Origin of the sequence: Bradyrhizobium sp. PSBB068 (genome assembly GCA_016839165.1) — a bacterium.
Taxonomy (GTDB): Bacteria; Pseudomonadota; Alphaproteobacteria; order Rhizobiales; family Xanthobacteraceae; genus Bradyrhizobium.
On record CP069300.1, the window covers coordinates 7,015,065 to 7,071,854 of the forward strand.

54 protein-coding genes (2 of these 54 running past the window's edge) are annotated in these 56,790 nt (G+C 64.7%); 23 read left to right on the top strand and 31 right to left on the bottom strand.

Translation table 11 applies throughout. The annotated features are described in order from the left end of the window. On the top strand, positions 1-67 hold the final stretch of the coding sequence (locus tag JQ507_32520) for a hypothetical protein (protein ID QRI69528.1). The gene continues 722 nt to the left of window position 1, outside the view; the window shows 67 of its 789 coding nt (coding positions 723-789); its start codon lies off the left edge, out of view; it ends in the stop codon at positions 65-67. A 168-nt stretch (positions 68-235) separates the two neighbouring features. Here the strand turns inward: JQ507_32520 and JQ507_32525 are convergent, their stop codons facing one another. Then, positions 236-1,114 carry a CoA ester lyase gene (locus JQ507_32525; protein QRI69529.1) on the bottom strand — a complete coding sequence of 293 codons (879 nt, stop codon included), beginning with the start codon at positions 1,112-1,114 and terminating at the stop codon, positions 236-238. A 145-nt stretch (positions 1,115-1,259) separates the two neighbouring features. Between JQ507_32525 and JQ507_32530 the strand changes: the two genes are divergently transcribed. Next, the gene (locus tag JQ507_32530; GenBank protein ID QRI69530.1) at positions 1,260-1,916 is read left to right on the top strand and encodes a carbonic anhydrase; all 657 of its coding nucleotides are present in this window, start codon (positions 1,260-1,262) and stop codon (positions 1,914-1,916) included. 9 nt (positions 1,917-1,925) lie between these two features. Here JQ507_32530 and JQ507_32535 read toward each other — a convergent pair whose 3' ends face one another. Both JQ507_32535 and JQ507_32540 read right to left on the bottom strand, forming a co-directional pair. Beyond that, entirely contained in the window at positions 1,926-2,477 is a 552-nt protein-coding gene (locus JQ507_32535) for a TIGR00645 family protein (protein QRI69531.1), read from the bottom strand. Between the two features lie 25 nt (positions 2,478-2,502). Then, positions 2,503-3,537: an aspartate-semialdehyde dehydrogenase gene (locus JQ507_32540; GenBank protein QRI69532.1), complete on the bottom strand. Its 1,035-nt coding sequence runs from the start codon at positions 3,535-3,537 to the stop codon at positions 2,503-2,505. 115 nt (positions 3,538-3,652) lie between these two features. Between JQ507_32540 and JQ507_32545 the strand changes: the two genes are divergently transcribed. Next, positions 3,653-4,447 carry a hypothetical protein gene (locus JQ507_32545; protein QRI73608.1) on the top strand — a complete coding sequence of 265 codons (795 nt, stop codon included), beginning with the start codon at positions 3,653-3,655 and terminating at the stop codon, positions 4,445-4,447. 177 nt (positions 4,448-4,624) lie between these two features. After that, on the top strand, positions 4,625-5,032 hold the full coding sequence (locus JQ507_32550; GenBank protein ID QRI69533.1) for a hypothetical protein: 408 nt from the start codon (positions 4,625-4,627) through the stop codon (positions 5,030-5,032). A gap of 146 nt (positions 5,033-5,178) precedes the next feature. On the opposite strand, the gene leuB is transcribed toward JQ507_32550, so the two are convergent. Beyond that, positions 5,179-6,291, bottom strand: a complete 1,113-nt coding sequence (gene leuB, locus JQ507_32555; GenBank protein QRI69534.1) for a 3-isopropylmalate dehydrogenase — start codon at positions 6,289-6,291, stop codon at positions 5,179-5,181. A 149-nt stretch (positions 6,292-6,440) separates the two neighbouring features. Between leuB and JQ507_32560 the strand changes: the two genes are divergently transcribed. The 3 genes from JQ507_32560 (at position 6,441) to JQ507_32570 (ending at position 9,365) form a co-directional block, all read left to right on the top strand. Continuing rightward, entirely contained in the window at positions 6,441-7,304 is an 864-nt protein-coding gene (locus tag JQ507_32560; protein QRI69535.1) for an EamA family transporter, read from the top strand. A gap of 89 nt (positions 7,305-7,393) precedes the next feature. Then, positions 7,394-8,575, top strand: coding sequence for a YbfB/YjiJ family MFS transporter (locus JQ507_32565; GenBank protein QRI69536.1), 1,182 nt, complete (start codon positions 7,394-7,396; stop codon positions 8,573-8,575). Positions 8,576-8,645: 70 nt separating this feature from the next. Next, the gene (locus JQ507_32570) at positions 8,646-9,365 is read left to right on the top strand and encodes a hypothetical protein (protein ID QRI69537.1); all 720 of its coding nucleotides are present in this window, start codon (positions 8,646-8,648) and stop codon (positions 9,363-9,365) included. Between the two features lie 32 nt (positions 9,366-9,397). Here the strand turns inward: JQ507_32570 and JQ507_32575 are convergent, their stop codons facing one another. The 3 genes from JQ507_32575 to JQ507_32585 all read right to left on the bottom strand — a co-directional run bounded on the left by JQ507_32575 (position 9,398) and on the right by JQ507_32585 (position 11,561). Then, positions 9,398-10,183: a molybdopterin-binding protein gene (locus JQ507_32575; protein ID QRI69538.1), complete on the bottom strand. Its 786-nt coding sequence runs from the start codon at positions 10,181-10,183 to the stop codon at positions 9,398-9,400. Positions 10,184-10,194: 11 nt separating this feature from the next. After that, on the bottom strand, positions 10,195-10,827 hold the full coding sequence (locus JQ507_32580) for a cytochrome b/b6 domain-containing protein (GenBank protein ID QRI69539.1): 633 nt from the start codon (positions 10,825-10,827) through the stop codon (positions 10,195-10,197). A gap of 179 nt (positions 10,828-11,006) precedes the next feature. Beyond that, positions 11,007-11,561: a fasciclin domain-containing protein gene (locus JQ507_32585; protein QRI69540.1), complete on the bottom strand. Its 555-nt coding sequence runs from the start codon at positions 11,559-11,561 to the stop codon at positions 11,007-11,009. A 323-nt stretch (positions 11,562-11,884) separates the two neighbouring features. Between JQ507_32585 and JQ507_32590 the strand changes: the two genes are divergently transcribed. Continuing rightward, positions 11,885-13,285 (top strand): MFS transporter, encoded by a 1,401-nt coding sequence (locus JQ507_32590; protein QRI69541.1) that lies wholly within the window; start codon positions 11,885-11,887, stop codon positions 13,283-13,285. A gap of 201 nt (positions 13,286-13,486) precedes the next feature. Here the strand turns inward: JQ507_32590 and JQ507_32595 are convergent, their stop codons facing one another. Continuing rightward, positions 13,487-14,248 carry an SDR family oxidoreductase gene (locus tag JQ507_32595; protein QRI69542.1) on the bottom strand — a complete coding sequence of 254 codons (762 nt, stop codon included), beginning with the start codon at positions 14,246-14,248 and terminating at the stop codon, positions 13,487-13,489. Positions 14,249-14,335: 87 nt separating this feature from the next. Here JQ507_32595 and JQ507_32600 point away from each other — a divergent pair, with 87 nt between their 5' ends. Both JQ507_32600 and JQ507_32605 read left to right on the top strand, forming a co-directional pair. Beyond that, complete coding sequence (locus JQ507_32600) at positions 14,336-15,865, top strand: malonyl-CoA synthase (protein ID QRI69543.1); 1,530 nt, start codon at positions 14,336-14,338, stop codon at positions 15,863-15,865. Between the two features lie 26 nt (positions 15,866-15,891). Further along, on the top strand, positions 15,892-16,389 hold the full coding sequence (locus tag JQ507_32605; GenBank protein ID QRI69544.1) for a hypothetical protein: 498 nt from the start codon (positions 15,892-15,894) through the stop codon (positions 16,387-16,389). 6 nt (positions 16,390-16,395) lie between these two features. Here JQ507_32605 and JQ507_32610 read toward each other — a convergent pair whose 3' ends face one another. Next, the gene (locus JQ507_32610; GenBank protein QRI73609.1) at positions 16,396-17,256 is read right to left on the bottom strand and encodes a sulfite exporter TauE/SafE family protein; all 861 of its coding nucleotides are present in this window, start codon (positions 17,254-17,256) and stop codon (positions 16,396-16,398) included. Positions 17,257-17,947: 691 nt separating this feature from the next. On the opposite strand from JQ507_32610, the gene sdhC reads away from it, so the two are divergent. The 4 genes from sdhC to JQ507_32630 are packed head-to-tail and all read left to right on the top strand — an operon-like array spanning position 17,948 to position 21,381. After that, the gene (gene sdhC / locus JQ507_32615; protein ID QRI69545.1) at positions 17,948-18,346 is read left to right on the top strand and encodes a succinate dehydrogenase, cytochrome b556 subunit; all 399 of its coding nucleotides are present in this window, start codon (positions 17,948-17,950) and stop codon (positions 18,344-18,346) included. Positions 18,347-18,360: 14 nt separating this feature from the next. Further along, positions 18,361-18,735: a succinate dehydrogenase, hydrophobic membrane anchor protein gene (sdhD, locus tag JQ507_32620; protein ID QRI73610.1), complete on the top strand. Its 375-nt coding sequence runs from the start codon at positions 18,361-18,363 to the stop codon at positions 18,733-18,735. Between the two features lie 3 nt (positions 18,736-18,738). Then, a complete protein-coding gene (locus JQ507_32625) occupies positions 18,739-20,577 on the top strand; it encodes a succinate dehydrogenase flavoprotein subunit (protein ID QRI69546.1) in 1,839 nt (612 codons plus the stop codon). An 18-nt stretch (positions 20,578-20,595) separates the two neighbouring features. Beyond that, positions 20,596-21,381 carry a succinate dehydrogenase iron-sulfur subunit gene (locus JQ507_32630; protein QRI69547.1) on the top strand — a complete coding sequence of 262 codons (786 nt, stop codon included), beginning with the start codon at positions 20,596-20,598 and terminating at the stop codon, positions 21,379-21,381. 193 nt (positions 21,382-21,574) lie between these two features. Here JQ507_32630 and JQ507_32635 read toward each other — a convergent pair whose 3' ends face one another. The 9 genes from JQ507_32635 to JQ507_32675 all read right to left on the bottom strand — a co-directional run bounded on the left by JQ507_32635 (position 21,575) and on the right by JQ507_32675 (position 29,286). Continuing rightward, positions 21,575-23,119 carry a PAS domain S-box protein gene (locus JQ507_32635; protein QRI73611.1) on the bottom strand — a complete coding sequence of 515 codons (1,545 nt, stop codon included), beginning with the start codon at positions 23,117-23,119 and terminating at the stop codon, positions 21,575-21,577. 214 nt (positions 23,120-23,333) lie between these two features. After that, on the bottom strand, positions 23,334-23,591 hold the full coding sequence (locus JQ507_32640) for a GlsB/YeaQ/YmgE family stress response membrane protein (protein ID QRI69548.1): 258 nt from the start codon (positions 23,589-23,591) through the stop codon (positions 23,334-23,336). An 84-nt stretch (positions 23,592-23,675) separates the two neighbouring features. Next, positions 23,676-24,170, bottom strand: a complete 495-nt coding sequence (locus tag JQ507_32645; protein QRI69549.1) for a hypothetical protein — start codon at positions 24,168-24,170, stop codon at positions 23,676-23,678. 426 nt (positions 24,171-24,596) lie between these two features. Continuing rightward, complete coding sequence (locus JQ507_32650) at positions 24,597-24,923, bottom strand: CsbD family protein (GenBank protein ID QRI69550.1); 327 nt, start codon at positions 24,921-24,923, stop codon at positions 24,597-24,599. A 68-nt stretch (positions 24,924-24,991) separates the two neighbouring features. Beyond that, positions 24,992-25,174 (bottom strand): CsbD family protein, encoded by a 183-nt coding sequence (locus JQ507_32655; protein QRI69551.1) that lies wholly within the window; start codon positions 25,172-25,174, stop codon positions 24,992-24,994. A gap of 123 nt (positions 25,175-25,297) precedes the next feature. Then, the gene (locus JQ507_32660) at positions 25,298-26,755 is read right to left on the bottom strand and encodes a PAS domain S-box protein (GenBank protein QRI69552.1); all 1,458 of its coding nucleotides are present in this window, start codon (positions 26,753-26,755) and stop codon (positions 25,298-25,300) included. Between the two features lie 405 nt (positions 26,756-27,160). Further along, positions 27,161-27,829, bottom strand: coding sequence for an SDR family oxidoreductase (locus tag JQ507_32665; GenBank protein QRI69553.1), 669 nt, complete (start codon positions 27,827-27,829; stop codon positions 27,161-27,163). 70 nt (positions 27,830-27,899) lie between these two features. Next, a complete protein-coding gene (locus JQ507_32670; GenBank protein QRI69554.1) occupies positions 27,900-28,373 on the bottom strand; it encodes a DUF1857 family protein in 474 nt (157 codons plus the stop codon). Positions 28,374-28,416: 43 nt separating this feature from the next. Continuing rightward, positions 28,417-29,286: an NmrA/HSCARG family protein gene (locus JQ507_32675; GenBank protein ID QRI69555.1), complete on the bottom strand. Its 870-nt coding sequence runs from the start codon at positions 29,284-29,286 to the stop codon at positions 28,417-28,419. Positions 29,287-29,392: 106 nt separating this feature from the next. Between JQ507_32675 and JQ507_32680 the strand changes: the two genes are divergently transcribed. After that, positions 29,393-30,283, top strand: coding sequence for a LysR family transcriptional regulator (locus JQ507_32680; protein QRI69556.1), 891 nt, complete (start codon positions 29,393-29,395; stop codon positions 30,281-30,283). Positions 30,284-30,295: 12 nt separating this feature from the next. On the opposite strand, the gene JQ507_32685 is transcribed toward JQ507_32680, so the two are convergent. The 3 genes from JQ507_32685 to JQ507_32695 form a co-directional block, all read right to left on the bottom strand. After that, entirely contained in the window at positions 30,296-33,046 is a 2,751-nt protein-coding gene (locus JQ507_32685) for a bifunctional acetate--CoA ligase family protein/GNAT family N-acetyltransferase (protein QRI69557.1), read from the bottom strand. 103 nt (positions 33,047-33,149) lie between these two features. Next, positions 33,150-35,024 (bottom strand): ferrous iron transporter B, encoded by a 1,875-nt coding sequence (locus JQ507_32690; GenBank protein ID QRI69558.1) that lies wholly within the window; start codon positions 35,022-35,024, stop codon positions 33,150-33,152. Further along, on the bottom strand, positions 35,021-35,308 hold the full coding sequence (locus tag JQ507_32695) for a ferrous iron transport protein A (GenBank protein QRI69559.1): 288 nt from the start codon (positions 35,306-35,308) through the stop codon (positions 35,021-35,023). The genes JQ507_32690 and JQ507_32695 overlap by 4 nt, the downstream gene beginning before the upstream one ends. Before the next feature lie 365 nt (positions 35,309-35,673). Here JQ507_32695 and JQ507_32700 point away from each other — a divergent pair, with 365 nt between their 5' ends. The 3 genes from JQ507_32700 to JQ507_32710 all read left to right on the top strand — a co-directional run bounded on the left by JQ507_32700 (position 35,674) and on the right by JQ507_32710 (position 41,041). After that, positions 35,674-37,818, top strand: a complete 2,145-nt coding sequence (locus tag JQ507_32700; GenBank protein QRI69560.1) for a response regulator — start codon at positions 35,674-35,676, stop codon at positions 37,816-37,818. A 206-nt stretch (positions 37,819-38,024) separates the two neighbouring features. Beyond that, positions 38,025-38,411 carry a VOC family protein gene (locus JQ507_32705; protein QRI69561.1) on the top strand — a complete coding sequence of 129 codons (387 nt, stop codon included), beginning with the start codon at positions 38,025-38,027 and terminating at the stop codon, positions 38,409-38,411. 329 nt (positions 38,412-38,740) lie between these two features. Further along, positions 38,741-41,041, top strand: a complete 2,301-nt coding sequence (locus JQ507_32710) for an OmpA family protein (GenBank protein QRI69562.1) — start codon at positions 38,741-38,743, stop codon at positions 41,039-41,041. Between the two features lie 150 nt (positions 41,042-41,191). Here the strand turns inward: JQ507_32710 and JQ507_32715 are convergent, their stop codons facing one another. Both JQ507_32715 and JQ507_32720 read right to left on the bottom strand, forming a co-directional pair. Beyond that, entirely contained in the window at positions 41,192-42,949 is a 1,758-nt protein-coding gene (locus JQ507_32715) for an alkaline phosphatase (protein QRI69563.1), read from the bottom strand. Positions 42,950-43,063: 114 nt separating this feature from the next. Next, positions 43,064-43,429, bottom strand: a complete 366-nt coding sequence (locus tag JQ507_32720) for a nuclear transport factor 2 family protein (GenBank protein ID QRI69564.1) — start codon at positions 43,427-43,429, stop codon at positions 43,064-43,066. A gap of 95 nt (positions 43,430-43,524) precedes the next feature. Here JQ507_32720 and JQ507_32725 point away from each other — a divergent pair, with 95 nt between their 5' ends. Continuing rightward, complete coding sequence (locus JQ507_32725) at positions 43,525-44,112, top strand: TetR/AcrR family transcriptional regulator (GenBank protein QRI69565.1); 588 nt, start codon at positions 43,525-43,527, stop codon at positions 44,110-44,112. Between the two features lie 170 nt (positions 44,113-44,282). Here the strand turns inward: JQ507_32725 and argG are convergent, their stop codons facing one another. From argG to JQ507_32755, 6 genes are all read right to left on the bottom strand, one after another. Further along, positions 44,283-45,620, bottom strand: a complete 1,338-nt coding sequence (gene argG, locus JQ507_32730) for an argininosuccinate synthase (protein QRI69566.1) — start codon at positions 45,618-45,620, stop codon at positions 44,283-44,285. Positions 45,621-45,712: 92 nt separating this feature from the next. After that, a complete protein-coding gene (locus JQ507_32735; GenBank protein QRI69567.1) occupies positions 45,713-46,495 on the bottom strand; it encodes a phosphatase PAP2 family protein in 783 nt (260 codons plus the stop codon). Between the two features lie 39 nt (positions 46,496-46,534). After that, on the bottom strand, positions 46,535-47,020 hold the full coding sequence (locus JQ507_32740) for a hypothetical protein (GenBank protein QRI69568.1): 486 nt from the start codon (positions 47,018-47,020) through the stop codon (positions 46,535-46,537). Between the two features lie 125 nt (positions 47,021-47,145). Next, the gene (gene rlmN, locus JQ507_32745) at positions 47,146-48,360 is read right to left on the bottom strand and encodes a 23S rRNA (adenine(2503)-C(2))-methyltransferase RlmN (protein ID QRI69569.1); all 1,215 of its coding nucleotides are present in this window, start codon (positions 48,358-48,360) and stop codon (positions 47,146-47,148) included. Between the two features lie 74 nt (positions 48,361-48,434). Then, positions 48,435-49,034 (bottom strand): Invasion associated locus B family protein, encoded by a 600-nt coding sequence (locus JQ507_32750; GenBank protein ID QRI69570.1) that lies wholly within the window; start codon positions 49,032-49,034, stop codon positions 48,435-48,437. Positions 49,035-49,208: 174 nt separating this feature from the next. Continuing rightward, positions 49,209-50,048 carry an SDR family oxidoreductase gene (locus JQ507_32755; protein QRI69571.1) on the bottom strand — a complete coding sequence of 280 codons (840 nt, stop codon included), beginning with the start codon at positions 50,046-50,048 and terminating at the stop codon, positions 49,209-49,211. A 105-nt stretch (positions 50,049-50,153) separates the two neighbouring features. On the opposite strand from JQ507_32755, the gene JQ507_32760 reads away from it, so the two are divergent. Then, positions 50,154-51,134 carry an NADPH:quinone oxidoreductase family protein gene (locus JQ507_32760; protein QRI69572.1) on the top strand — a complete coding sequence of 327 codons (981 nt, stop codon included), beginning with the start codon at positions 50,154-50,156 and terminating at the stop codon, positions 51,132-51,134. 100 nt (positions 51,135-51,234) lie between these two features. Here JQ507_32760 and JQ507_32765 read toward each other — a convergent pair whose 3' ends face one another. Together JQ507_32765 and JQ507_32770 are read right to left on the bottom strand one after the other, a co-directional pair. Further along, positions 51,235-51,615: a DUF1232 domain-containing protein gene (locus tag JQ507_32765; protein ID QRI69573.1), complete on the bottom strand. Its 381-nt coding sequence runs from the start codon at positions 51,613-51,615 to the stop codon at positions 51,235-51,237. Positions 51,616-51,697: 82 nt separating this feature from the next. Continuing rightward, positions 51,698-52,003 (bottom strand): 4a-hydroxytetrahydrobiopterin dehydratase, encoded by a 306-nt coding sequence (locus JQ507_32770; GenBank protein ID QRI69574.1) that lies wholly within the window; start codon positions 52,001-52,003, stop codon positions 51,698-51,700. A gap of 373 nt (positions 52,004-52,376) precedes the next feature. Between JQ507_32770 and JQ507_32775 the strand changes: the two genes are divergently transcribed. The 3 genes from JQ507_32775 to JQ507_32785 form a co-directional block, all read left to right on the top strand. Beyond that, positions 52,377-53,723, top strand: a complete 1,347-nt coding sequence (locus JQ507_32775; protein ID QRI73612.1) for a TAXI family TRAP transporter solute-binding subunit — start codon at positions 52,377-52,379, stop codon at positions 53,721-53,723. 497 nt (positions 53,724-54,220) lie between these two features. Next, positions 54,221-55,783, top strand: coding sequence for an alkaline phosphatase D family protein (locus tag JQ507_32780; GenBank protein ID QRI69575.1), 1,563 nt, complete (start codon positions 54,221-54,223; stop codon positions 55,781-55,783). Positions 55,784-56,173: 390 nt separating this feature from the next. Further along, a protein-coding gene (locus JQ507_32785; protein ID QRI73613.1) for an N-acetylmuramoyl-L-alanine amidase crosses the window boundary here: on the top strand, positions 56,174-56,790 show its 5' portion. The gene runs 130 nt beyond the window's last position; 617 of the gene's 747 nt are visible here — the first part of the coding sequence; the start codon lies at positions 56,174-56,176; the stop codon falls past the right edge of the window.

Genomic DNA, 56,790 nt, shown 5'->3' on the forward strand with positions numbered 1-56,790 from the left:
ACGCGGCAAGGAGGCGCCAATCCCGGGCAGCCTCTATGCCTGGGCGGCGGAGAAGTTCGGCAGCTGACGCTCTCACTGCTGCACCCTCTCCCCTTGTGGGAGAGGGTCGCTTCGCACAGCGAAGCGGGGTGAGGGGTTCTCTCCACACGGGAGAATCTCGCAAGCGGAGACAACCCCTCATCCGGCGCTTCGCGCCACCTTCTCCCACATGGGGAGAAGGGAAGATCACCTGCCGCTAATGCCCCAACGCAGCGATCGCATCCGCGATCGCGATCGTGCGCTTGGCCATCTCGGCGTGCAGGCGCTCGACCATGCGGCCGTCGAGCTGGATCGCGCCGCGCGAGACGTTCTCCGGCTGTGCGAAGGCTGCGATGATCTTGCGGGCCTCGGCGACTTCGGCCTCCGGCGGCGTGAAGATCGCGTTGCACGCGTCGATGTGGCTCGGGTGGATCAGCGTCTTGCCGTCGAAACCGAGATCGCGGCCCTGCGCGCATTCCTCCGCGAAGCCGTCGATGTTGCTGATGTCGCCATAGGGGCCGTCGAGGATCTCGAGCCCGTGTGCGCGGGTCGCGAGGATGCAATGCGTGATCATCGGGATCATCGCCGCGCGTCCCGGCTTCATCCGGATCCGGGTTTCGCGCGCGATATCGTTCGGCCCGAACACGAAGCCGGCGAGCCGGATTTCGGAATCCTTCGATGCGGCCGCGAGCTTGTCGGCGTCGAGCACCGCGCGTGCGGTCTCGATCATGGCCCAGACCCGGATCGAGGCAGGAGCATTGATGTCGCTGAGGCGATCGGCGACAGCGTTGAGGTCGTCCACGGTGGAAATCTTGGGAACCAGGATGCCGTCAGGCTGCGCCTTGCCGGCCATGCCGATGTCGTCGACCCACCAGGGCGTATCGAGCGCGTTGATGCGGATCAGCACCTCGCGCTTGCCAAAACCCCTGGCGGCGACCGCCTTGGCGATCTGCTCGCGGGCGACGGCCTTGGCGTCGGGGGCAACGGAATCCTCCAGATCGAGGATAATACCGTCGGCGGGCAGCGTGCGGGCCTTCTCCAGCGCCCGTGCATTCGATCCCGGCATGAACAACAGGCTGCGGCGCGGGCGGATCATCGGCATTCTCCTGCGGGGCTTGGGCTCCGCCGCTGTCCATTGTTTGGGCATCGTGGCAGGAACCATGCTTCAGCGCTGCCGTATCATCTCAGGCGGCACGCCGAAAGTCTTGTCCCCGTCATCGGCATGTGGTTAGCCAGAGGCCATGAAATTCTTTCCGAAGCAGTTGATCGACGGCTACCGGACCTTCGCGACCCAGCGGTTGCCGACTGAACAGTCGCGCTATCGGGACCTGTCGGAACGCGGCCAGTTTCCCGAAACCATGGTGATCGGCTGCTGCGATTCCCGCGTCTCGCCCGAGGTGATCTTCGACGCGGGTCCGGGCGAATTGTTCGTGGTCCGGAACATCGCCAATCTGGTTCCGGTCTATCAGCCCGACAGCAACGCCCACGGCGTGTCGGCCGCGCTGGAATACGCCGTGACCGTGCTGAAGGTGAAGAACATCGTGGTGCTGGGCCATGCCCAGTGCGGCGGTATCCGCGCCTTCGTCGACAAGATCAAGCCGCTGACCCCCGGCGATTTCATCGGCAAATGGATGCAGATGTTCATCAAGCCGGGCGAGGTGGTCGAGCAGCGCGACCATGAGAGCATGCAGGACTTCGTCACCCGCATCGAGAAGGCCGCGGTGTTCCGCTCGCTGGAGAATTTGATGACCTTCCCGTTCGTCCGCGAACGCGTGGAGAACGGCGAGATGCAGCTGCACGGCGCCTATTTCGGCGTCGCCGAGGGCTCGCTGTTCGTGCTCGACCGGGTCGCCAAGGAATTCATCAGCGTCACTGAAGCCCTGAAGGCCGGCGAGTAGCGCTTTCGGCTACGCCTCGTCGTGAGCGTTGCCCCAGCGATCGGAGAGCGCAAGCAACAGCGCCGAGATCACGAACACCAGGTGCACGGCGACGAGCCACGTCATCCGCGTCGCGTCGAACGCGGAATCGATGTTCAGGAACGCTTCCAGCACGTGGATCGCCGAGATCGCGACGATCGAGGCCAGCAGCTTCTGCTTCAGCCCGGCAAAGTCGATCTTGGTGATCCAGATCGGCCAGTTCGGGTTGCCTGACGTGTCGATGCGCGAGACGAAGTTCTCGTAGCCCGAGAACACCACGATCAGAATGAGGTTGGCGACCAGCGTAACGTCGATCAGCGCCAGCGCGTCGAGGATGACTTCCGTCGACTTGTAGCCGGACGCATGCAGCACGAACTCCCACAGCATGCGCGCGAATTTCAGCAGCAGCACCGCGAGCGCCACGACCAGGCCGACATAGAACGGCGCCATCAGCCAGCGGCTGTTGAACAGCACATATTCGAAGCCGCGCATGATGCGCGGCGTCGCCGGACTTGCTGGGGTGGGAGCCGATTGTTCCGACATGGTTCCGACCCCGGTTTGATCTGCCTTACGCCGCTTTTTTCTTCGCGGTGATCAGCTTGCGGTTGATCAGGACCTCGGCGATCTGCACGGCATTGAGCGCCGCGCCCTTGCGCAGATTGTCCGATACGCACCAGAACGCGAGACCATTCTCCACCGTCGCATCCTCGCGGATGCGGCTGATATAGGTCGCGTCCTCACCGGCGGCCTCATAGGGCGTGACGTAGCCACCCGGCTCGTGCTTGTCGATCACGAGGCAGCCCGGCGCATTGCGCAGGATGTTGCGCGCCTCGTCCGCGGTGATCGGATTGGCGAACTCGACATTGACCGCCTCGGAGTGACCGACGAACACCGGCACGCGCACGCAGGTCGCGGTCAGCTTGATCTTGGGATCAAGAATTTTCTTGGTCTCCGCCATCATCTTCCACTCTTCCTTGGTGAAGCCGTCTTCCATGAAGACGTCGATCTGGGGAATGACGTTGAAGGCGATGCGCTTGGGAAACTTCTTATTGATCAGCTCGTCATTGGTGTAGACGGCCTTGGTCTGCGAGAACAACTCGTCCATCGCGTCCTTGCCGGCGCCCGACACCGATTGATAGGTCGACACCACGACACGGGTGATCGTTGCCTTGTCGTGCAGCGGCTTCAGTGCGACGACGAGCTGCGCGGTCGAGCAGTTCGGGTTGGCGATGATGTTCTTCTTGGTGAACCCGGCGGCCGCATCTGCGTTCACTTCCGGCACGATCAGCGGCACGTCCGGATCCATGCGCCAGGCCGACGAATTGTCGATCACCACAGCGCCGGCCGCGCCGATCCTGGGCGACCATTCCTTGGACACCGAGCCGCCGGCCGACATCAGGCAGATGTCGATGTCGGAGAAATCATAATGCTCGAGCGCCTTCACCTTCAGGGTGCGGTCGCCATAGGAGACCTCGATGCCGACGCTGCGGCGCGAGGCCAGCACCACGACCTCGTCGGCGGGGAATTTGCGCTCGTCGAGAATGTTGAGCATTTCGCGCCCGACATTGCCGGTCGCACCGACCACCGCGACTTTGTAACCCATCGTTCACTCTCCGACGAAATATGCCCGTTCCCCCGCTGCTCGCGGAAAGGGAAGAGGCAGCGCTTCTATGCGAGAAACCCCGTCAAGACAACGTTGCGTAGCTTTGAGCGTTTTGATGCATTTATTCCGGGCCGATCCGGCCGCACCCCATCATACGAGAAATCCGTCTGCGCTGACGAGCTTCGTCGACGAGGTGTATGCCACGCTCTCCGGGCTGTTTGCCTATGCCGCCGTGCTCGCGCTGTTCGTCGTCCTCGGCGCCTATCTATGGCGGCAGCTGCCCGACGCAACGGCGGTAGCGGCACCCGCTGCCGCGGGCTGGAGCCTGGCCGGCCGCCAAGCACCGGCCTTCGCCATCAGCAAGCTGGATCAACGAGATAAAACAGAGGCTTACGAAATCTTCCGGCATCCCGAGGGCGGCCGCAAGGATATCTTCCGGTGGGCCGACGCGGATGGCGTGCTGGCAGCCGAGCTGGAGATCTACCGTCCCGGCGGCGAGGCCATGGGGCCTGCGGTGACCGAGATTGCCGGGCGGCTCGACCCCGGCGGCGACCGCGGGCTCGAGGCCGCCGGCATCGTCGACAGCAAGTTCGGCAGCGTCACCCTGCTGCGCCCGGCCCGCCAGGACGGCAGCCGCGCCTGCCTCGGCTTCCTCAAGCAGGCCGACGCGCCCGACCTGAGAATTTCCGGCTGGACCTGCCAGGGCGACAGCCTGCCGGCCCGGCGCGCCGCGATCGTCTGCATGCTGAACCGCCTGACGCTGCTGGCTGCGGGCAACGATCCGCGGCTCGCCGCGCTGTTCGCGCATGCCGAGCTCAAGCGCACCGACTGCGTTACGTCCGGCCTGCCCGCTTTGTCGGCCGACTGGGTGACGGGCAACGAGAACCCGCTGCTGCGCGGCGCGCTTTGATGGCGAGACCGTGGCAAGGCACTGGTTTTCATGAAACTTTTGCGTCCGGACACGCATTATCTCGCCTGGTGTGGCGCAATTGACCTAGTGACGGCCTCCCCACCATGGCTACAATGTGTTCCAAGTGATTTTGGCGGACGCGCCAGCCCCCGACGGGGCCGTAATGACGAGGATGCGATGACCTTGAAACTCCCTGCCGCGAACAAGCTCGTGGTGTTGCTTGCTGCGGCTGCCGTCACCGCAACCGCGTTCGGCATGACCGCTGCCAGCGCGCAGGACACCCCGAGCAAGCGCAAGCAGCAAGAGCAGTATGACCGCGACGGCCGCCGCTATTACGGCGCGCAGGGCCCGAACCGGGTCTATCAGCAGGGCCCGCGTACCCGTGTCTATGTCACCACGCGCTCGTGGCTCGACGCCGGCACCGAAGTGCTGCCGGGCGACCGCAAGTTCAACGACTATGCGTACCCGCCGGATGTCGGCTATCCCTCGTTCGCGCGCGAGAACAACAACCGCCCGATCGATCGTCAGCCGCTCAGTCCGCCGTCCGACCTCGGCGGCTATCCGCGGACCTTCCCGCTGTACTGAGATTATTCGTCGTCCCAGAGCCCATAACCACCACAGCTTGCCGTAGGAGCAAGCTGTGGCTCCAGCATCGCGCCACACATCCAGTTGGGGTAATGGGTCCCGGCCTGCGCCGGGACGACATCGCATTTGTGGCTGCAGCGTAACCGTTACGCGTGCAGCTTCTGCAATTCCGTCAGGATCGCCTCGCCCATCTGCGCGGTGCTGACCGGCGTGGTGCCGGCCGACTTGATGTCGGCGGTGCGCAGGCCGCTGGCGAGCACGGCGGCAATCGCGGCATCGACCTTGTCGGCGAGATCGCCCATGCCGAACGAATAGCGCAGCGCCATGCCGAACGAGGCGATCATCGCGATCGGATTGGCGAGGCCTCGGCCTGCGATATCGGGCGCCGAGCCGTGCACCGGCTCATACAAAGCCTTGCGCTCCTTGGTCTTGGCGTCCTCCTTGCCGAGCGACGCCGACGGCAGCAGGCCGAGCGAGCCCGTCAGCATCGCCGCGATGTCGGACAGCATGTCGCCGAACAGATTGTCGGTCACGATGACGTCGAACTGCTTCGGCGTCTTGACCAGGTTCATGCCGCCGGAATCGGCGAGCTGATGCTCCAGCGTGACGTCCTTGTATTCGCGCGCATGGACCTGGGTCATGACCTCGTTCCAGAGCACGCCCGACTTCATGACGTTGCGCTTCTCCATCGACGTCACCTTGTTCTTGCGCTTGCGTGCCAGCTCGAAGGCAACGCGACCGATCCGCTCGATCTCGAAGGTGTCGTAGACCTGGGTGTCGATCGCGCGCTTCTGGCCGTTGCCGAGATCGGTGATGGTCTTCGGCTCGCCGAAATAGACGCCGCCGGTCAGTTCGCGCACGATCATGATGTCAAGGCCTTCGACCACCTCGCGCTTGAGGCTCGAGGCATCCGCCAGCGCCGGATAGCACACTGCCGGTCGCAGATTGGCGAACAGGCCGAGATCCTTGCGCAGCCGCAGCAGGCCGGCCTCCGGGCGCACCTCATAGGGCACGCTGTCCCACTTCGGACCGCCGACCGCGCCGAAGATCACGGCGTCGGCCGCATTGGCCTTGGCCATGTCGGCTTCCGAGATCGACACCTTGTGCGCGTCATAGGCGGAGCCGCCGACCAGGCCCTGCTCGGTCTCGAACCTGGCGATGCCCTGCGCATTCAGCCAGTCGATCACGCGCTGCACCTCGGCCATCACCTCGGGGCCGATGCCGTCGCCGGGGAGAAGCAGCAGTTTATGGGTCGCCATGGTCGTTACCTCATTCAATCGGGCATGCCCGTCATCGTCTGGCGCGAGTGCTAAAACGCCCCGCACCGATTGGCAAGGCACCCTGAGCAGGGCCAAAATGGCTCTTGAGCGAGCCAAACCGCGCCTCAAGAAGCCAACAAGACGGACTCATGACCGCAGCCATTATCTACGCCTTCGCCTCGGCCATTTTCCTCGGCGCCGGCGTGGTGCTGGCGCAGCTTGGGCTACGCACCGTCGAACCGCTGTCGGGCGCCGCGATCAGCGTGCCCTCCTTCACCTTGCTGTTCCTGCTGCTGTCGCCGCTGATCCTGCAAGGCGAGCCGGTGGTCTGGCGGGCCTTGCCGATCTTCATGGCGATCGGCCTGTTCTTCCCGGCCTCGCTGACGCTTTTGACCTTCGCCTCGAACCGGGCGCTCGGGCCGGTCATCACCTCGACGCTCGGCAATCTGGCGCCGCTGTTCGCCGTCACCGCCGCTGTGATGCTGCTGCAGGAGCCGCTGCACCCGCAGCAGCTACTCGGCCTCGTCGTCGCGGTCGCAGGCGCCGCCGTGATCACCGTGACCCGGCCGCGCGACCTCGGGCATTGGCGCAGCTGGGCCCTGCTGCTGCCGCTCGCGAGCGCGCTGGTGCGCGGCATCGTGCCGCCGATCGCCAAGCTCGGGCTGGCCGTCTGGCCGAGCCCGCTCTGGGCTTGCCTGGTCGGCTACGTCATGTCCTCGCTGGTGGTGCTGACGGTGCAACGGATCCGCAAGGGCAGCTTCCTGGTGCAGGCGCCGCGCGAGGGGCGGCTCTGGTTCATGCTGACCGGGATCAGCAACGGGCTCAGCGCGCTCAGCCTGTTCGCCGCGGTCCGCAACGGCCCGATCACGCTGGTGGCACCGCTCGCTGCGATCTACCCGCTGGTGACCGTGGCGATGAGCGCTGTCATGCTCAAGCATATCGAGATCACACCGCGGATCGTCGCCGGAACCCTGCTGACCGTCGCCGGCGTCGCGCTGGTCCTGATCGCCTGATTGCCCGATACGCAAGACAGTGTTGCCGCCCGCGGTGCTGGGCAGGACCGCCGCGGCCTGCCAGAATGGCGCTATTGCCGGAGTGAATTGTGAGAGCCCCCGCCCCATCCTACGCGCATGCCGCGCGGCTGATCCTGATTCTATCGCTTGCACCGACGGTCGGTCTCGGCATCGGCCGTTTCGCCTATTCGCTGGTGCTGCCTGATATGCGTGAGCAGCTGGCCTGGTCGTATTCCGCCGCCGGCTTCATGAACACGATCAATGCCGCCGGCTATCTGGTCGGTGCGCTGTGCGCCTCGCGCCTGATTCAGCGCTTCGGGCTCACCGCGTCGGTGCGCTGGTCGACGGTGGCCTGCGCGCTGTCGCTGGCGCTGTGCGCCATCTCGGGCAATTTTGCCGTGCTGAGCTTTGCCCGCCTGCTGGTCGGCTTCGCCGCCGCGATCGGCTTCGTCGGCGGCGGCGCGCTGGCGGCAACCATTGCGCAGTCGCGGCCGGAGCGCGCCAACTTCCTGCTCAGCCTGTTCTATGCCGGGCCGGGCGTCGGCATCCTCGCATCCGGCCTGATCGCGCCGTTCGTGCTGCAGGGTTTCGGCGCGGGCTCGTGGTGGATCGTGTGGTGGGCGATGACCTTGCTCTCGGTGATCATGACCGTGCCGCTGTGGCTTGCGCCGTTCCACGCCGACGCGACCGCCGGCGGCTTCGTGCGGACCAAGTTCGCGATCACGCCGGTCCTGATCTACCTCGCCGCCTACTTCCTGTTCGGCGCCGGCTACATCGCCTACATGACGTTCATGATCGCCTATGTCCGCGACGGTGGCGGCGGCGCGGTGGCACAGAGCGCGTTCTGGAGCCTGATCGGCGTCAGCGCCTTCGTCACGCCCTGGGTCTGGCGGCGCGTGCTGGCGCTCGACCGCGGCGGGCTCGCCACCACGATCATCCTCGGCGTCAATGCGCTCGGCGCCAGCCTGCCGATCTTCGGGCATTCGCCGCTGCTGCTGGCGGTCTCGGCGTTGGTGTTCGGCGTCGCCTTCTTCGCTGTGGTCGGCTCGACCACCGCCTTCGTACGCTTCAACTACCCGCCGCAATCCTGGCCCACCGCGATCGCGGCCATGACCATCGCCTTCGGCATCGGCCAGACGCTCGGCCCGATCGTAGTCGGCGCGATCACGGATGCGGTCGGCAATCTGTCGGTTGCGCTCAACGTCTCGGCCGCGATGCTGATGCTGGGTGCGACATTATCGGCGTTTCAGCCGCGGCTCGGTCGGCAGTAAAGTGTCCTCAAGAGCGGATCAACGCTGCGCGCAGTACAGCCGTTGAATTTCCTCATTTTGAAGGTCCGACATGCGCATCCCGGCCTTGATTTTCTTTCTCTCGCTCTGCGGCGGCGCGCCCGCGTGCGCCCAATCACCCGCGCAAATCGACGCGATTCATTGCAAGGCCGACATCTCGACACGACGCCCTGACGTCGCAGCACTCGAGGCGAAGTGCCTTTCCCGGATGAAGGGCATCGCCGTACGCAGCGGCGATGCACTGCGCATCTCGCTCCAGAATGGAAAGACCAAATCACTCTTGAGCAACAATCGTGCCTGCGAGGAAGGCAATGCGGAAAAATGCGTCGACTATCGACTCGAAGCATACTACCCCGGATTGCACTTGTTCGTCCTGACCGCCCGCCTCTACGAGGCAAATTCGGTTCTCGTCGTAAACGGGACGACGGGCGCAGCCACGAATATGGATGACTCGCCGCATCTTTCGCCGAATGGCGAACGTCTGGTCGTCGCATTCAGCAGCGAAGCCTGGAGTACGGATCGAGATATCGCGGTCTACCGGATTGAGAATGGCGCGCTTCGCCTGGAATGGAGCTACAAGGCCAAGGACTATGAACAGTGGAAGTTCGTCGCCTGGGATGGCGACGCCCGCATCAAGCTTCGCGTGACGTTGCACGGGGAAGACCAGTCCGGCGGGTTGACGACGCGCGATGCGGACCTGCAGCTGACCGATGCAGGCTGGCGCTTGAACAAGCGCATGCTCCCGTCACCAAAGGCCACGGCGGTCAAGTAGCAGACGATGCGCCGTGCCGGCGCACGCGGCAGTCAGCTTCCGCTGAACGAATTGTAGCCCTGATCTTCCCAGTAGCCGCCCTTGTAGTCGTTGGTGACTTCCATCGAGAGCACGTATTTCGGGTTCTTGAAGCCGAGCTTGGTCGGCACCCTGATCTTCATCGGAAAACCGTAGGCGCGCGGCAGGATCTGGTCGGCGAATTTGAACGTCATCTGGGTCTGCGGATGCAGCGCTGTGCGCATGTCCAAGGGTGAATTGTAGCCGTCCTTGTCAGCGCACTGGAACCAGACATACTTCGCCCGCGTGTCGGCGCCGACGAGCTTGAGGAAGTCGCGGAGCGGTGTTCCGGTCCAGCTGCCGATCGCGCTCCAGCCCTCGACGCAGATGTGGCGCGTCACCTGCTTGACCTGCGGCAGCTTGTACAGTTCGTCGAGCGTCCACGACTTCTTGTTGTCGACCAGCCCGCGCACCTCGAGCTTCCAGTCCGCCGCCGCGACGACAGGCGCATCGTCAAGGTCGTAATACGCGTTGAACGGGAACGGTTTGGTGATCATGCTCTCGGGGAAGGTCGGCGCCAGCGCATCCGGATTGAACATCCAGGCCTGCACCGCGTCGTTGAACTTCGAGACCCTCTTCAGCAATTCCTCGGCCGACGAGGAATCGACCACGTCGCAGCCGGTCAGCAGCGTCAGCGCACCGAGGCTGGTGCCCGCCGTGATGAAGCGGCGGCGCGTCAGTTCCGGCATCGTCTTCACCGCGTCGCGGACCAGCAGCTTCTTGTCGACACCGGGGATCAGGAGATTACGGAGACGGCCCATTTTATCCTCCCTCAGCGTCCGATGATCATAGCGCGCAGGCTCTTCGGCACCAGCAGCGCGAGCGCGACATGGATCACCAGGAAGGCGACGATCAGCGCCATGCAGGTGAAGTGGACATAGCGGGCGATGTCGTAGCCGCCGAACAGCGACACCAGCCAGTGCAATTGCACCGGCTTCCACATCGACAGGCCGGACAGCACGATGACGACGCCGATGGTGATGATGCCGGCATAGAGCAGCTTCTGCACCGAATTGTACTTGCTGAGATCGTCATGCGACAGCTTGAAGGTCAGCGCCGCCTTGGTGTCGGCAATCACGCCACCGGGAGTGATCGGCAGCAGCTTCTTGCGGAAGCGGCCGGTCGCAAAACCCAGCGCCAGATAGGTCAGGCCATTGACCATCAACAGCCACATCGCGGCGAAGTGCCAGAGCAGCGCGCCGCCGAGCCAGCCGCCGAGCGTGATGCTGTGGGAGAACGTGAAACTGAACAGCGGCGAGGCGTTGTAGATCTGCCAGCCCGACATGATCATCAGGATCATCGCGACGGCGTTGACCCAGTGCACGATCCGCACCCAGACCGGCTGGATCACCTTCGCCGGCGTTGCGGTTTCTGCCTGGTGGTCGCTGACGGCGAGGCTCGTCATGGAATGTCTCTGCTGGTGGTCGTTACCGGCTTATACGCCGGGAACCTGCGTTCCGTTACGGGGTCGCGCCTCATCAGTTCGATATACAGCTTCCCGTCTGGTCACAAAAATGCGAGCCGGGGCGAGGCTCCGGCTCGCATGTCGCAAGGCGTTCAGGGACTAAGCCGACCCGCCGGGTGTCAGGTCGCCGGCATCAGCACGGTGTCGACCACATGGATGACACCGTTCGACTGGTTGACGTTGGGGATCGTCACAATCGAGGTGCCGCCCTTCGCATCGACGATCAAGACCTTGCCATCCTGCTTCTTGACGGTCAGTTCCTCGCCTTCGGCCGTCTTCAGCTTCTTGCCGTCGGTGAGGTCGGAGGCCTCGAGCTTGCCGGGCACCACATGGTAGGTGAGGATCTTGGTCAGCGTCGCCTTGTTCTCGGGCTTGACCAGATTGTCGACGGTTCCGGCCGGCAGCTTCTCGAACGCCGCGTTGGTCGGCGCGAACACCGTGAACGGGCCCTTGCCTTCCAGCGTGCTGACCAGGCCGGCGGCCTTCACCGCGGCAACCAGGGTGGTGTGGTCTTTCGAATTGACCGCGTTCTGGACGATGTTCTTCGACGGGAACATCGCGGCGCCGCCGACCATCACGGTCTTCTCCTCGGCGCGGACCGGCGCCACGACGGTAGCGGCGATCGTGAGGGCGCTGAAGGCGGCGGCAGCGAGATAGGCAATACGCTTCGACATGGTTCGTCTCCCGGTGGGTAATCCTGCCGGCGCATCGGCACCGGCGATGAAGGGGCAACAACGGCGCGAATGGGTTGATGAAAGCGTCGTCGTTGGCCTGAGCTACGGGAGGTTTTCGGGGCGGTTTCCGAACATAATTCTTTGTGATTCCTGAAACCGGCTGGCTCGCGCTTCGTAGGCGCCACGCCGCGCGCTGCGTCGCGCATTCCATTCAGCGGAATGGTCGGGTGCGATGCCGCGAGCAATTTGCTTGCCGCCACCGCTCGATTGGTTCAGCCTGAGATTGCGGCACAGCTTCGCAGAGAGCAGTCGGGGGAGGCAGCATGAGCAGCATCACGGCTGACGGACACGCCGCGCCTACGGTGAGCGATGCGGATACCGATGTCGGTCCGCTCGAACAGAAACACCTGCAATACGCCAACTACCGCGCCGTCGCCGGCAGCACCGAGCTGACGAAGACCCATTGGCACATCGCCACCGCCAACGCGCTCGGCTGGGGCTTCGACGGCATGGACGGCGTGATCTTCGCGCTGATCTCGCCGATGGTGATCAAGGAATTCCAGCTCACCCTGCCGGAGTATCGCTCCGGCATGCAGATCGCGCTGTTCGTCGGCATCGCCGGGCTCTATTTCTGGCCGTGGCTCGCCGACCGCTACGGCCGCCGCACACTGCTCGCGGTCAACATCGCGCTGTTCTCGCTGCTGATGCCGGTTGCGGCGCTGTCGCCGACATTCGCAGTGTTCGTGATCGCGCGCTCGCTGCTGTTCTTCGCGCTCAACGGCGAATGGTCGCTCGGCTCGATGCTGGTGGCGGAAACCTGGCCGGCGCGGCTGCGCGGCCGCGTCATCAGCATCACCCGCTCGGCCTGGTGCATCGGCGCCACGCTCGCCGGCGCGATCACCGGTCTCGTCGCCGCCAATTTCGGTTGGCGCATCGCCGTGATGGTGCCCGGCGTGATCGCGCTGCTGGCGATCTACATCCGCTCGACCTGTCCGGAATCGCCCTATTGGGTGCGCTCGCAAGACCGCAAGCGGCGTATCTCGGAGACGCTGGCACGCGGCGGCACGGTCAGCGACGACGACCGCAACTGGTTCACAAAGGCCAAGTCGGTCGGCATCAGCCAGGTGTTCATGCCCGACGTGCTGCCTTCGACATTGGTCGCACTGTTCGTTGCCTGCGCCTCGACCTGCATCTACGGCACCGTCGGCGCCTGGATGCCGCTGTACCTGTCGACCGAGAAGCACTGGTCGACCACCGAATACAGCCTCTTCTATGTGTTCTACGGCCTGTGCGGCTTTCTCGGCCTCTGCCTGGTCGGCTGGCTGATCGACAAGATCGGCCGCCGCCGCACCTTCATCGTGACCCTGATCGAGGGCGCGATCTTCATGACGCTCTGGGTCTATTCCGAGGACCGCGTGCTGCTATGGGCGTTCGGCCTGCTCTGGTGTCTCGGCTTCCTCGGCTTCTGGGGACCGAGCACGACCCTGACGGCGGAGATCTTCCCGACCCGGATCCGCGGCGCCGCCAACGGCGTGGTCTGGGCGATCGCCTATCTGGTCGGCTTCGTGCTGTTTCCCTTCGTCTCGATCGCGCTGCAGCAGCACACCGGTTCGTTCGCGCTGGCGTTCCTCTGCATCCCCGTGCTGATGCTCGCGATGGCGATCGGTGTGTTCCTGTTCGTGCCGGAGCATACCGGCAAGGAGCTGAACGAAATCAGCGAGTGATCCGCTACTGATCCGTAGCGCGGATGCGCGGGGCCAAAATATCGAAAAACAACCCCATGCAAAGCAGCCGACGGCGGGCCGCCGTCCGACGGCAGCTTGACACGTCGGGCAAATCAGGGATACATTTCCAATATTCCGAAATCGTGCAAGTGCCCCCTCGCCCGCCCCCCCTTTCAGGAGGACGGAGAGGACGGACCGCGCTTAATCCCTGTTCGCCGGCGTTTGAATGAATCCGCGGTTGTGCGTCGGGCTGATCAGGATCTCGTTCATGCAGACCCGCGCCGGCATGCTGGCGACGAAGGCGATGGTGCGGCCGCAATCCTCGGGCTGCAGCATCTTGGCCTGCTCGGCCTCGCTCGGCACCACCGGCCGCTGCTTCAGGATCGGGGTTGCGACCTCGCCCGGCGACAGGCAGCAGGCGCGCAGGCCGTTGACGCATTCGTCCATGTTGAAGGAATGGGTCAGCGCCAGCACCGCGTGCTTGGTCGTGGTGTAGGCCGGGCCCGGCATCTTCGAGACGTGGCGGCCGGCCCAGGAGGCGACGTTGATGATGCAGCCGTCCTGCTGCTTGCGCATCGTCGGCAGTACCGCCCGCATGCAATAGAGCACGCCGTTGAGGTTGACCTCGACCAGCTTGTCCCAGCCTTCCAGCTCCATGTCGGCCCAGCTGCGCTTCGGCACGTTGATGCCGGCGCTGTTGACCAGCAGGTCGATGCGGCCGTGTTTGGCGATGATCGTCTCGGCAGCCTTGTTGACGTCGGCCTTGTTGCTGACGTCGAGCGGGATCGCCTCGGCCTTGCCGCCCTTTTTCGTGATGTTGGCCACCACGCGGTCCAGCTCTTCCTTGCGGCGGCCTGAAATCACCACCGTCCAGCCGTCCGCCGCCAGGAATTCCGCCCCGGATTCACCGATTCCCGTTCCACCGCCGGTGACCCAGGCCACGCGTTTCCCATGATTTGTCATGCAAACTGTCTCCGTTGCTTTCCGAAGGGCGTTTTTGCTAATCCAGCCGGAGTTTTACCGGCGCTTTCGCCCCTCAGGGGATGTTGCATGAACACGACCACCAACGCCAATCTGTTTTCCCGCCTGTTCGACGGCCTCGACGATCCCAACCGGCTCGCGATCGAGCAGCTCGACGGCAGCCGCATCACCTATGGCGATCTGATCGCGCGCGCGGGCCAGATGGCGAACGTGCTGGTCGAGCGCGGCGTCAAGCCGGGCGACCGGGTCGCGGCACAGACCGAGAAGTCGGTTTCGGCGCTGGTGCTGTATCTCGCCACGGTGCGCGCCGGCGGCGTCTATCTGCCGCTCAATACCGCCTATACGCTGAACGAGCTCGAATACTTCATCTCTGACGCCGAGCCGGCGCTGGTGGTCTGCGATCCCGCCAAGCTCGAGGGCATCAAGGCGATCGCCGCCAAGGTCGGCGCGAAGGTCGAAACGCTCGATCCAACCGGCAAGGGCTCGCTGACCGAGGCCGCCGACAAGGCGCCGAAGGACTTCGCCACGGTGCCGCGCGAAAACAACGACCTCGCGGCGATCCTCTACACCTCCGGCACCACCGGCCGCTCCAAGGGCGCGATGCTGTCGCACGACAATCTCGCCTCGAACTCCTATTCGCTGGTCGACTACTGGCGCTTCACCGACAAGGACGTGCTGATCCACGCGCTGCCGATCTATCACACCCACGGCCTGTTCGTGGCGAGCAACGTGACGCTGTTCGCACGCGCCTCGATGATCTTCCTGCCGAAGTTCGATCCGGATGCGATCCTCAAGCTGATGGCCCGCGCCACCGTGATGATGGGCGTGCCGACCTTCTACACCCGCCTGCTGCAGAACCCCGGCCTGAACAAGGACGTCACCAGGCACATGCGACTGTTCATCTCGGGCTCCGCGCCGCTGCTCGCCGACACCCATCGCGAGTGGTCCGCCCGCACTGGCCACGCCGTGCTGGAACGCTACGGCATGACCGAGACCAACATGAACACCAGCAACCCCTATGACGGCGACCGCGTGCCCGGCGCGGTCGGGTTCGCGCTGCCCGGCGTGACGGTGCGGGTCACCGATCCCGAGACCGGCACGGAGCTTCCGCGGGAGACCATCGGCATGATCGAGGTCAAGGGCCCGAACGTGTTCCAAGGCTACTGGCGGATGCCGGAGAAGACCAAGGCCGAATTCCGCGCCGACGGCTTCTTCATCACCGGCGACCTCGGCAAGATCGACGACAAGGGCTATGTCCACATCCTCGGCCGCGGCAAGGATCTCGTGATCTCCGGCGGCTTCAACGCCTACCCGAAGGAGATCGAGAGCGAGATCGACGCCATGCCGGGCGTGATCGAGTCGGCCGTGATCGGCGTGCCGCATGCCGATTTCGGCGAAGGCGTCACCGCCGTCCTGGTGTGCAGCAAGGGCGCCGATGTCAGCGAGGCCTCGGTGCTGAAGGCGCTCGACGGCCGGATCGCCAAATTCAAGATGCCCAAGCGCGTCTTCGTGGTCGACGAATTGCCGCGCAACGCGATGGGCAAGGTGCAGAAGAATATTCTGCGGGACACGTATAAGGATATCTATTCGAAGGCCTGAGGAAAGCGGAATTTCGCGAGGGAAGGATGAACCGCGAATATGCCGAGAAGATCTGTCTGCAGATCTTCGATGCTTTGGACGCAATGTACGAGGCTGAAAGGAACATCGCAGGGCTTGGCAAGCAGGAACGGATTCGATTCGATGATTCGGTTCAGGCGATCATTGCGGACCTTGAGGACAAGCTTCTCTTTCCGATTTGCGAGCAGTATCCGGATTTGCTTCCACCCACGGAGGAACAGAGGCCAAGCATACTTTGCAGCGAATTAACATGGAGCGAGGTGAATCTTCCGTCTTCGGTGACCGAAGATCAGCTTGACGAAGTCATCATGTCGCTTTTGAAGCCGCGGTGGCGGAAGGTCCTGTGGTTCGTGACCATTGCAGAAGAACGCTACAAGGAACTTGGCTGGGCTATCAGTCATGAAGCGACCGCCGCGCGCTTGAAGGTGCTCTCCGATATGGATCGTATCGAAGGGATCGGCGATATGCGGTACTGGGGCAATAGCGAGGTCCGGTTGAAGGACTGAGTGCGGTTAGTGTCCGCCCAGCAGGCTGATCACGAACCGTCCGCCGACGATGAAGAGATAGGCCCCGAACGCCACCTCGAGCGCGCGCTTCGACAGCGCGTGCGCGACCTTGACGCCGAGCGGCGCGGTGACGAGCGTGGTCGGCATCACCAAGAGCGCACCGATCAGCGAGACGTAGCCGAGCGCGAACGGCAGTTGCAGCGCGGCGACGTCGGGAAAGCGCGCGGCGGCGGGCCAGCCGGCATAGACGTAACCGAGCGCGCCGGGGATCGAGATCAGCACCGCGAGCGCGGACGATGTCGCGACCGCCTGGTGGATCGGCCGGCCATAGAACGTCATCAGCAGATTGGCGAACAGGCCGCCGCCGATGCCCATCAGCGTCGACAGCAGGCCGACGAAGAAACCATAGACGCGCATCAGAAAACCCTTCGGCACGTCGTCGCCGAACTTCCAGGTCTCGCGCGCCAACAGCAGCCGCGCCGCCGCCGACCAGGCCACCATCACGAACACGATCTTGAACAGCCGCTCCGGCGCGAAGCGCGCGGTGACGCTGCCGGCGGCGACGCCGATCATGATCGGCAGCCACCAGCGCTTCAGGATCTCCATGTCCACCGCGCCGCGGCGATAATGGGCGCGAAACGAGCTCAGCGAGGTTGGAATGATGATGGCGAGTGAGGTGCCGATGCACAGCGGCATCCGTACCTCGAGCGGGACGCCGGCAAGGCGAAAGCATTCGTAGAACACCGGCACCAGGATCGCGCCGCCGCCGATGCCGAACAGGCCGGCGAGAAAGCCGGACAACGCGCCGACCGCGATCAGCAGCAGTGCGAGTTCGAGTAGTTCTCTTGGATCGAGGCCGGCCATCATCTTTTTCTTGCGCATCAGGCTGCGTGTTGCCGGAGCAGGTGCTTCGGCGGCGTCTCGCGACGGTCCATCGCGAGCAATAGCCGCTTTTCAGATTCAGGAGTATCAGCGCCGCCACGCGGGTGCTCATGCGGAATCTCGGGTGGCGCCTTGTCGAACGGCATCAGGGCGAATCGCAACTTCCGCATATCCGGTCGGCTCTGGGTGAATGGCCCCGACGCTCTGATTGGTGCGGTGCGGTATGACGCTGGCATCGTGCACGTGGCGGTTCGGCGCATGCAGTCCTGCGGTCGCCAGCGCAAACTTGCAGCGCCTCTTATCCGGCCGCGAATGGCGCCGAAACAGGCGGGTCAGATGCCTCAGCCGTCATGGCTTCGATCACCTAAGATCAGGGCATTTGTCGATTATCCGGCGGAACAATGGGGCAGGATCGACGCCTTCCGGACCCCGTCAACGGTCAGCTGAGCGGGCTCCTTAGGATGTTCGAACAGAGATTCACTTCTTTGTTCACCTCGCCTTGCATTTAGTATACCACGCTGCGGATCAACCAGAATTCGGCAAGTCTAACAATGAACTTCGGTTCGAGCGAAGGCTAATTGGCCGTTGCGCGGGGTGATCCTAGTCCGTAAATAGAACTCCTCTACCGCGTTCCCCGATGGGCCGGCCGCGGTCCCTCGCAACATAAAGCCCGCCGATGACCGCCAGGATCGAACGACCGCTTTCACCCCATTTGCAGACCTACCGGTGGACGCTGACGATGGCGCTGTCCATCGTTCACCGTGCCACAGGTGTGGCACTCTATTTCGGCACCCTGCTGCTCGCCTGGTGGCTGATCGCCGCCGCCTCCGGCCCGACTGCCTACGCCAACGTTCAGGCCTTCACCGGCAGCGCGATCGGCAAGCTGATCGTGTTCGGATACACATGGGCGCTGATGCACCATCTGTGCAGCGGCATCCGGCATTTCGTCTGGGACCTCGGCTACGGCTTCAAGGCCAATGAGCGCGAAGCCCTCACCTGGGGCGCGCTGGTCGCCGGCATCTCGCTGACCGTGCTGGTCTGGATCGTTGCCTACGCGGTTGGAGGTGGACGATGAGCGGCCCTTCCTCGATGCGCACGCCGCTGGAACGCGTCCGCGGCCTTGGCTCCGCGCATACCGGCACCTCCGATTTCTGGCGTCAACGCCTCACCGCAGTTGCGATGACGCTGCTGATCGTCCCCGTGATCGTCGTGGTGATCATGCTGATCGGCCGCAACCATGCCGGCGCAGCGCAGATCCTCGGCTCGATCCCGATCGCCATCATCCTGCTGCTCTTCATCGTCGCCAGCACCTGGCACATGAAGATCGGCATGCAGGTCGTGATCGAAGACTACATCCACAATGAGAAGCTGAAGATCGCCAGCGTGATGGCGAACAACTTCTTCTGCGTCGCGGTCGCATTGGCCTCGATCTACGCAATCCTCAAATTGTCGTCGGGAGTTTGACCCATGGCCGGTGAAGGAAACGGCAAGGCCACCAATGGCGGCCCGGCCACCAACGGCAAGGCCTATCCGATCCAGGACCACACCTACGACGTCGTCGTGGTCGGCGCCGGCGGCGCGGGCCTGCGCGCCGTGGTCGGCTGCTCGGAAGCGGGCCTGCGCACCGCCTGCATCACCAAGGTGTTCCCGACCCGCTCGCACACCGTTGCGGCGCAGGGCGGCATCTCGGCCTCGCTCGGCAACATGCACCCGGACGATTGGCGCTGGCACATGTACGACACCGTGAAGGGGTCGGACTGGCTCGGCGACCAGGACGCCATCGAATACATGGTGCGCAACGCGCCCGACGCGGTCTATGAGCTCGAGCATTGGGGTGTTCCGTTCTCGCGCACCGAGGACGGCAAGATCTACCAGCGCCCGTTCGGCGGCATGACCATGGATTACGGCAAGGGCCAGGCGCAGCGCACCTGCGCCGCCGCCGACCGCACCGGCCACGCCATGCTGCACACGATGTACGGCCAGTCGCTGCGCCACGCGGCCGAGTTCTTCATCGAATTCTTCGCCATCGACCTGATCATGGACGACCAGGGCGTCTGTCGCGGCGTGATCGCGCTCAAGCTCGACGACGGCACGCTGCATCGCTTCCGCGCCCAGACCACGATCCTGGCGACCGGCGGCTACGGCCGCGCTTACGCTTCCTGCACCTCGGCGCACACCTGCACCGGCGACGGCGGCGGCATGGTGCTTCGCGCCGGCCTGCCGTTGCAGGACATGGAGTTCGTCCAGTTCCATCCGACCGGCATCTACGGCTCGGGCTGCCTGGTCACCGAGGGCGCCCGCGGCGAAGGCGGCTATCTCGTCAATTCCGAAGGCGAGCGCTTCATGGAGCGCTACGCGCCGTCGGCCAAGGACCTCGCCTCGCGCGACGTCGTCTCGCGCGCGATGACGATCGAGATCCGCGAAGGCCGCGGCGTCGGCAAGAAGAAGGATCACATCTTCCTGCACCTCGACCACCTCGATCCGAAGGTGCTGCACGAGCGGCTGCCGGGCATCTCGGAATCGGCGAAGATCTTCGCCAATGTCGACGTCACCCGCGAGCCGATCCCGATCGTGCCCACCGTGCACTACAACATGGGCGGCATCGCCACGAACTATCACGCCGAGGTGCTGACCAAGCGCAACGGCGACGACAATTCGGTGGTGCCGGGCCTGATGGCGATCGGCGAAGCGGCCTGCGTCTCGGTCCACGGCGCCAACCGCCTCGGCTCCAACTCGCTGATCGACCTCGTGGTGTTCGGCCGCGCCGCCGCCCTGCGGCTCGCCGACAAGCTGACTGCGAACGCCAAGCAGCCGGAGCTGCCGCAGGATTCGGCCGACCGCGCACTCGGCCGGCTCGATCACTTCCGCCACGCCTCCGGCGGCACGCCGACGGCGAAGCTGCGCGACAGCATGCAGCATGTGATGCAGAACAATTGCGCGGTGTTCCGCACCGGCGACGTGCTGCAGGAAGGCCAGAACCTGATCCACAAGGTCTATGGCGGCGTCAGCGACATCTCGGTCTCCGACCGTTCGCTGGTGTGGAATTCCGACCTGATCGAAACGCTGGAATTCGACAATCTGATCGTGCAGGCGGTCGTGACGATGGATTCGGCGGCCAACCGCACCGAAAGCCGTGGCGCGCATGCGCGCGAGGATTTCCCGGACCGCAACGACAAGGACTGGATGAAGCACACGCTGACCTGGATCGATCCGGCCGGCAAGACCGCGATCGAGTACCGTCCGGTGCACAGCTACACGATGACCAATGACGTGCAGTACATCCCGCCGAAGGCGCGGGTCTACTGAGAACGAAGGCGAGCAAGCATGGTTGAATTCGCACTTCCGAAGAATTCGAAGATTTCCGGCGGCAAGACCTGGCCGAAGCCGGCCGGCGCCACCGAGACCCGCGAATTCCGGGTGTATCGCTGGAACCCGGACGACGGCAAGAATCCGAGCGTCGACACCTATTATGTCGACACCAATGATTGCGGCCCGATGGTGCTGGACGGTCTGATCTGGATCAAGAACCACATCGATCCTACGCTGACCTTCCGCCGCTCCTGCCGTGAAGGCGTCTGCGGCTCCTGCGCGATGAACATCGACGGCCAGAACACGCTGGCCTGCACCAAGTCGATGCACGATGTCGGCGCCGGAGGCGCGGTGAAGGTCAATCCGCTGCCGCACCAGCCGGTGGTCAAGGACCTGGTCCCCGACCTCACCAATTTCTACGCCCAGTATGCCTCGATCGAGCCGTGGCTAAAGACCACGACGCCGACGCCGCAGAAGGAGTGGAGGCAGAGCCACGAGGACCGCGAAAAGCTCGACGGTCTCTACGAGTGCATCCTGTGCGCCTGCTGCTCGACCTCCTGCCCGAGCTACTGGTGGAACAGCGAACGCTTCCTCGGCCCCGCCGCGCTGCTGCAGGCGACGCGCTGGGTCACCGATTCCCGCGACGAAGCGACCGGCGAGCGGCTCGACAATCTCGAGGATCCGTTCCGTCTCTATCGCTGCCACACCATCATGAACTGCGCCAAGGCGTGCCCGAAGGGTCTCAACCCCTCGGAAGCGATCGCCGAACTCAAGTTCAAGATGGTCGAACGCCAGATCTGATTTGAGGCCGCCGGCGCTGGCGGCTTCTTCTTCATAGCATGCTCTCAAGCGCTGAACGACGTCGGCATCGATATCCGACGTCGGGCCGCCGTACGGCACGTGCGAAGCAGCGGGCCGCACCGTTTCTCTTGTGAGCAACCACGCCGGTGGTCGAGCGAGGCCTCACCTGATCCCCGTGGCGCGGTCGCCGGCATCAGGAACCGTCGTCAATTGCCGCAAGCGGAGCACGGAACTCAACCACCAGGCCGGACGGCTCATAGCGCTTTCTTGAGCGGCTTCCGCCGATAATGCCCATGTCGATGAGGCGAGAACCAAGTCCGATCTTGGTCGGCGCGACAACCGGCGGTCCGTCGTGCTCGGTCCATTTGACGATGAGACAATCCGGTTCGATCTCCCATGATAGCCGCACATAGCCGGTAGAGACCGAGAGGGCACCATGCTTGATTGCATTGGTCGCCAGTTCATGGAGCACGAGAGACGTTGACAGCGCAGCCTTCGCCGTCAGCCGCAAGCGGGGGCCATCGAGGTGAAACCGAGATGCCGCGCCGTGCAAGCCCAGTACGTTCGCGGCCAGTTGGCGTAGATCAGCAGCCGACCAGCTATGCTGGAGCAAGACGTCATGCGCACGTCCAAGCGCATCGATCCGCCGTTCGAAAGCTTCAACTGCTTCGTGGTCGGATGCGTTGCGGAGAGTCTGTCTCGCGATGGCCTGCACCAACGCCAAGGTGTTCTTGAGGCGATGGCCAAGTTCGTCGTTGAGAATTCTTTGCCGCTCCTCGATGTTCTTGCGTTCGGTGATGTCGCAAACTGTTCCGAGCACGCGGATGGTGACGCCATTCGCGTTGCGGACCAGCATCGCGCTGCGAGATATCCAGGCCACGTCGCCGGTCTGAGGCTTGCGGACGCGATACTCCGTGTACAACGCCATCTCGCCGCTCTCGCGGCTGCCCCGGTCGGAGATCAGATGCTCGTCGCCGGGATGGATCAGACGCTCGATGTCCGGCGCATTCACGGTAGGCATGATCGGCAATCCAAAGATAAGGCAAAACTGATCCGTCACCGTGAGCCGGTCGGTCGCGATATCAAGCTCAAAACTTCCAATTCGCCCGGCCGCCTGAGCCATGCGCAATCGCGTCTCGCTGGCCCTCAACAGAGCAGCTAACCGTTCGCTCTCCAGCGCACGCGCAGTCGAGGCCGCCGCCGCATCACGCTCTTCGAGAGCGGCATGTTCTGCCTTGATCATCGTACGCCGATACTCGAGCTGCGTCATGACTTGCCGAGCGAGGGCTTCGAGAGAGAATGTCTGCTGCTCCGTCAGCCCCCCTGGACGAGGCACGGTGTCGATAACGCAAAGCGTGCCGATCGCGATCCCCGACCGGGTCTTCAGCAGAGCTCCGGCATAGAAGCGAATAAACGGCGCGCCGGTGACCAAGGTATTGGTCCGAGTGCGAGGATCCAGGGACAGGTCTGGAATGATCAACGTATCCGCCTGCCGCAACGCATGAGCACACACCGATTGCTCGATTGGCGTCTCGCGGAGATCGAGCCCTGCCGCTGCCTTGAACCATTGTCGCTTCGAAGCGACCAGGCTCACCAAGGCGATGGGAGTGTTGCATATCTGGCGAGCCAGCAAGACGGCATCATCGAACCCGACCTCCGGCGAGGTGTCGAGGATGTCGTAGCCGTCGAGCGCTTCGAGCCGCTGCGACTCCGTGATGGGCGAGAGAAACACTGACATGCCTCGTCGGCGCAAAATCTGGATTGATGGCAAAACCGAGAACGAGGCTTTTGCCACCAAAAGGCGCGCCGTGTTGACGTCAAGGGCTAGTTTCAGACGTCCCGTCGCAAAGCGGCCGCAGGCATAAGACTGGGCCGTGCGGTAACCCTTGGCCAGCAAGCCGCTGAGCGCCCTCAGGCCGTCGATTGCTCGAGACCTGAGGGCGCACCCGAGATCAATAGGCGCGGCGGCTCGAGATCATGCCCCAAAAGAACAGGACGATGATAGCGCCGACGACCGAGCCGATCAGACCTGCTCCCTGGCCGGGGCCGTACCAGCCGAGCGCCTGACCCAGATAGTTTGCGACCACCGCGCCGACGATGCCGAGGATCGTGGTCATGATGAAGCCGCTCGGCTCGTTGGGACCCGGCATGATGAATTTGGCGATCAAGCCGGCAATGAAGCCGATGATGATGGTCCAGATGATACCCATAATGTCTGTTCTCTCCAAATTAGCCGCGAACGATCATCGTCCACGGACGGTCGGTTTGTCCGCTGCGGCAGTGCGCAAGCGGTGTCACCGCTTTGCCCATGCATCAGAGGTATCGTTTCGCGATCGTGCGCCACCGAAGCGGCCGGCAAGCGCGGCGGCGAGTGCGCCGAGCACAAGTGCAAAGAATGCAACTAGCGCACCGCGCGAAGCGACCCGGGCGGCAGTTTCGGCTGCTTGTGCGGCCTTGGCTTTGGCGTCTGCAACAGACTGCTCATATTTGCGCTGATAGTCCTGCACCTTCGCCTTGGCCTCGTCGGACGAGATACCCTGCGCCTGCGCCAGAGCCTGCGCGGCCTGCTCGACCGCCTGCTCCTGCTGGGCCTTGTCACCGATCAGAGCGGCACGCACGGCGTTCACCGCGGTGTCGCGAAGCTGGGCCGGATCCTGACCACCGGTCGATGCCCGGATCTGTCGCTCGATGTCCGGAAACAAGCTATCAACTGAATTCGGCACCGAGGCACTCGCGGTTTGCATGGCACCACCGACCATGTGCGCGGTACCGCCGAGCACATTGTTCATTGCGCCAAATACACCACCGAGCAGGCCCCCGATCGCGGAGCTAAGCAGGCAGATCATCACGAGTGTCGCAGCGGCCCATGAAATCAGACCATGATAGCCTGCCTTTGCGGCCATCGCGCTGCTGCACATGCGGCCCGCGATGTAGCCACCCGCGCAGGATGCCAGCAACCCAGAACCGATCCACCAGATCGCCGCTGCGAGTGACAGCGAACCGGCATCAGCTCCACCGGTCGAAGCTGAGGTGAGACTGGCAAGCCCGATCCCGACTCCCAGAACCGAAAGCGTGAGTTGCGTAACCAGAGCGGCCGCGACGCCTGCCAGGACAGCGCCCCAGGAGATCGTGGACGAAGCCCAAGCCAGGCGAGCGTTTGAGTCGACCGCCCGGGCCGGGCCGCCGTCATAATATATCGTCATGATACCCCCCGGTCAGCGACGGCTGATCAGAATGCCGGCGAGAAAGCCCACCGTGCCCGCAATCAGTACCGACGCCAATGGATAACTTCCGACAGCCTCGCCAACATCCCGAGAGCCGCGCCGCGCATAGCGACGACCTTCGTCGTACATCTGGCCTGCGAGATCACCGGCATCGCGCAAACCGTCCTTGGCCTGGCCGTAAAGGTTCTGTCCCTTGCCCTCGATCTGACGCGCAACGCCTTCCGCGCGGATATCCTGATTGCCGGTTACATGTCCGGCGGCTTCTTCCAGTTTCCCACCGAACTCCTTCGCTGCTCCCTTGATGCGGTCCGTATCCATCGTCATCACTCCTGTTGTCTAACCTGAATTGCTGGAACACCACGACGAGCACAGGCAACGCGGGCTCTTCACTTCTTGAGCAAATCGCGGGCAGCATCCTTTGCCTTGCCGACCTGAGCCTGCGCTTTGCCGGCCAGTTGCTCGGCCTTACCTTCGACCGTCAGCTTGTCGTTGCCGGTCACCTTGCCGACCGCTTCCTTGATGGAACCCTTGATCTGTTCGGCGGTGCCTTTGATGCGATTCTTGTCCATAATGAAGCCTTCTCCGTTGAGTTGTCGCGAGTGAACTCGTTCATCGCGGAGTAGGTGGGGAACACGGCTTCAAGCACAATGAACTGATTGCACCAGTTCGGTGGTGAATCCGTACTAGCATCTCTATTTTCTGGCGATGTAGCCGTTCTCGCGTCCCCAGATCACGGCGTCAGTCCGACGGTGAACGCCGAGCTTTCGATAGAGCGACGCCACGTGATTGCGCACCGTATTGGGCGAACGCCGAAGCCGCTTGCCAATCGCAGCGTCGCTGAGGCCTTGGGAGATCAGCACCAGCACCTCGCGTTCGCGCGCCGACAGCTGCTCCGCCGGCTTAGAATCTTCCGATCTGCCTGGCCGACGGAAAGCAGCGAGCTTCTCCAGAATGCCCTTGCTAAGCCATGAGGCATCGGTCATGACGGCCTCGATCGCCTGCACAAGCTCGCGCTCGGAGCGCTTCCGGTCCGTGATATCCAGAAACGTGGCGAGTGCGCAGATCTGGTCGCCTATTGTCACAGTCTCGGCAGAGACGACACAATCGAGTTCGTTGCCGTTCTTGCTGGCAAGACAGGCCTCCAACTTGGAAACGTGACCGGATTGCTCAATCTCACGTTCGAACTGACTTTGAGCTTCTGGCCGTGCCCAAAGCCGCATTTCACCGAGGCTTCGACCAATCAGTTCGGCGCTGGTGTGCCCGAACTGAGCGACAAATGCTTCGTTGACCATGAGGAACGTATGGCCATCCATCCTCAGCAGCGCCGTCGGCACCGGGGAGAGCTGAAACGACTTGGCAAACCGCTCTTCACTCTGGCGCAACGCGGACTCGGCCTTGGCACGCGCATCCAGGTCGGCGAACGTAAAGAGCATACAAGCGTCGTCGCCGATTTCGATTGGCTGGCCGGCCAGAATCACGAGTTTCGATCCACCCGAGCGCAGCGGAAGCTGCACCTCCGTTTGTGGAATCGTCCTGCCCTCGGCGAGGCGCTCCTGAATCGTCTCGGCTTTCTCGACCCCGTTCAGTAGGCCGACCTCCGCGAGCGAGCGGCCGAAAACGTCGTCGCGCGCATACCCCAACATATCCAGGAAACCCTGGTTGACCTTGACGAGGATTTGGTCCGCCAGCCGACAGATGAAGGCCGGGGCAGGATTGGCGTTGAAGGTACGCTCGAAGCGGGCCTCTGCGGCATAGCGCTCGGTCACATCGGCGATCACCAGCACCAGGCAATCGGGGTTTCCCTTGGTGTCAGTAATGACGAGACTTCGTATCTGATGCACCCACTCCGTATCGTTGCTGGCCCGAGGGGCGACGGCGACGACAACATCGACAAATGTCTCTCCTGCGACAACCCGTTCGGCAGGATATTTGCGTTTGCCAAGCAGGTGATTGTTGCGGTACCGCAGCACGAAGTTCTTGCGGTACTCGTCGACGGACGTCCCGAGCTGGGCGAGCTCTTCCACACCATGCATCTTCAGGGCGGATTCGTTCGCCCAGGTAATGGTCTGGTCCGGCTCGATAAGGATCACGCCTTCACTCAGGCCGGCAATGATTTTCTGAAGCTGCGAACGATCGATCGTATGCGTCAAGATCCGTTCTCGACAGTATGGTTGAACGACGGACCGACAATCACGACGCTTCACAGCGAACCAAGCATGCCCGCAAGCTCACCCCGTGTCGCCTTCCGGCGGAAACCCTTGGACCGCTAAGCGTTGCGACAACCCTCTCCAAGACGGTCCCAGGAATCGACTTTTGCAACAGGAGTCCCGGACCGTTTGTTGGACATCGATAGGCCTTGAGGCGTGATGTGGGGAAGACATTCGATCCCGTTACAATCTCGTTCGGTCGTTTTGGTTCCACCCTGCCCGAAGGGCCTCAATCCCTCCGAAGCGATCGCCGAGCTCAAGTTCAAGATGGTCGAACGCCAGATCTGATTGCCGGCGCCCGGCCGCAGCGGAAGCTGCGGCCGCATTTGCCTCGCGCGGCAGCCGACCTCACCACGTGATCAACGGAGCACGATGCAGCCACGCATCGTTGCCGACCTGATCGAGGACGAAGCTCGCGACGTCGGTGCGGGCGATCGTTCCGCCATGGAAGCCGGATAGGTCCGTGAGCGCGCGCACCGGCTGTCCGCCCGGCTTGTTGCTGAGAACGGACGGACGGACCAGCACCCAGTCCAGGCCGCTATCCCTGACGATCGCCTCCTGGCGATTCTTGTTCGCGTACACCTTGCGGAGCAGCAGCGGGTAGATGACGTTGTCGAACACGAATCCGCCATGTCCCCTGCTGTCGCCGGCGCCCATGCCGGTGATGCAGACGAGTCGCGAGACCCGTTCGGCCTTCATCGCGGCGACGAGCGCGCGCGTCGCGGTCGAGAGCAACGTGACTTCGCGGAACGGACTCGCCGGAGTACCGAGCGCGCTGATCACGGCGTCCTGGCCTTTCAGGGCCTGACGCAGGGCTCGCTCGTCGCGGGCATCGCCGGCGACGATTTTGACGCCTTCAAGATTGCCCGCCTTCTCGGGCGAGCGAGCAAGGACGGTGACGTCGTGTCCGCGCGCCAGGGCTTGCGCGACGATCGCGCGGCCCGTGCCGCCGGTCCCGCCGAGAACCAGTATCCGCGCCGCTGCCGGTCGGGTGGCGCTGCCTTGAGAATTGCTCATGAGAGTCTCCTTGAATGAAGCGGGAGGCCTCGTCAGGAGACCGTCCCATCGTTGCTGTTTCCGGTGATGTTCAGAGCTTGTCCTCCGCGAGCAGTTCGCGGATGCGCTTCAGCGTGGACAGCAGTGCCGCCTTGTAGCCCTTGTCGCTGTCGAACTGCCTCTGCTCGGCCTGCTCTTCGGAGCCATTCGGCTGCTTGCCGCGCAAGCCGGTGTAGCAATAGAACTTCAATTGCAGCGCACCGGCATCGTCGACGAAGAGTTCGTTGACGATGGCACCTTCGCGCGGACCAATGGCCTGGAAGAAGGTCACTTTGTTCTCCGGCTCGAAGGTAATGATCTCGCGGAGATCGTCGCCTGCGATGGCGGCTTCGCGCACGATGTGCGTCGCGCTCTCCTCCACGACTTCGCAGCGGGTGCAGAGATTCGGCGGCAGGAACTGCCTGGCATCGCGGGCCTTGAGAACGAGACCCTTCCAGGCTTGCGCGCGGGTCAGCGGTCTTTCGCCTTCCGGATTCACCGGGACGGTGGCGGTCGAGTAGATCATGGTCGTATTCCGTGGTCTGCGGGTTCGGGTGGGACCGCTGCGCTCAGGCAGCGGCCGTGATCTCGGCGACGAAGTCGCGGTAGGTGCGCAGCGGACGGCCGAGCAAGGTGGTCAGGCGCTCGACGTCGCCGGCACCGGGGAGCATTCCGTCGGTGAGGAAGCGCTCGCCCATCAGCCGCATGTCGAATGCCATCCAGCTCGGCATGAACTGCCGGAGGTTCTTCTCGAAGCCGGCGGTGTCGGCACCGGGATAGGCGATCGTGCGGCCCAACACCTCCGACCAGACGGCAGCGGCCTTGGCGCCGGTCAGCGTATCCGGACCGACCAGATTGATCCGGACCAGCGGCAGCGGCGTCGCGGAGGTTTCGCGGCGGACGAGTTCGATGGCGGCGATCTCGCCGATGTCGCGCGCGTCGATCATGGCGAGACCCTTGTCGCCGATCGGCATCGGATAGATGCCGTAGCCAGCCACCACGTCCTTGATCGTGTGCTCGTTGTTCATGAAGTAGGCGGGACGCAGGATGGTGGCCGCAAAGCCCATCGCCTCGATCATCCGCTCGACGCCGAACTTGCCGGCGAAGTGCGGCACGTTCACGTAGACGTCGCTGTGGATCACCGAGAGATAGACCAGCCGTTCGACGCCAGCCTCGCGCGCCAGGTTGAGCGCGATCAGCGCCTGGGTGAATTCGTCGGGCACCACGGCGTTGAGCAGGAACAGGGTCGAGACACCGGAGAATGCGCTGCGCAGCGAATCGACATCCAGCAGATCGCCCTTCACGGCGGTCACGCCTGCCGGGAAGTCGACCTTCGCCGGATCACGGACGAGGGCGCGGACCTCGGCGCCGCGCTTGACGAGCTGTTCGACGACGTTGCGGCCGACGGTGCCGGTGGCACCGGTAACGAGGATGGTCATTGGGATCACTCCGTTTTGGGATGGTTGGTAGACATCCCGAAACTAGTGATCCACTGATGGATCGATAGATGTTATATTTAGACAGCGTGTCCCATTGGTGGAACATATGGATCTACTTGCCCTCGCCGATTTCAACCTGGTCGCCCGCCATGGCGGGTTCGGCCGCGCCGCCCGGGCGTCCGGCCGCCCTAAGGCCACGCTCTCCCGCCGGGTTTCCGAGCTGGAGAGCGGCCTCGACTTGCGCCTGTTCGAGCGCGGCGCCCGCACGCTGAAACTCACCCAGGAGGGACGTGCGCTTTACGAACGGACCGGCGCGCTGCTCGCGGAGCTCGACGAGACGGCCGCTGCGATCTCATCCGGAGCCGACAAGCCGCGTGGCAGACTGCGGATCAGCGCGCCTCTCCTGTTCTCGCAGACCGCGATGGGGAAACTCGCCGCCGCATTCGCGCTGAAATATCCGGAGGTCCGGCTCGAGGTCACGACCGAGGACCGTTCGGTTGACATGATCGAGGAAGGCTACGACCTGGTGATCAGGGTCAACCCGGATCCTGACGAGACGCTGGTCGGTCGGGTCCTGATGCGCGACCGACTTGTGGTGGTGGCGAACCCGACCCTGCCTCGTCCGAAGGGCGATAATGCCGCACCGACCGTGGTGCGTGGCGCGAGCGATCAAGGCTCCGACTGGGACATGACGGCGCAGGGCCGGACCGATCGGATCAAGACCGATCCGGTGCTGCGCCTGTCCTCGCTCATCATGATCCGCGACGCGGTTCGCGCAGGCGTCGGGGCCGCGCGACTTCCCATTTCGCTTGTGAGCCGCGATCTGGCAGCCGGCAAGCTCGTCCATTGGGGCGATGTCGACGGACCCGACATCGTTCTCTGGGCGCTCTATCCGTCGCGGAGATTGCTCAGCGCGCGCGTAGCCGCCTTTCTCGATTGTCTCAAGGAAGCGTTTCCCTCCGGGACCCCCGAGGAACTTGCATCATTCATCGACTGAGCGGCGGCAGGTTCAACCACCAGCCGCCCCCGGCCGGATCAGGATATCGGCGCCGACCGCATCGATGCCCGGCTTGCGGAGGTCGAGCACGACGTCGACGATGCTGTGATCCTCCGGATCCATCGCCACGGTGAAGCCGAGATCGCGGCACATCCCGATCATCGTGGTGTTCTCGGTCAGCACCTGGCCGGACAGGCGCTTCAACCCTTCCGACCGCGCATAGTGGATCAGGAGCTGCATCAGCGCCCAGCCGAGCCCTTTGCCCTTGAGATCGGACTGCAGCAGGATCGCGTATTCGGCGTTCTCGTACAGCGAGTCCGAATGCAGCCGGACCGCGCCCATCATCTCGCCGGTGGTTGGATCGAGCGCCACGAATGCCATCGCGCGCGCATAGTCGAGCTGGGTGAGCCGCGCGATGAAGGCGTGCGAGAATTCCTTCATCGCATGGAAGAAGCGCAGCCTGAGGTCCTCGGCACTCACGCGCTTGAAGAAGCCATCGACCATCGGCTCGTCCTCCGGCCGCATCGGGCGCACGGTGACGCGCGAGCCGTCACGTAACGCGAGCTCGCCCTCCCATTGCGACGGATAGGGCCTGACCGCGAGCCGCGTGTGGCCGGCGAACAGCCGCGTGGGCTTGCGGATCGCGACCCGCGCATCGAGCGCGAGCACGCCGGTCTCGTCCGCCAGCATCGGATTGATATCGAGCCCGGCGACCTCGGGAATGTCGGCGGCCATCTGCGCGAGCTTGACCAAAGTGAGCGGTACCACATCGGCCGGGACCGCCGGGATATCGCCATAGCCGCCGAGCAGCCGCGAGACGCGGGTCCGTCCGACCAGCTCACGGGCGAGATTCATGTCGAGCGGCGGCAGCGCCAGCGCCTTGTCGTTGATCACCTCGACCGCGGGACCGCCGCGGCCGAACACGATCACCGGACCGAAGGTCGGATCGTCGGCGATACCGAGGATCAGTTCGCGCGCCGCGCGCCGCACGATCATCGGCTGGATCGTCACACCTCGCAGGATGGCGTCCGGCCGTGCGCTTCGTGCGCGGTCCATGACCGTCCTGGCGGCCTCGATGACGCTGTCTTTGGTCCGCAAATCGAGAATCACGCCGCCGACATCGGATGCGTGCCTGATGTCACGCGAGAACACCCTGACCACGATCGCATGCCCCTCGGCCAGGAACGGCGCCGCCTTCTCGGCAGCGTCCTCGGCACTGTCGGCGACGAGCGTCGTTACGATCGGAATGCGATAGGCCTCGAACAGGGCGACGATCTCGGCCGGGTCGAGCCATGCCCGTCCCTCGGACAACGCGTTCACGACCACGTGCCGTGCCGCCGCCGTCTCCGGCGTGAACACCGACGCGACGCCCGGCGGGGTCGCGGCGAGCGCGGTGGAGGCCTCGCGATAGCGCACCAGATACATGAAGGCGCGCACCGCATCGTCCTCGGTCGGGAAATGTGGAATCCGCGCCGCCTCGAAGATCGCGCCGGTGCGCTCGTCGGCGCCGACCCATGCCGCGAGCACCAGGGCGGCGACCGCGCTGCGCTTCGACCTGCGCTCACGCACGCATTGCGCCACCGCCTCGGCGATGCCCTCGGCCGGCGCCACCGCGGTTTCCACGTTCGCGACCAGCACCGCATCGCAATTGGCGTCATCGAGCAGCGCGTTGAGCGCCACCACGTAGCGGGCGGCATCGGCATCGCCGGCGATGTCGACGGGATTGGCGCATGACCAGCCCGACGGCAGCATCCTGTCGAGCCGCTCGATGGTCTCCGCCGTCAAGGTCGCGGGAACGCCGCCGAGCTCGGCCAGCCGGTCGGTCGCGAGGATGCCGAGCCCGCCGCCATTGGTCAGGATCGCCAGCCGGTTGCCGCGCGGCACGAAGCCGCGGCCGAGCAGCTTGGCGCAATCGAACAACTGGCGGAGGTCGTAGACGCGCAGCATGCCGGCGCGGCGGAACGCGGCGTCATAGACCGCGTCGGAGCCGGCCAGCGCCCCGGTATGGGTCGCAGCGGCGATTGCACCCTGCGCCATCCGGCCGGACTTGACGATGATGACCGGCTTCAGCCGCGCCGCGGCGCGCGCCGCCGACATGAACTTGCGCGCATCCTTGACCGCCTCGAGGTAGATCAGGATCGCGCTGGTGTGGTCGTCGAGCGCGAAATAATCCAAGAGGTCGGCGACGTCGACGTCGAGCTGGTCGCCGATCGAGGCAATGCCGGAGAAGCCGAGCCGCCGCTCCGCCGCCCACTCGATCATCGCCGATGCGACCGCGCCGGACTGCGAGATCAACGCGACATGTCCGTCGGACGGCTGGTGCGAGGCGAAACTCGCATTGAGCTTGGCGCGCGGCACCATGACGCCGAGGCAGTTCGGCCCGAACAGGCGCATGCCGTGCCGCCGCGCGGTCTGCCCCGCGATCTCCGCAAGCGAACCCGCGCCGTAGCCGAGACCAGCCGACAGGATCGCCGCGCCGGCAACGCCGGCCAAGCCCGCCTCCGCCACGATCTCCGGAACCGCCGCCGCCGGCGCGCTGATAACGACAAGATCCGGAACGAATGGCAGCGATTTCAGGTCCGGAACGGTCGGCACGCCGTCGACATCGGCATACTGCCGGTTGACGACGCCGACCTTGCCGGCAAAGCCGCTCGCTTTGATGTTTCGCAGCACCGCCGCTCCGAGCGACGACGGCCGCGGGCTGCCGCCGACCACCGCGATGCTTCGAGGCGAAAAGAGCCGCTCCAGGCCGTAGGTCGACATTGCGTGATCTCGCAGGGAACCCGTGGACGCGCGTGAGGCGCCCCCGGATGAACTCTACTTCGTCGCTCGGCCTGTTGCACGCATCGCTGCCGCAACGGCCCCTTCAATGAAGGCCGAGCGCCTGCGCCAGGTTGAAGGTCAGGAAGCTCGCGGCATAGGCCAGCGTGAGCATGTAGATGAACGTCACCACCATCCACTTCGCGCCGCCGGTCTCGCGGCGGATTACCGCCAATGTCGAGGCGCATTGCGGGGCGAAGATGTACCAGACCAGCAGCGACAGCGCGGTCGCCAACGTCCATTTCTGCGCCAGCACCTGGCCGATCTGGTCGGCGGCTTCCTTGCCGCCCTCGATCGAATAGACGGTGCCGAGCGCGGCGACCGCGACCTCGCGCGCCGCCATGCCCGGGATCAGCGCCACCGCGATCTGCCAGTTGAAGCCGATCGGCCGCAGCAGCGGCTCGAGCGCATGACCGATCATCGCGGCGAAGCTGTAGTTGATCGCCGGCCCCTCGGCGCCGGTGGGCGCCTGCGGGAACGAGGCCAGGAACCAGATCAGCACCATCATCGAGAGGATCGTGGTGCCGGCGCGATACAGGAACATCTTGGCGCGGTTGAACACGCCGATCGCGATGCTGCGCAGCCGCGGCATCTTGTAGTCGGGCAACTCCAGCATGAACGGCGCCGGCGCATGGTCGCGCCACAGGAAGAATTTCGCGACCGCCGAGACCGTCAGCGCGCTGGTGATGCCGGCGGCATAGAGGCCGAACATCACGAGCCCCTGCAGATTGACGAACCCCCAGAGCGTGGTCGCCGGAACGAAGGCCGAGATGATCAGCGTGTAGACCGGAATTCGCGCCGAACAGGTCATCAGCGGCGCGATCAGGATCGTGGTCAGGCGGTCGCGGCGGTTGTCGATCACCCGCGTCGCCATGATGCCGGGAATGGCGCAGGCGAAGCTCGACAGCAGCGGAATGAAGGCCCGGCCATGCAGCCCGGCGCCGCCCATGATGCGGTCCATCAGGAACGCGGCGCGCGCCATATAGCCGAAATCTTCCAGCAGCAGGATGAACAGGAAGATGATGATGATCTGCGGCAGGAACACGATGACGCTGCCGACGCCCGAGATCAGGCCGTTCTGCAGGAAGCTCTGCAACAGGCCCCAGCTCGCGGGCAGCAGGTCGTGGATCAGTTGCCCGAGCGCGGCAAAGCCGTCCGACAGCAGCTCCATCGCCGGCTGCGCCCAGGTGAACACCGCCTGGAACATCACGAACAGGATCACGGCCAGGATCACGAGACCCCAGACCGGATGCAGCACGACCGAATCGATCCGGTTGGTCAGCGTGTCGGGCTTGGTCGGCAGCGTCACCGCCGCGGCAATGATGCGGTCGGCCTCGCGCTGGGCGGCCTTGAGATCGGCGATCGTCGGCGTCGTCCATTCGCTGGCCGCGGCCTGGTGCGACGTTGCCAGGAATTCGTCGGTCCGCTTCAGGAGCTCGTCGACGCCGCCCTTGCGGACCGCGACGGCGGTCACGATCGGCAGGCCGAGCTCCTGCGACATGCGATCGAGATCGATCGTCACGCCGCGGCGCTTCGCAATGTCGATCATGTTGAGCACGAGCATCATCGGCCGGCCGACACGCTTCAATTCGAGCACCAGGCGCAAGGTCAGCCGCAGATTGGTGGCGTCCGCGACGCAGAGCACGAGATCGGGCACCGCCTCGCCGTCGAAACGACCGAGCACGATGTCGCGGGTGATCTCTTCGTCCGGGCTGCGGCCGCGCAGCGAATAGGTGCCGGGCAAGTCGAGCACCGTCACGCTGCGGCCCTCCGGCGTGACGAAGCCGCCGGATTTGCGCTCGACCGTGACGCCGGGATAATTGGCGACTTTCTGGGTGCTGCCGGTCAGCCGGTTGAACAGCGAGGTCTTGCCGGTGTTCGGCGCACCGACCAGCGCCAGTCGCAGGGATGCAGTGGTCATTCGACGATCACAGCCATGGCTTCGCTCCGGCGCAGCGCGATCGTGATGTTGTCGACGCGTACCGCGATCGGATCCCGCCGGATCGTGCCCTCATGCAGGATTTCCACGCGCGCGCCCTCGACAAATCCCATCTCCACCAGGCGCTGCTCCAGCTCCTGCGGAGAGAGCGATGAACCCGTCACGAGCGCATCGAGCCTGATGATCTTTCCGACAAAACCGCGATCCGCATGTCCGAGCCGGGTGTCCTGAACATTAACCTGGGAAGTGCCTGGATCGCCTGTCATGCGGCCTGTTTTTCAGCAGGTAGTCGCAGGGTCAAGCATTTGCCCGTGAGAGGTTTTAGAACTCCTAAAAACAGCCCCTGCGATCGTCATCCCGGCCGGATTTCCGCTTGACCGCCGCGCTCCAGCTAACGAGGTCGTGATCCCTCCGGGCGGCGGCCTCGGGGCCGGCACGCGGGCCAACGGACATTCGGCTCCCACGCGGGCGGGATCGCCGTCCGCGCCGGGCCCGAATATCAACCGGCGGCCGGCCGATCGCCCCTAACCGCCTTTCGCTGCCCGCGGACGTTGGATGAGCCTCCGGGGCGGGGATTTGCTTCCTCCGGCACAATGGTTTGCGTTAAGCTCCGCAAGGAGCCGGAGCGCCCGTGCCGACCGCACAACGCAATTCGCTGATACTGCTGCGATGGATGATGGCCGCCTCGCTGGCCCTTCCGCTGGCGCTGTTCCTGTTCGCTTCGGCGATGTCCCGGGTTTCAAACAGCGACGCCGCCGACCAGGAAATCCAGCGGACCCTCGACGTCACCCATGAACACGCGCTCAAGGTGTTCGAGACCATCGACCGCAGCCTGGGCGAGATCACCGAGGTCGTCCGCGGGATGAGCGACGCCGACATCGCCGCGCGCGAGAAGAGCCTGCACGAGCGGCTGCGCCAGGTCGCCGATACGCTTCCCCAGGTGAAATCGATCTGGGTGTTCGATGCCAGCGGCCATGCCCTGGTCAACAGCCTGGTCGAGCCGGCCCCCGACGTCGATTTCTCGGATCGGGACTACTTCCGGATCCATGCCGAGCGCGACATCGGCACCTTTATCGGCGAGGTGCTGACCCCGCGGCCGCCCTATCAGGGCGCGCGGTTCTTCAGCGTCGGCCGGCGCCGCAGCAACGCGGATGGCAGCTTTGCCGGCGTGATCCAGGCTTCGGTGCTTCCGGAGTATTTCGAGAACTTCTATGCGCGGATCGGCCGGGAGCCCGGCAGCTTCCTGGCTCTGATCCGGACCGATGGCGCGGTGCTGGCGCATTTCCCCGTCGTCGACCACGACGTCAGATTCGAGCCGAGCGGGCCGCTCGGACAGCAGATGGCCGCCAATCCGCTGGCCGGCACCATGACGATCCGCTCCCCCGTCGACGGTATCGAGCGGCGCATGCGCTATGAGCGGCTGTCCGAATACCCGATCTATGTCAGCGCCGGTCTCGAAACCTCGGCGATCCGGGCGCGCTGGATCAACACCATGGCCCAGCACCTGATCTTCGGCATCCCGGCCACCGCGCTGCTGTTCGGCCTGCTGGCGCTGGCCTACCAGCGAACCGAGCGGCTGGAGGAGGAGGCCAACCGGCGGATCGAGGCCGAGGATGCGCTGCGGCACGGCCAGCGGCTCGAAGCGCTCGGGCAACTCACCGGCGGCGTCGCGCACGACTTCAACAATCTGCTCACCGTGATCCGCGCATCGGTCGACATGTTGCGGCGGCCGGACCTGCCGGAGCCGCGACGGCAGCGCTACATCGATGCGATCTCCAACACGGTGAACCGCGCCGCCAAGCTGACCAACCAGCTGCTGGCGTTCGCGCGCCGGCAGACCCTCAAGCCCGAAGTGTTCGACGCCTGCCAGAACGTCCGCACCCTGAGCGAGATGATCGCCACCCTGATCGGTTCGCGCATCGAGATCACGGCGCAGGTGCCCGATAAGACCTGCCTCGTCAACGCCGATGCCGGCCAGTTCGAGACCGCCATCATCAATATGGCGGTGAATGCGCGCGACGCGATGGATGGCGTCGGCCGGCTCACGATCGCGGTCCGCGCCGTGGACGATCTGCCGCCCGGGACGAGCATGCCGCCGAGTCCGCACGGCTATGTCGCGGTGTCGGTGGCCGATACCGGCGTCGGAATTCCGCAGGAGCTGTTCGGCCGGATCTTCGAGCCGTTTTACACCACCAAGGAGGTCGGTCACGGCACCGGTCTCGGCCTGTCGCAGGTGTTCGGCTTCGCCAAGCAATCCGGCGGCGAGGTCACCGTCAGCAGCGAGATCGGCAAGGGCTCGACATTCACGCTGTATCTGCCGCGCGTGGTCGGCAGGCACAACGCGCAATCGCCGCTCACCGAGGATGCGCCTCCGGTCGATCCGACCAATGCGTCGGTCCTGATCGTCGAGGACAACGCCGAGGTCGGAAAGTTCGCCGCCGACACGCTGACCCAGCTCGGTTGCACCTGTGTTTTGGTGGAGAACGCCACCCACGCGCTGGAAGAGCTGGCCGTCGACCCCGGCAGGTTCGACCTCGTGTTCACCGATGTCGTGATGCCGGGCATGAGCGGCATCGAACTTGCGGAGGAGATTCGCCGGCAGCGGCTCGATCTGCCGATCGTGCTCGCCTCCGGCTACAGCCAGGTGTTGTCGCAGCAGGGCAGCGGCGGCTTCGAGCTGCTGCAGAAGCCCTATTCGGCCGAGCAACTGGCACGCGTGCTACACAAGGCCGCGCGCTCGCGCCGGCTACGGCGGGATCAGGCGCCGGCGGGGTGAAGTGAATCGCGTGCGCGTGCCACACATTCGCTGTCGTCCTGGCAAACCCATAGCCACCGGCTTCGGTCGTGGGAGAGACCATCGGCGGCTAGAGCAGCCCCCGGATTGCGCTTCACTTCATCCGGGCCACATCTTCACTTCCACTTTTCAAGGAAGGGTGAAACGAAAACGCGGACAGAGATTCGCCGCAACAAGGGAGGCTCGCGATGATCGACCATATCGGCTTTTCGGTCTCTGACTACGAACGCGCGAAGGCGTTCTACCAGGCGGCGCTGGCGCCGCTTGATTACGGCCTGATCATGGAAGTGCCCGCGGAAGTAACCGGGCACGCGCCGACGGCAGGCTTCGGCGCCAACGGCAAGCCGGATTTCTGGATCGGCGGCGAAGGCGCGATGAACAAGCCGGTGCATATCGCCATCACCGCCAAGGACCGCGCCACCGTCGACGCCTTTTACAAGACCGCGATGGCGGCCGGCGGCCGCGACAACGGCGCGCCGGGCATTCGCGCGCATTATCACCCGACCTATTACGGGGCCTTCGTGCTCGATCCCGACGGCCACAACATCGAGGCGGTCTGCCACACGCCCGAATAGCGGCCGGACGAATTGGCCGGGCAACGCCGAATCAACAGCGCGCGGGCCGTCCGGACCATCCTGCATGCGACCTGCGACAGATCGACCCGCCCGGCGATCGATCACGCGCGCGCCTCAGTTCCACATCGATTGCGAGTGTGTCGAAGCGTTTCTTCTGAATGTCTAGTGAACAAAGCCACATGCAACCCGTTATAATGTCGAAATAAACTTCGCCGATGATTCGGCACTCGCCACAATCCGGCCTAACGGCTGGCAATTCATCGTCCTGCCGAATTGTTCGGTTCTGACTTTCCTTCCTGCCCAGACTTTCCGCCGGGGACTCCAAGATCATGACAAAGCTTCGTCTCGTGCTGCTTGCCACGACTGCGCTGACGGTGATGCAGTTCGCCACCTCAGCGTCGCACGCACAAAATTCGCCGCTGGTCGTCGCACAGGCGCAGCAGAAGGAAGAACTCGGACCAGACGGAAAGCCGAAGCCGCACCCGGCGCCCGGCGCTCCTGCACATCCGGCACCGCCGGCCGCAGCGCCACATCCGCAAGCGCCACCGCCAGCTGCCGCGCCACCCGCGCATCCGGCTCCGCCGCCGGCCGCAGCACCTGCACGGCCGGAGCCGCCGGCCGCAAGGCCGGCCCCGCCCGCAGCGCCGGCGCGGCCCGAACCGCCTGCCGCAGCGCCTCCAAAGCCGACGCCGCCTCCTGCGGCCGCACCGCATCCGGCGCCGCCCCCGGCTCCCGCACGGCCTGAACCGCCGGCCGCGCATCCGGTCACGCCGCCGGCCGCGGCACCTGCACGACCCGAACCGCCGGCCGCAAAGCCGGCGCCATTGCCCGCGCCTGCACGGCCGGAGCCGCCCGCGGCTGCTCCCGCGAAGCCTGTGACGCCGCCGCCGGCAGCGGCGCCCGCACATCCGACGCCGACGCCGCCACCCGCGGCAGCACCGCAGCGGCCGGGCACGCCGCCGACGCCAGTGCCTGGAGCCACTCCGGCCGCACCGGGTGCGGCGCATACGCCGCCGACACCCGCGCCAGGCGCCGCTCCAGCGGGACGCCCCGGCACGCCGTCCGCGACACCGACACCGGGAGCGGCAACACCAGCTCCGGGAGCTGCGACACCGGCGCCGGCCGAACGCCTCCGCGGAGAACGTCCCGGCGGCGAACGCCCTGCTGGCGAACGTCCTGCCGGCGAACGTCCCGGCGGAGCCAAGCAACCTCCGGGCACGCCGCCCGCGACCACCTCTCCGGCAACGCCCGCGCCTTCGGCGACGACGCCTCCGGCAGCAGGCGCGCCGGCGCGACCGGGCACCTCGCCCGCCGCGACCCCACCCGGCGCGACCACACCCACTCCGACGCCACCCGCTGCGACGCCGGCTCCGGGCCAGCAGGGACGTCCAGCCACACCGCCCGGAACGCCGGCGGCCCCTGGAGCGGCAATGGGTGCCCCTGGTGCGGCACCGGCTCCGGCTCAACAGGCACGCCCGGGTGCTGCGCCCGGCGTATCGCCCGCCCAAGGCGCCGCCATGGGCGCACCGGCACCGTCGGTCGTCCCCGGCTCGGCAGCCGCAACGCCGCCGCCCGGCCAGGCGCAATACGCCCCGCCGACGGTTGCGCCGGCATTCCGGGCTGCGCCCGCCGTTGCAGCGCCACTGCCGCCACCGCCGCGCCATGACAATATCACCCCGCTCGCCATCGGCGCTGCGGTCGGTGCGGGCGTGGTGGCCGGCGCCATCCTCGGCGGGAGTATCGCCGATCTGCGCGGCCAGCGGCAGGAAGTGGTCGAAGACGGCCGCACCATCTACACCGAGCCGGACCGGGTCATCATCCGCGACCCGAGCGGACAGGCCTATGTTCGTGGCGACGACGTCTATCGCTTCCGCTACGGCGCGCGTGACATCCGCACCGAGACGATCGGCGGCGAGACCCGGACCATCGTGATTCGTCCCGACGGCAGCGAGATCATCACCGTGGTCGGGTCCGATGGCCAGATGCTGCGCCGAATCCGCCGGGATCCCGGCGGGCGCGAGATCGTCATCATCGACAACACCTATCGCGATCCGCGTGCGGTCGGTGGCTTCTATGTCGACGTGCCGCCGCCGGTGGTCAACATTCCCTATGATCGCTACATCGTCGACGCTCAGGAAGCGTCGCCCGACGTGATCTACGAGACCATGGAGGCACCGCCGGTGCAGCGGATCGAGCGACGCTATTCGCTCGACGAGATCCGCTACAGCCCCAATGTCCGCATGCAGATGCCGAGCATCGACGTCAACACGATCAACTTCGACTCTGGATCGTGGACCATCCCACCCGACCAGGCGGCGAGGCTGCAGGTGATTGCCGACGGCCTCAACCGGGCCATCCAGCGCAATCCGCGCGAGGTGTTCCTGATCGAAGGCCATACGGACGCAACCGGCAACGACACCGACAATCTGTCGCTGTCCGACCGCCGCGCGCAGTCTGCCGCCGAATTGCTGACGCAGCAGTTCGGCGTGCCGGCCGAGAACCTGACTTCGCAGGGTTACGGCTCGCAATATCTGAAGGAGCAGACCGACGGACCGAGCCGCATCAACCGGCGCGTCACCGTCCGCCGCATCACCCCGCTGCTCACCGGCGCCTCCGCCGCTCCGCGCTGAGACGGCGAGACATCACGAGACCAAATGGCCGGGAGCAATCCCGGCCATTCTTGTTTTTGCGGAGTAACGATGGCTTGGCCCTCCCCGTCATTGCGCGCGGAGCGAAGCCCGTCATCCAGGACCGGGTGGCTCCTCGCAATGACGGCGAATTTATTTCCCCGCGCCCAGCCCCAGCGCCTCGACCATCACGCGAAACACCTCGGTGTTGTCCATCGAGCCGTGGACGCGCTCGCTGCCCGGCCCGGTGGCGGTGAGGATGACATCCTCGCCGGAATGCACGCTGGCACCGATCATCGCCGGCAGATTGCCGAAGCGCAGCACGACGCCGGGAACGTCCTTGTATTTGTCGTTGGCCTTGAAGGTGTCGGGCGCATCGCCCTTCACGGTCGGCTCGTTCGGATCGTCGAGCTTGGGACGGAACGTCTCGTAATGGTCGGGCAGGCTGGCCGAGAAGATCGCGAGCCGCCTGGAGACATCGACACGGGACGGATAACCCTCGGCATCGGGCGCCGGGTAGTTCGGAAAGCCGGCCTTCTCGTAGACGCCGACGCGCTCGCGCAGCGGTACGTTGGGCACGGCCGCCATGTCGTCGTTGATGGTGCCGACCAGGCTGTTCGGATGGTTGTGGTCGGCCACGACCAGGATCAGCGTATCGTCGCCACGCGCCTTGGCCCAGTCCTTGGCCAATCGCACCGCATTGTCGAGCATGATGGTGTCGTAGACCGCACGCTCCATGTCGAGCAGATGGGCGTATTTGTCGATCAGGCCGGACTCGACCATCAGGAAGAAGCCGGATTCGTGCTTCGACAGGATTGTGAGCGCGGCCTGGACCTGCGCGGTCAGGTCGGGTTGCTCGGGGAATTTTTTGACGCCGCCGCCCTTGAGGAACTTGCGGTCGAGCGCGCCGTCCATGTTGCCGGTCGCGAATAGACCGAGGAGTTTGCGGGTGTCCGGCTTGGCTGCGAGCGCATTCAGCTCGCTTGCCGTGGTCGCAAGCGGATAGCCGGCGTCGCGGAAGCGCGCGAGATAATCGATATCGTCCTTGCGTTTCGATCCCGCCGCGGACTGCGGCAGGAAGTTCGCGGAGCCGCCGCCCATCAGCACGTCGGGTTTGGCGTCGAAATATTGCGCGACGATCGCGTCATAGGCAGCGCGGCGGCGGGTATGCGCGAGCATCGCGGCCGGCGTGGCATCCTCGACTTCGGTGTTGGTGACGATACCGATGGCGAGGCCCGCCCGGCGCTTGGCCAGGCTCGCGATGGTCTCGACCCGGGGATCATCGAGCGGATCGGGCGTGCGATCGGCGTAGACGCCGAGCGCGTTGACCGCGGCCTTGTGGCCGGTGGCGTAGGCACTCGCGGCATTCGCGGAATCGGTGATGATCGAATCCGAGCCCGCGGTCGCGACCAGCGCCATCTGCGGCATGTCGTCGATCGCGAGCTTGCCGCGGCTCTTGCCTTCCGCAATTCCCTTGGAGAGGATTCGCGCGGCGACGCGGTGTGCCGGGGACATCCCGTCGCCGATGAACAAGATCACGTTCTTCGCCTTGCGCGGTCCGCTGTCGTAGACGGTCCAGGTCACGGTGCGGCTCTGCGTGCCGTCGCTGACTTCGACGGTCATCGGGCCGGCGTTGTCGAGCGAGACATCACGGAGCAGCAAGGCCGACTGGTCCTTGCCGGCTTCGCGCGCGGTGAAGATGCCGCTCTGGCCGAACACCGCGGCATAGTCCGCGCCGTTCAGCGTCACCTTCAACCTGGCCTGATCGACGACGCCGGCAAGCTCGACCTTGAAGTCGAATTTCGCGCCGACGAGAATATCCGCACGATCGATCGGATAGATGGTCTGGGCGAGCGCGGCCGTAGCCGACAACAATAGCGTGACCGCCACGCCAGCGACTGACTTGATCATGATCGATGCTCCGCCCCTTGCGTACACTGCGCGTCGGGGGCGGAGGCTAATGGTGGCGGATGACGCCGCAATGAGGCGGCGGCGGGACCTATTGCCGCAACGGCGGGCGGCGGGTCAGCGCGCCATCTGCTGCGGATCGTAGAAGAAGCGCTCCTCGACCAATTCCTCGCCGCGCCAGGTCTGCCAGGCGACCTCCTCCATGCTGCGGACCTTGCCGTCCTTAGCCGTGAATTCAAACCGCCAGCAGATCGCCGAATGGTCGCCGTCGAGCAGCAACGGCCCGAGCCGCGTGGTCTTGACACCGGAGACCGCGGCCAGCACCGCCGCCTCGCGCGCCGCCAGCGCCTCGCGGCCGACGCGCCATTCGCCGTCATTCTCCTGGGTGCGGGCATCGGCGGAGTAGAAGTTCCTGATGGCGCCGACATGGTCGTTGGCTTCGACCGTGTCCGCGAAGGCTTGCAGCGTCTTGAGGGAAGGCATGGCACTCTCCATTTACCGACTATTGGTCGGTAAATACCGACTGATAGTCTGTAAGTCAACTGGCGTCGCTGCGGAACCTGGGCTAGACATGCGTGATGGCAACCCAGGCCGAACGGCGCGAGAAGACCAGAGCCTCGATCGTCAAGGCGGCGCGCCGCATCTTTGGCGAGCGCGGCTTTGCGGCCGCGACGATGGACGACATCGCAAGCGGCGCGCGGGTTGCAAAGGGCGCGGTCTATCATCACTTCGCGACCAAGGAGGCGGTGTTCGAGGCGGTGTTCGAGCAGGTGTCGATCGACCTCGTCGCCGATCTCGACCGCATCTCGCGCGCCGAGAACGATCCACTCGCGGCGATGGCCGCGGGCACACAGGGCTATTTCGCGGCGTGCGCGAAGGGCCCGACCGGGCAGATCATCCTGCGCGATGGCCCGGCCGTGCTCGGCTGGGAGCGCTGGCGCGAGATCGACGCCAAACATTTCGGCGGCAAGTTTCCGCGCGCGCTGGCGGCCGCGATGGAGGCCGGCGTGATCGCGAAACAACCGATCGAGCCGTTGGCGCGGCTGTTGCTGGGTGCGGTGACGGAAGCAGCGGTCGCGGTGTCCGCGGGGCCCGACATCGGCAAGACCGGCACGGACTATGCGCGGGCGTTCGGCTCGCTGCTGGATGCGCTGAGGGTGAAGTAAGCCCAGCCCTCTCCCCGCGTCGTCCCGGCGAAAGCCGGGACCCATAACCACGACCGTCAATTGTTGCGCAACGCTGGAGCCACAGCTCGCTCTAACAACGCGATCCTGTGGTTATGGGTCCCGGCTTTCGCCGGGACGACAGCAAGTGTGCGACGACGGGCAGCCCCAGCTCAATCCTTGTCGTTCTTGAGCTGGAAAATCTGTGCGCCTTCGCCGCTCGAAATCAGTCCGGTCTTGTTATAGACGCCGAGCTTGGCGCGGGTGTCGGCGATGTCGAGGTTGCGCATCGTGAGCTGGCCGATGCGGTCGGCCGGCGTGAAGGCGGCGTCCTCGACCTTCTCCATGCTGAGCCGCTCCGGCGCATAGGTCAGGTTCGGGCTCTCGGTGTTTGATATCGAGTAGTCGTTGCCGCGGCGCAGTTCGAGCGTCACCTCGCCGGTGACGGCGCTCGCGACCCAGCGCTGCGCGGTCTCGCGCAGCATCAAGGCCTGCGAATCGAACCAGCGGCCCTGATAGAGCAAGCGGCCGAGCCGCATGCCGTTGATGCGGTACTGCTCGATCGTATCCTCGTTGTGGATGCCGGTGACCAGCCGCTCATAGGCGATGTGCAGCAGCGCCATGCCGGGCGCCTCGTAGATGCCGCGGCTCTTGGCCTCGATGATGCGGTTCTCGATCTGGTCGCTCATGCCGAGGCCGTGGCGGCCGCCGATCGCATTGGCTTCCAGGAACAGCGCGACCGGATCGGCAAAACTCCTGCCGTTCAGCGCGACCGGCTGGCCTTCCTCGAAGCGCACCACGACCTTCTCGGGCTTCACATCACAATCGGCGCGCCAGAACGGCACGCCCATGATCGGATTGACGATGGTGATGCCGCTCGACAGGCTCTCGAGATCCTTGGCCTCATGCGTCGCGCCGAGCAGATTGCTGTCGGTCGAATAGGCCTTCTCCGCGCTCATCTTGTAGGCGAAGCCCTGCGCGGTCATGAAGGCCGACATTTCGGCGCGGCCGCCGAGCTCGTCGATGAACTGCTGGTCGAGCCAGGGCTTGTAAATGCGCAGGCTCGGATTGGTCAGCAGGCCGTAGCGATAGAAGCGCTCGATGTCGTTGCCCTTGAAGGTCGAACCGTCGCCCCAGATGTTGACGCCGTCCTCCTGCATCGCCGCGACCAGCATGGTGCCGGTCACCGCGCGGCCAAGCGGCGTGGTGTTGAAATAGGTGATGCCGCCGGTCGAGATATGGAACGCGCCGGATTGGATCGCGGCAATGCCTTCGTGGACCAGCTGGGTGCGGCAGTCGACCAGGCGCGCCTTCTCGGCGCCGAAATCCATCGCCTTGCGCGGGATCGCATCGTAATCGGCCTCGTCGGGCTGGCCGAGATTGGCGGTGTAAGCGAACACCTTGGCGCCCTTCAGCTTCATCCAGAGCAGCGCCGCCGAGGTGTCGAGCCCGCCCGAGAACGCGATGCCGACTTTTTCGCCAGTGGGCAGGCTTTTCAGAATCGTGCTCATGGGACAGTCCAATCGGTCGAAATGGATGAGGTTTCTGGAAGTCGCGATAACAAATTTCCGAAGCGGGGGCACGCCTTTAATCAGGCCCCTGATCAAGCCTCGGGCTGGCTGGGCTCCGCCTTGCCGCCGCGGCGCCAGCGCTGCATCCAGCGGTAGCCGGGCATCGCGAGCCGCGTCAGCGCGGCATCGACCTGGGCGTCGGTCAACCGAGTCGCCGCCCAGCGGTAGATCAGCGCATAAAACAGCCAGACGGTGAAGAACGACACCAGGCCGGCGATCGCGACATCGGTGAAGAAATGACCGCCGAAGGCCATGCGAAGGGCGCTGGTGACGATGCCGAACACGGTCGCCCCGGCAAAGGCCAGCGGCCGCCAGGCGGGCGGCGTCAGCGCCGCCGGCGCGTAGGTCCAGAACGCGGTGGCGCCCTCGCCGGAGAAGAACGAGCAGTTGCGCGGGCAGCCGCCGCGCGGGTCCCACCACGGCTTGAATGCAAGGTCGCCGCCGAACTGCGTCACGAACACCGGCCGCGGCCGGCCCCAATAGTTCTTGAAGGTGAGGTTGGTGAGCACGCCGGCCGAGAGCAGCATCGTGGTGAGCAGGAACACCGCGGCGCGGCCGGACATCAGCATCGGCCGGTCCGGCCGGATGAATTTCCAGACGATGGTCACGATCGCCGGCAGCACCAGCGCCCATGCGATCCACATCGCCGCATCGCGCGCGAACTGCGCCACCGTATCGAGCTTCACGGGGAAGGTGTTCTGCGCGGCATTGTAGAACAGCGCCGCCAGCTTGAGGTCGAGCTCGGGATAAATCCCGAACAGGATGCCGACGACGAGCGCCAGCGCCAGCGCAATGAAAAGTCCGGTCCGGTTCATGGCGCGCGGTTTAGCCGAGGCGAGAGGGCATGGGAAGCTTCACGGCCGCGGCGATTGCGACGGCAATGGCGGGGGCGGCGGCAGGGGGCGTGGCGGCTCGCGCCAGGCGCCGGCGGTGCGGCCGGCGATCAGCCAGTACACCAGACCCGCGACGATGCCGGCGCCGGTCATGATCTCCATGTGCCGGCGCACGATGCCGTGGAATTGCACCGTATCGGGATCGAACGGGATCAGGCCGAGATAGCAGGCTGCGCCGACGATCGCACCGCCGATCGCATAAGCTAGCACGCTCCTGATGAAGAACGCTTCGGTGATCAGCACCACGATCAGCGCCGGCAACAGCGCAAAGCCGGAGATGAAGATGAAGCCGAAGCCGAGCACGATGTCGATCGCGCTCTGGTCGATCTGGCCGCCGAAATCGGAGATCTCGGGATACAGCACCGCGCCGACCACGATGATCCCGGCCACGAAGCAGGCCATCAGGAAACCGAACGCGACGACGAACAGGCGGCCGATCAAGGCCATGCTAGCACTCCTCCGTCATTGCGAGGAGCGAAGCGACGAAGCAATCCATCCTTCAGCAAGCTCGGACATGGATTGCTTCACTTCGCTCGCAATGACGCCGTGGGGAGCGTTGTCGCTCACGGCTTTCAATCCGTCATCGCCATCGCGCGCAGCGCCTGGCGCTCGCGGGCGGAGAGCTTTTCGGTCTCCGACTTGAGCTGGCCGCAGGCGGCGAGGATGTCGCGGCCGCGCGGGGTGCGCACCGGCGAGGAATAGCCGGCGTTGAAGATGTATTCGGAGAACTTTTCGATCTGCTCCCAGTCCGAGCATTCGTAGGCCGTGCCCGGCCACGGATTGAACGGGATCAGATTGATCTTCGCCGGAATGCCCTTGAGCAGCTTCACCAGGAGCTTGGCGTCATCGAGCGAATCGTTGACGCCCTTGAGCATCACATATTCGAAGGTGATGCGCCGTGCATTCGAGGCGCCGGGATAATCGCGGCAGGCCTGCAACAGCTCCTTGATCGGATATTTGCGGTTCAGCGGCACCAGCTCGTTGCGCAATTCGTCACGCACCGCATGCAGCGAGATCGCCAGCATCACGCCGATCTCATCACCGGTGCGCTTGATGTTCGGCACAACACCCGAGGTCGACAGCGTGATGCGGCGGCGGGAAATGCCGATGCCTTCATTGTCGCCGACGATCAACAGCGCATCGCGCACCGCGTCGAAATTGTAGAGCGGCTCACCCATCCCCATCATCACGATGTTGGTGACGCGGCGCGTGCCGTCCTCGCGGTCGGCCCAGTCGTTCAGCCGGTCGCGCGCCACCATCACCTGGCCGACGATCTCGCCGGCAGTGAGGTTGCGCACCAGCCGCTGCGTGCCGGTGTGGCAGAACGAGCAGTTCAGGGTGCAGCCGACCTGCGAGGAAACGCACAGCGTGCCGCGATCGGTCTCGGGGATGTAGACGCACTCGACCTCATGCGCCCGCTCGACCTTGTCGCCGCTCGGCAGCCGCAGCAGCCATTTGCGCGTGCCGTCATTGGAGATCTGCTCGGCGACCACCTCGGGACGGTCGACGGTAAAATGCTTCTCGAGCTCGGCGCGCATGTCCTTCGAGACGTTGGTCATCTCGGCAAAGCTCTTGGCGCCGCGGAAATACATCCAGTTCCAGAGCTGCTGGGTGCGCATCTTGCGCTGGCCGGCGTGCACGCCGATCTCGCCCAGGCGATCGGCTATTTCGGCGCGCGACAGCCCGATCAGCGACGGCTTGGCCGGCGGCACATAGGTCTCGAGCGGAACTTTTTCGACCAGCGCGCTGGCGCCGGACCCGGCCTTGGTGGTTGCGGTGTCGGTCATGAAACCTCAAATAGGCCTTCCAGCCGGTGCTGGAAAGCCACGAAATACCTCGATTTTGCGTTTCCGAGCCGGCCCTAGCGCCGGCAGTCCTGCCCCAGCCGGTCGAGCGCCTGCGCCAAGCCCTTCAGCGAGAAGCTGTCGATCGTCTCGGTACCCTTCGCCGAGACGGCTTTTACCGTCAGATCGGCCGATTTGCGCATGGCTTCCACCATCCGCTCCTCCTCGGCCGCATTCTTGATCCAGAGGCCATCGCCCTGCGTGTACATCGCATAGGTTCCGCCGCCGACCTGCAACGTCGATTCCGAGCCCGGCTTCACGGTGTAGCCGATCATGATCGAGACTTCGTTGACGACCTTCTCCGCCGGACGGGTGGAGATGAAGGCATAGGCCGGATCGCGCGGCCGGTTCGGCGGATTGGTCTTCGACGAGGACGGCTTGGCGAGCGCAAAGCACACCTTCTTGCCGTTGGGCGAGGCGGTGTACGCGCCCCAGGTGCCGAATTGGCCGATCAAGGTCGGCTCCGCACCGCCGGCCGCAGCCGCGGCGGCCGAAGGCGCCGGCTTGGCCGCTTCCTTGGCCGCATCTTTCTTGGGCGCAGCCTGCGTCGGCGCGAGGGAGATGATCCCGCACAGGACACAAGCCGCCAGTGATGTCAGAATCTGCCGCACGGCCAACTGGTTCCCCCATCATTGTGACTGCAAGATGGCCCGGCGATTCCCCCTCCGCCGGCTTGGATGGATAACCGGGAAACGCTTTTTTGGGAAGGCAGTTCGGCCTGGATGCGCCTCGGCCACAGCCGCACGCGCATCCATTCTTACTCAGCGCTTGTGATCGCGCATCAGCCTTCATCAACCCTTGGCGCGCGCCGCGCGCTGGCTCTCCCACTGCGCGTCGGTCCATTGCAGCAGGTCCTCGGCACCGGAACTGCGCAAATGCGAGCCGCCGTCCTGCACCACCATCTCGCCATTGATGTAGCCGGCCTGATCCGAGATCAGGAAGGTCGCGAGATTAGCAAGCTCCGAATGCTCGCCGGCACGGCCGAGCGGATTGCGATGCGACCAGGTCTCGCCGCGCCCTTCGGGACGCAGTTGACCGGTCGCACCCGGCGTCGGGAATGCACCCGGCGCGATCGCCACGGTGCGGATGCCCTTCGGGCCCCACTCGACGGCGAGGCTCTTGGTCATCGCCAGCACCGCGGTCTTGGCCATCGACGACGGCACCGTGAAGGCGCGGCCGGTGATGGTCGAGGTCGACAGGATCGAGAGCACCACGCCCTTGTGCTTGCCTTCGATCCAGCGGCGGCCGGCGGCGAGCGTGCAGTACATCGTTCCATGCAGGGTCGGTGCGAGGATCGCGTCCGCGGCGCGGAATGACAAATGTTCGCTCTGCGCAATAAAGGTTGCGGCAGCATTGTTGACCAGCACGTCGATCGGCGCGTCCTGCCACACCTGGTCCATCATCGCCTCGACCGCGGCGCCATCGCGAATATCGCAGCGCGCGGTCGAGACCCTGGCGCCGAACGCGCTGCGGAATTTGCCTGCGGTTTCCTCCAGCAGCGCCTCGCGCCGCCCGCAGATGATCAGTTCGGCGCCGAGTTCGGCAAAGCGGGCGCCCATCGCGGCGCCAAGGCCGGAGCCGCCGCCGGTGATCAGGATGCGCTTTTTCGCTAGCAGGCCTTTTTCAAACATAGTTTGATCCCTCCGCACTGTATTGTCGCTCCGCCGCAAATCCGGCATGAAGCTTGTAGTCCAAGATCTTGCAGCTCTTTCTGCGTCCGAAACTCAGGTGTGTCCATGAAAGCCATCCTCTGCTCGCAATACTGTCAACCCGACGATCTCGTGCTGGCGGACGTGCCCGATCCGGTGGCGGGTCCCGGCGAAGCCGTGATCGCGATCAAGGCGGCGGCGCTGAACTTCTTCGACATCCTGATGATCCAGGGCAAGTACCAGATCAAGCCGCCGTTCCCGTTCTCACCGGCTGCCGAAGTCGCCGGTGTGATCGAGAGCGTCGGCGCTGGTGTCACTGATCTCAAAGTCGGTGATCGCGTCGTGGCGTCATGCGGCCACAACGGTGCGCGCGACAAGATCGCGCTGCCGGCGAATACGATCGTGAAGATTCCCGACAATCTCGATTACGACCGCGCCGCAGGAATCATCATCATCTACGGCACCGCGCTGCATGCGCTGGAAGATCGCGCCAGCCCGAAGCCGGGCGAAACGCTCGCGGTGTTAGGGGCCGCCGGCGGCACCGGCCTTGCGGCATGCGAGCTCGGCAAGCTGATGGGCCTCAAGGTGATCGCCTGCGCATCGTCGGACGAGAAGCTCGCCTTCGCCAAGCAGCACGGCGCCGAGCTGACGCTGAACTACGCCAAGGAAGATCTCAAGGAAGGGTTGCGCAAGCTCACCGACGGCAAGGGCGCCGACATCGTGTTCGATCCGGTCGGCGGCTCTTATGCCGAAGCCGCGCTGCGCTCGACCGCATGGGAAGGCCGCTTCCTGGTGATCGGCTTTGCCGCCGGCGACATTCCGAAGATCCCGCTCAACCTCGCGCTGCTGAAGGGCTGCGATATCCGCGGCGTGTTCTGGGGCGCGTGGGCGCGGCAGAATCCGGAGAAGAACCGCAAGAACCTCGAGAAGCTCGTGCAGTGGACTGCGGAAGGGAAGATCTCCTCGCATGTCGACCGCACCTTCCCGCTGTCGCAGACCGCGGAAGCGCTGAAGGTGCTCGCCGGCCGCAAGGCGATGGGCAAGGTGATCCTGCATCCGGGCAGCTGAGCGGGATCGTGCAGCCCGGATGGAGCGTAGCGAAATCCGGGACTGCTCGTTCGACTGTGAGGAGAACCCGGATTGCGCTTCGATTCATCCGGGCCACAGCTTATTCCGCGTTTTCAGGCACCCCGCGCTTCAGCGCAGCGCGTGCGGCTTCGCGGTGCTCCGGCGTAATGTGGCTTGCCACCATGCGGATCGCGGTGGCGAGCACCGCGGCATCGTCGGTGAAGCCGAGCACCGGCAACATGTCCGGGATGAAATCGAACGGCAGGATGAAATAGGCGATCGCGCCGAGCAGAGCCGCCTGCACATGGCGCGGCGTCTGCCGGTCGAACGCGCAGTAATAGGCGGCCAGCAGATCCTCGGCGAAGGGCAGCCGGATCACCACTTTCTTGAACTTGACCCAGAAGCGGCGGCGCACGCTCTCGCGGTCCTGCGCCAGCCGGTCGGCAGGCTCAAATCCCACGCTGTGTTCAGTCGTTGCCATCGCAAGGTTCCCTACTCCTGCGGCGAACGCTTACGAATCTGGGGACGTCGAATGGCGGCCGCAAGGTTGTGGAGCAGCAGGGTCAGTTGACCCCGAGCTGCCTTGCGATCGCATTCATGGCCTTGGCGAGGTCGATATCGCGCTTGGTCACCCCGCCGACGTCGTGGGTCGCCAGCACGACTTCGACCGTCTTGTAGACGTTCTTCCATTCCGGGTGATGGTCGTTCTTCTCGGCGACCAGGGCAGCGCGCGCCATGAAGCCGAAGGCCTCGTTGAAGTCCTTGAATACGAAGGTCTTTGCAATCGCCTCGCGTCCGGCCAGCTCGGTCCAGCCGGCCAGTTCCCAGAGCGCGGCCTTTGTTGCTTCCGCTGACAGCTTTTCGACCATGGTAACACTCCCGTTTGCCGCCGACCTTAACCTAGAGCCTTTTCCGTTCCGATTGAATCGGAACGGGGCTCTAGATTCCAGGTTTGACGCGTTTTCTCGCGCGAACCGGTGTCCACTTCGCGGGAAAACGCCCTGCCAAGCGGCCTCCGGGATGGGATCCAAGCCGAAATTAGGGCCGAAATCGCGTCCTATCGCCGCTGGTAACCATGACGGAGATGTAACATCTGTGGGCCCAGGAATTTGCTACAAAAGCAGGATATGTGCGCGTTGGTAGTTTTGCGAGATTGAGCCCCGACGATTGTTTGCGAGATCGATGACAGACGGCTCCGCCAGCATATCGCCCAAGCCGTTGCGCTCCGCCAAGCGCCGGCTGATGTTCGTTTTGATCGCAGGCGCGCTCGCCATCGTCGGCGCGCTGATCGCCGGCTATTATTTCGCGGTGCGTCCGGTGACGCTCAAGATCGCGGTCGGCCCTGCGAACAGCGATGACCTCAAGGTCGTGCAGGCGCTGGCGCAGGCCTTCAACAACCAGCAGCATACCCAGGTCAAACTCCGACCGGTGCAGACCGACGGCGCCAGCGCCAGCGCGCAGACGCTGGCCGACGGCAAGGCCGATCTCGCCATCATTCGCGGCGACCTCGACGTGCCGAAGAACGCACAAGCCGTCGCGGTGCTGCGCAAGAATGTCGTGGTGATGTGGGTTCCACCCTCTGCAAAGGGCAAGGGCCGCAAGGCTGCGAAGATCACCAAGATCGCGCAACTCGCCGGCCGCAAGATCGGCGTCGTCGGCCGTACCCCCGCCAATGTCAATCTGCTGAAGCTGATCCTGACGCAATACGGCGTCGACCCGATGAAGGTCGAGATCGTGCAATTCCCGGCCAATGAGGCGGTCGACGCCATCAAGAACCTGAAGGCCGACGCCTATCTCGCCGTCGGCCCGGCCAACAGCAAAGTCACGATCGATGCGATCACGGCATCGACCAAGGACGGCGGCGAGCCGACTTTCCTTCCGATCGATGCGTCCGAGGCGATCGCGCAGAACCATCCGGCCTATGAGGCCGCTGAAATCCCCGCCGGCTCGCTCGGCTCGGCCGACCGGCCCGAGGATGAGGTGAAGACGATCAGCTTCTCGCACCACATCGTGGCGCGGAAGGGCTTGTCGGACGCGACGGTCGCAGCCTTCACCCGGCAATTGTTCGCGATCCGGCAGTCGCTCAAGAACGACTTCCCGCTCGCCGCCAAGATCGAGACCCCCGACACCGACAAGGATGCCACCATTCCGGTACATCCGGGCGCGGCCGCCTTCGTCGACGGCGAGGAGAAGACCTTCCTCGACCGCTACAGCGACTACATCTGGTGGAGTCTGATGGCGTTCTCCGCGATGGGCTCGGCCGGCGCGTGGTTCGCCGGCTATCTCAAGCAGGACGAGCGCAACACCAACACCTCGCAGCGCGAGCGCCTGCTCGAGATGCTGAAGACCGCGCGGCAGAGCGATTCGACCGAAGAGCTCGACCAGTTGCAGGCGGAGGCCGACGACATCCTGCGCCACACGCTGGACTGCTTCGAGCATGGCGCGATCGAGGAAGGCACGCTGACCGCATTCAACATCGCGCTGGAGCAGTTCCACAACGCGGTTGCCGACCGCAAGGCGCTGCTGCTGAGCATGCCGCAGAATCTGCAGCGGACTGCGACGCAATTCAGGGCGGCGGGCACGGCGTAACTTGGTTACTCGCGTCCGGTTCTTGAGCGTCGTTCCTGGAATGACGGCGGAGACGACCGGTGGTGCAAACAGACGAAAAAGCGTGACTGGTGCTGGTTGCAGGGTCTAGTAGACGGCATGCTGCTTAACACTTTCACTGGTGTAGCGTTGGGCGTTGCAATGTGCGTGGCGCTAGGCTTTTACGCTTTGATGCAAGACCGCCTGAGACGCAGGCTCAATATAACGGTGTTTTCCCCCTCATCATGGCTAAATGCCTTTAAGGTTTTCTCAGTGCGAGAATTCTATCTCGGTCTCGCAGCGTTCGCTGTGATGCTGATCATCTGCGGCATCGCCGCCTACTTGAACTAGCCAAACGAGGGGAAAATTTCTCCCTCACATCCCCAAAAGCGGTCACCCGCCGCGCCTGACCACGCCCGCTGTAATCTCACCGTCATGGAATTTTCCTACCTCTCTGCTCGCCCGCGTCGCATTGTCGCTGTGACCTTAAGGAGGCCCCCATGACGATCCGGTTCTCGCGAAACCTCACCCGCCGACGCTTTCTTTCCACCACGGCTGCGGCCGGCGTCGGCGTGATCGCGATGCCGTATCTGTCGCGCGCCGCCGATCGCCCCGTGATCACCCATGGCGTGCAGTCCGGCGATGTCGGCATCGACGGCGGTGTGGTGTGGGCGCGCGCGGACCGGCCGTCGCAGATGATGGTCGAGGTCGCCACCACGGAATCGTTCAAGGACGCCCGCGCGCTGCCGCCGATCACGGCGCTGCCGGAGAGCGACTTCACGGCAAAGATGCTGCTGGAGAACCTGCCGTCCGGCCAGGACATCTTCTATCGGGTCCGCTTCCGCGACCTCGCCCATATCGACATTGCCGGCGAGCCTGTGGTCGGCCGCTTCCGTACCGCGCCGAGCGATCGCCGCGACGTCTCCTTCGTGTGGGGCGGCGACGTCGCCGGCCAGGGCTGGGGCATCAACCCCGACGACGGCGGCATGATCACCTTCGCCGCGATGAAGAAGCACAATCCGGATTTCCTGCTGCATTCCGGCGACACCATCTACGCCGACGGCGTGATCCCGTCCGAGGTGAAGCTCCCCGACGGCAAGATCTGGAAGAACATCACGATCCCGGAGAAGGCCAAGGTCGCCGAGACGCTCGACGAGTACCGCGCCGCGCACAAATACAATTTCCTCGACAGCAATCTGCGCGCCTTCAATGCCGAGGTGCCGATCTTCGTGCAGTGGGACGATCACGAGGTGACCAACAACTGGTCGCTGTCGAAGCAGCTGCCGGCGGCCTACAAGGAGCGCGACATCACCGTGCTCGCCGCGCGCGCGGCAAAGGCCTTCCACGAGATGTATCCGATGCGCGAGAGCATCGTCGAGCCCGGCCGGGTCTATCGCACGCTGAGCTACGGTCCGCATCTCGACGTCTTCATGCTCGACGAGCGCAGCTATCGCGGCCCGAATGGTCCGAACCTGCAGGAGACCTACGGTCCCGATGCCTATTTCATCGGACCCGACCAGATGGCCTGGCTGAAGCGCGCGCTGCTCAACTCGCGCGCCACCTGGAAGGTGATCGCCTCCGACATGCCGCTGTCGCTGATCGTCTATGACGATGCGACCAACAAGAAGGGCTCGGAGGCGTTTGCGCAGGGCGACGGACCGGCGCGCGGCCGCGAGCTCGAGATCGCCGACATCCTGCGCTTCATCAAGACCGCCGGGATCGTCAACACGGTGTGGCTGACCGCCGACGTGCACTATGCGGCCGCGCACTACTACAATCCGAACAAGGCCCAGTTCCAGGAGTTCGATCCGTTCTGGGAATTCGTCTCCGGCCCGCTGCACGCCGGCACGTTCGGGCCGAACGAGCTCGACAACACGTTTGGTCCCGAGGTGAAGTTCGTCAAGGCGCCGGGCGAAGCCAACCAGAACCTGCCGCCGTCGGCCGGCATGCAGTTCTTCGGCCACGTCAAGATCGACGGCAAGAGCGGGCAGATGACGGTGAGCCTGCGCGATCGCGTCGACGCCGAGCTGTGGGCCATCACGCTCGATCCGAAGCCGGTGTAATCGCCCCGCAGCTGCGACGGAACCGGACGCCGCCCTGGCGTGAGGCAAGGGCGGCGCGATTGACAGGGGATGGACGCGACCTGCCTCTTCCGGTACCGGTGACAGAGCCGTTATGCTGGGGGCCCGGAGGGGCGGAGCATGAGGCGCTGCGAATCCGTTCGCGTGCTCGGTGGCATCGTCGCGGGGCTTCGGCCTCGCCGCCTGCTTGTTGTTGCGATAGCGGTGCTCGCGCTGCTGCCGACCGACATCAGCGAGGCCGGCTGGCTGCCGGATTTCTTCAAGAGCTCACCCAAGCACGCCAAGCCGCCCAAGCGCGCGACAGCGACAAGGCCGGCCAAGCTCGCAAAGCACCGCGCGCCAGCCAAGCACCGCGTCACGCGGCTCGCCGCGCTGGGACCGGTCGCCCTGCCACCTTCCGCTCTCAAGCCGACCGCAGGCAAATGCGATCCCGCGACATTCCGGGTCGTCCTCGATGTCGGCCATACCGCGGAATCGGAAGGCGCGATGAGCGCGCGCAACGTCGCCGAATTCAACTTCAACCTACGCCTTGCGCGGCAGATCGAGGAGACCTTGAAGGCCGAAGGCTTTACCGGAACCAGGCTGCTTCTCACCGAAGGCAAAGCGAGACCCAGCCTGTTCAGGCGGGTCTCCGCCGCCAACAATCTGCACGCGGATCTGCTGCTGTCGATCCACCACGACTCCGTGCCCAACAAGATGCTCGAGGACTGGGAATTCGAGGGCAAGAAGAGCCACTTCAGCGACCGCTTCAGCGGCTACTCCGTGTTCGTGTCCCGGGAGAATCCGGACTTCAAGACAAGCCTGCGGTTCGCCGAACTGGTTGCCGGCGAAATGAAGGCCCAGGGGCTGCACTATGCCGAGCAATACAGCCAGCCCATCATGGGCCGCGACCAGCATCCGCTGCTGAACAAGGACACCGGCGTCTACAGCTATGACGAGCTGATCGTGCTGAGAAAGACCGCGATGCCTGCCGTCCTGCTGGAGGCGGG

Bases quoted from the DNA above. Each gene is read 5' to 3' on its own strand.
- JQ507_32665 (QRI69553.1), bottom strand. From the start codon at position 27,829: ATGAGCAATTCTCAAGGCAGCGCCACCCGACCGGCAGCGGCGCGGATA.
- JQ507_32715 (QRI69563.1), bottom strand. From the start codon at position 42,949: ATGATCAAGTCAGTCGCTGGCGTGGCGGTCACGCTATTGTTGTCGGCT.
- leuB (QRI69534.1), bottom strand. From the start codon at position 6,291: ATGGCGACCCATAAACTGCTGCTTCTCCCCGGCGACGGCATCGGCCCC.
- argG (QRI69566.1), bottom strand. From the start codon at position 45,620: ATGAGCACGATTCTGAAAAGCCTGCCCACTGGCGAAAAAGTCGGCATC.
- JQ507_32705 (QRI69561.1), top strand. From the start codon at position 38,025: ATGATCGACCATATCGGCTTTTCGGTCTCTGACTACGAACGCGCGAAG.
- JQ507_32640 (QRI69548.1), bottom strand. From the start codon at position 23,591: ATGGGTATCATCTGGACCATCATCATCGGCTTCATTGCCGGCTTGATC.
- JQ507_32755 (QRI69571.1), bottom strand. From the start codon at position 50,048: ATGTTTGAAAAAGGCCTGCTAGCGAAAAAGCGCATCCTGATCACCGGC.
- JQ507_32710 (QRI69562.1), top strand. From the start codon at position 38,741: ATGACAAAGCTTCGTCTCGTGCTGCTTGCCACGACTGCGCTGACGGTG.
- JQ507_32720 (QRI69564.1), bottom strand. From the start codon at position 43,429: ATGCCTTCCCTCAAGACGCTGCAAGCCTTCGCGGACACGGTCGAAGCC.
- JQ507_32655 (QRI69551.1), bottom strand. From the start codon at position 25,174: ATGGACAAGAATCGCATCAAAGGCACCGCCGAACAGATCAAGGGTTCC.
- JQ507_32735 (QRI69567.1), bottom strand. From the start codon at position 46,495: ATGAACCGGACCGGACTTTTCATTGCGCTGGCGCTGGCGCTCGTCGTC.
- JQ507_32740 (QRI69568.1), bottom strand. From the start codon at position 47,020: ATGGCCTTGATCGGCCGCCTGTTCGTCGTCGCGTTCGGTTTCCTGATG.
- JQ507_32545 (QRI73608.1), top strand. From the start codon at position 3,653: ATGCATTTATTCCGGGCCGATCCGGCCGCACCCCATCATACGAGAAAT.
- JQ507_32580 (QRI69539.1), bottom strand. From the start codon at position 10,827: ATGACGAGCCTCGCCGTCAGCGACCACCAGGCAGAAACCGCAACGCCG.
- JQ507_32645 (QRI69549.1), bottom strand. From the start codon at position 24,170: ATGAACAATGTGCTCGGCGGTACCGCGCACATGGTCGGTGGTGCCATG.
- JQ507_32680 (QRI69556.1), top strand. From the start codon at position 29,393: ATGGATCTACTTGCCCTCGCCGATTTCAACCTGGTCGCCCGCCATGGC.
- JQ507_32600 (QRI69543.1), top strand. From the start codon at position 14,336: ATGAACACGACCACCAACGCCAATCTGTTTTCCCGCCTGTTCGACGGC.
- JQ507_32535 (QRI69531.1), bottom strand. From the start codon at position 2,477: ATGTCGGAACAATCGGCTCCCACCCCAGCAAGTCCGGCGACGCCGCGC.
- JQ507_32760 (QRI69572.1), top strand. From the start codon at position 50,154: ATGAAAGCCATCCTCTGCTCGCAATACTGTCAACCCGACGATCTCGTG.
- JQ507_32575 (QRI69538.1), bottom strand. From the start codon at position 10,183: ATGGGCCGTCTCCGTAATCTCCTGATCCCCGGTGTCGACAAGAAGCTG.
- JQ507_32695 (QRI69559.1), bottom strand. From the start codon at position 35,308: ATGACAGGCGATCCAGGCACTTCCCAGGTTAATGTTCAGGACACCCGG.
- sdhC (QRI69545.1), top strand. From the start codon at position 17,948: ATGACCGCCAGGATCGAACGACCGCTTTCACCCCATTTGCAGACCTAC.
- JQ507_32595 (QRI69542.1), bottom strand. From the start codon at position 14,248: ATGACAAATCATGGGAAACGCGTGGCCTGGGTCACCGGCGGTGGAACG.
- JQ507_32690 (QRI69558.1), bottom strand. From the start codon at position 35,024: ATGACCACTGCATCCCTGCGACTGGCGCTGGTCGGTGCGCCGAACACC.
- JQ507_32610 (QRI73609.1), bottom strand. From the start codon at position 17,256: ATGATGGCCGGCCTCGATCCAAGAGAACTACTCGAACTCGCACTGCTG.
- JQ507_32670 (QRI69554.1), bottom strand. From the start codon at position 28,373: ATGATCTACTCGACCGCCACCGTCCCGGTGAATCCGGAAGGCGAAAGA.
- JQ507_32775 (QRI73612.1), top strand. From the start codon at position 52,377: ATGTTCGTTTTGATCGCAGGCGCGCTCGCCATCGTCGGCGCGCTGATC.
- JQ507_32780 (QRI69575.1), top strand. From the start codon at position 54,221: ATGACGATCCGGTTCTCGCGAAACCTCACCCGCCGACGCTTTCTTTCC.
- JQ507_32685 (QRI69557.1), bottom strand. From the start codon at position 33,046: ATGTCGACCTACGGCCTGGAGCGGCTCTTTTCGCCTCGAAGCATCGCG.
- JQ507_32675 (QRI69555.1), bottom strand. From the start codon at position 29,286: ATGACCATCCTCGTTACCGGTGCCACCGGCACCGTCGGCCGCAACGTC.
- JQ507_32525 (QRI69529.1), bottom strand. From the start codon at position 1,114: ATGATCCGCCCGCGCCGCAGCCTGTTGTTCATGCCGGGATCGAATGCA.
- JQ507_32550 (QRI69533.1), top strand. From the start codon at position 4,625: ATGACCTTGAAACTCCCTGCCGCGAACAAGCTCGTGGTGTTGCTTGCT.
- sdhD (QRI73610.1), top strand. From the start codon at position 18,361: ATGCGCACGCCGCTGGAACGCGTCCGCGGCCTTGGCTCCGCGCATACC.
- JQ507_32605 (QRI69544.1), top strand. From the start codon at position 15,892: ATGAACCGCGAATATGCCGAGAAGATCTGTCTGCAGATCTTCGATGCT.
- JQ507_32570 (QRI69537.1), top strand. From the start codon at position 8,646: ATGCGCATCCCGGCCTTGATTTTCTTTCTCTCGCTCTGCGGCGGCGCG.
- JQ507_32530 (QRI69530.1), top strand. From the start codon at position 1,260: ATGAAATTCTTTCCGAAGCAGTTGATCGACGGCTACCGGACCTTCGCG.
- JQ507_32770 (QRI69574.1), bottom strand. From the start codon at position 52,003: ATGGTCGAAAAGCTGTCAGCGGAAGCAACAAAGGCCGCGCTCTGGGAA.
- JQ507_32590 (QRI69541.1), top strand. From the start codon at position 11,885: ATGAGCAGCATCACGGCTGACGGACACGCCGCGCCTACGGTGAGCGAT.
- JQ507_32725 (QRI69565.1), top strand. From the start codon at position 43,525: ATGGCAACCCAGGCCGAACGGCGCGAGAAGACCAGAGCCTCGATCGTC.
- JQ507_32560 (QRI69535.1), top strand. From the start codon at position 6,441: ATGACCGCAGCCATTATCTACGCCTTCGCCTCGGCCATTTTCCTCGGC.
- JQ507_32625 (QRI69546.1), top strand. From the start codon at position 18,739: ATGGCCGGTGAAGGAAACGGCAAGGCCACCAATGGCGGCCCGGCCACC.
- JQ507_32585 (QRI69540.1), bottom strand. From the start codon at position 11,561: ATGTCGAAGCGTATTGCCTATCTCGCTGCCGCCGCCTTCAGCGCCCTC.
- JQ507_32630 (QRI69547.1), top strand. From the start codon at position 20,596: ATGGTTGAATTCGCACTTCCGAAGAATTCGAAGATTTCCGGCGGCAAG.
- rlmN (QRI69569.1), bottom strand. From the start codon at position 48,360: ATGACCGACACCGCAACCACCAAGGCCGGGTCCGGCGCCAGCGCGCTG.
- JQ507_32635 (QRI73611.1), bottom strand. From the start codon at position 23,119: ATGTCAGTGTTTCTCTCGCCCATCACGGAGTCGCAGCGGCTCGAAGCG.
- JQ507_32540 (QRI69532.1), bottom strand. From the start codon at position 3,537: ATGGGTTACAAAGTCGCGGTGGTCGGTGCGACCGGCAATGTCGGGCGC.
- JQ507_32765 (QRI69573.1), bottom strand. From the start codon at position 51,615: ATGGCAACGACTGAACACAGCGTGGGATTTGAGCCTGCCGACCGGCTG.
- JQ507_32650 (QRI69550.1), bottom strand. From the start codon at position 24,923: ATGGATACGGACCGCATCAAGGGAGCAGCGAAGGAGTTCGGTGGGAAA.